Consider the following 57,671-nt stretch of genomic DNA (forward strand, 5'->3'; position numbering starts at 1 on the left):
CTGCTCAACGAGCAGGTCCGAACCGACGATCCGGCGGCGATCCTGTCCGGGCCGAAGCGCGGCCGCGGCCTGCCCAAGGTGCTGTCGATCGCCGACGTCGACCGCATGCTGACCCGTGCCAAGGAACTGACCCGGACCGATGTCTCGCCGGCGCAGCGGCTGCGCGCGCTGCGGCTGTATTGCCTGCTCGAAGTGCTCTACGCCACCGGCCTGCGCGTCTCCGAGCTGGTGTCGCTGCCGGTCTCCGCGGCGCGGCGCGATGCGCGGATGATCGTGGTGCGCGGGCAAGGGCAACAAGGAGCGGCTGGTGCCGCTGAACGAGGCCTCGCGCCAGGCGATGGCGGACTACCTCGCCGCGTTGGAGGTGATGCAGCCGAAGGCGAAGAAGGCAGCAGCATCGAAATGGCTGTTTCCGTCCTCCGGCGAGAGCGGCCATTTGACCCGGCAGCATTTTGCCCGCGACCTGAAGGAGCTCGCGGCGGCTTCCGGCCTTGCGCCCCGGCTGGTCTCCCCGCACGTGCTGCGTCATGCGTTCGCCAGCCATCTGCTGCACAATGGCGCGGATTTGCGCATCGTGCAGACCCTGCTCGGCCATACCGATATCTCGACCACCCAGATCTACACCCATGTGGTCGAGGAGCGGCTGAAGAGCCTGATCCGCGACCTGCATCCGCTGGCGGAAACGCCGCAGGCCCCGTAGCCCGGGTGAAGCGCAGCGCAATCCGGGACAGAGCATCCGTAGCCCGATCTACCCCGGATTACGCTTCGCTCCATCCGGGCTACGAGCGTTGGAGACCTCGATACCTCCACCTGATCCGCCTTGACTTCCGCGCCGTCTCCGCAGAAAGAGCGTGGCCTGCCTGCGATCCCGAAGCGTGCATTCCGCTGAATGCGCGTTAACCGATTGAAGTTACAAAACTTCTCTTGTCACCGCCGAATCCGCTTCGCCCCTCGCATTGTTCCTCCCTATATTGAGTTGATGCCCGACCCGATGCGCAGCTATCTCGACTTCGAAAAACCGGTCGCCGAGCTTGAATCCAAGATCGACGAGTTGCGTACGCTTGCCGCCAGCGGCAGCGACATCGGTGACGAGGTCGCGCGGATCGAGGACAAGGCGGCGCAGGCGCTGACCGACCTCTATGCCAATCTGACACCGTGGCAGAAGACGCTGGTGGCGCGGCATCCGCAGCGGCCGCACTTCACCGATTTCGTCAGTGGCCTGATCACCGAATTCACGCCGATGGCCGGCGACCGCAAATTCGCCGACGACGAGGCGCTGATCGGCGGCTTCGGCCGCTTCCGCGGCGAGAGCATCTGCGTGGTCGGCCAGGAGAAGGGCGCCACCACCGACAGCCGCATCAAGCACAATTTCGGCATGGCGCGTCCCGAAGGCTACCGCAAGGCGGTGCGCCTGATGGAGATGGCCGATCGCTTCGGCATCCCGGTGCTGTCGATCGTCGATTCCGCCGGCGCCTATCCCGGCATCGGCGCGGAGGAGCGGGGCCAGGCCGAGGCGATCGCGCGCTCGACCGACGCCTGCCTGTCACTCGGCGTGCCCAATGTCGCGATCGTCACCGGCGAGGGCATGTCGGGCGGCGCGATCGCGATCACCACCGCCAACCGCGTCCTGATGATGGAGCACGCGATCTACAGCGTGATCTCGCCGGAGGCGGCCTCCTCGATCCTGTGGCGCGACGGCAGCAAGGCGCAGGAAGCCGCCAACAGCATGAAGATCACCGCGCAGGACATGCTGCGCTTCGGCGTGATCGACCAGATCCTCAAGGAGCCCTCCGGCGGCGCGCATCGCGACCCCGCCGCGATGATCGCGACCACCGGCGACGCAATCGCCCAGGCACTCAACGACCTACGAAATCTTGATCCGGACGCGATTCGCAAACAGCGACGCCAAAAGTTCCTCGATATCGGCCGCAAGCTGGGCTGAAGCGCCCAAACGGTCGGATTTTTCGCCCAAATCGACCAATTTTGCCGCAATTGGGCCCCGAGCCGGGTCTTTAACGTTCCTTGAACCATGCCTGCTACCGTGAAGGCTGTCAGCCCCGGTTCAGGTTGCGAGCAGGGGTGGTCGAAGGCTAATATTTTACACAATGGCTTCAGGGCATATTCGCCGTGTTGGGGTCGCGAAAATCGCCCGGTGGGTGTGGAGCTCGGACTTGACTCATCGCACGCTCGTACGCGCGCTTCTGACTTCGGCAGTCCTCGCCGCGGGCGTCATGCTCGCCGGTTGTGACAGCGACCAGATCTCGCTCGCCCAGAACGCCAAGGCCAACCAGCCGGTCCCGCCAAAGCTCGTCGCCGCCATGGCCGAGAAGGACATGGATCTGCAGTCGCCGATCCTGGTCCGCCTGTTCAAGCAGGAGGCCGAGCTCGAGGTCTGGAAGCAGACCCGATCCGGTCAGTTCGCGCTGCTCAAGACCTATCCGATCTGCCGCTGGTCGGGCGACCTCGGCCCCAAGGTCCGCGAAGGCGACCGCCAGGCGCCGGAAGGATTCTATTCCATCAACCCGAGCCAGATGAATCCGCAGTCGGCCTACTATCTCTCGTTCAACACCGGCTATCCCAACGCCTTCGACAAGGCGCTCGGCCGAACCGGCTCGGAGCTGATGGTGCATGGCGACTGCTCGTCGCGCGGCTGCTACGCGATGACCGACGAGCAGATCGCCGAGATCTACTCGCTCGGTCGCGAATCCTTCTTCGGCGGCCAGAAGGCGTTCCAGTTCCAGGCCTATCCATTCCGGATGACGCCGGTGAACATGGCCAAGCATCGCAACAACCCGAACATGCCTTTCTGGAAGATGATCAAGGAAGGCAATGATCATTTCGAGGTGACGAAGCAGGAGCCGAAGGTCGACTTCTGCGAGAAGAAATACGTGTTCGATGCGGTGAAGCCGCCGGATGCGACCCGCGATCCGGTGTTCAACGCGTCGGCGAAGTGCCCGGCCTATGTGATCCCCGAGGAGATCACGAGCGCGGTGCGCGAGAAGCAGCAGCGCGACGACGCCGAGATCGCCAAGCTGGTGTCCAAGGGCACGCCGGTGGCGCGCCTCAACACCGGCATCGACGGCGGCATGAACGCGATCTTCGCCTCCAAGATTCCGGAAGGAAACACCGGCCTGTCCGAAGGTGGTGACAGCCAGGCGCTGGCCTCGATGGCGCTGGCGCGCGCGCCCGGCACGATCCCCGGCACGGTCAATCCGCCGCGGCCCAATCTCGCGGTCCAGCAGGAAGAGCCGGTGGTGGCGACGACCTCCTCGACCGCACCTGCGGCCAACACCCGCGTCGCTTCGGCGAATGCGTCCGACAAGTCCGAAGGCTTCTTCTCGAGCTTTGCCCGCAAGGTCGGCATCGGCGGCGCCACCGCCGACGCCAGCAAGGCGACCGCGCCGGCGCCGGCCGCTGCCACGCCCGCCAAGGCGAAGGTCGCCGAAGCCAAGCCGCAATCGGTGGTTCGCGTCGCCCCGAAGGCGGAGCCGAAGCAAGCCGCCAAGCCCGCGCCGAAGCCGCAGGCGACCGACACCGCAGCCGCCGCACCGGCTCCGACCTCGTCGACCCAGCTCGCCGGCTCCGCACCTGTGGTTCAGACCAACTCGTTCGACACCCGCTTCTCCGCGGTGAAGTAAGCGCGGCCCGGCTTCGGCGCGCTCTGTCTCGCGACATGATCTGTCCGAGCTTCCTTCTGCCTACTCCATGAAGCAGGGCAACTAAACGCAAGACTCGGACGCAATGGGCAGCGAGATTGCGGATCTACGATCCACAAGGCGCGCCACACATTCGATGTCGTCCTGGCGAAAGCCAGGACCCCTTACCCGAGATCTCAATTGCTGCGCGACGCTGCGGCCGCAGTCCCGTTCACCACCGAATGCGGTGGTTATGGGTCCCCTGGCTTACGCCAGGACGACGGCGGTGGATACGGAGCGCCGATTGCGCAACCGAGGAGCCCTGATGACGACCCCGATTTCCTCCGCTAACCTCTCCGCAAAGAACCGCCAGCAAGGCGGACCGGATTGAGGGAGGAGACCCGCGTGCACCAAGGCCGTGTCGTATTCGGCGCCATGGAGGAGGTCGTGTTCGGGCGGCCCGCTTGTGAGGCCATCGTCGAGCAACTGGACCGGCTCGGCGCCGCGCGCGCCTTCCTGATGGTGTCGGGCACGCTGAACCGCGGCACCGATGAGATCGAGAAGATCCGCCGCGCGCTCGGCCCACGCTGCGTCGGCACCTTCGACAGGATGCCGGCACATACGCCGCGCGCCGCTGTCATCGCGGCCACGGAGCAGGCCCGCGCTGCGAAGGCCGATCTGATCGTCACTATCGGCGGCGGCTCGATCACCGACGGCGCCAAGGCGGTGCAGCTCTGCCTTGCCAACGACGTCACCACATCCGACGGCATCGACACGATCCGCACCCGCGGCGGCGTCTCGCCCGAAATGAAGCCGCCCGTCGTGCGCCAGATCAGCGTGCCGACCACGATCGCCGGGGGCGAGTTCTCCTCGATCGCCGGCGTCACCAACGAGGCCAAGCGGCAGAAGGAGATGCTGCGCCATCCGCTGGTGATGCCGCGCGCCACCATCCTCGATCCGGAATTGTCGGTGCACACGCCGGAATGGTTGTTCCTGTCGACCGGTATCCGCGCTGTCGATCATTGCGTCGAGGGCATCTGCTCGCGCGAGGCGCATCCCTATGGCGATGCGCAGGCGCTGAAGGGGCTCGAGATGCTGGCGGCCGGCCTGCCGCGCGTGAAGGCCAATCCGAAGGACATCTCGGCGCGGATGGATTGCCAGATCGGCACCTGGCTCTCGACCGGCCCGCTTGCATCGGGCGTACCGATGGGCGCGAGCCACGGCATCGGCTATGTGCTCGGCGCCGAGTTCGACGTGCCGCATGGCTACACCTCATGCGTGATGCTGCCCGCGGTGATGCGCTGGAACAAGCGCGACAATGCCGACCGTCAGGCGCTGGTCGCCGCCGCGATGGGGCATCCCGGCAAGGACGCCGGCGACGTGCTCGACCGCTTGATCCGCGACCTCGGCATGCCGCGCAGCCTGCGTGAGGTGCACGTCGGCCCCCAACATTTCGATCGCATCGCTGCGGGTGCGATGCGCACGCCCTGGGTGCCACGCAATCCGCGCAAGATCGACGATCCCTCAGAGGTTCGCGAGATTCTGGAGATGGCGGCTTAAGGCAAAGATTGAGGGGGATCTGGAGTTCGATGTACACCGGCAAGCACGCTTACCTGCGCCCGCTGCAGCCCGCCTTCATCATGGCCGGCACCGGCGAGATCGTCACCTATCGCGAACTCGAGGCGCGCAGCAACCGCCTCGCGCACCTGTTCCGCAACCGCGGCATGAAGCGGCTCGATCATTATTCGATCTTCATGGAGAATAACAACCGCTACCTCGAGGCCTGTGGTGCCGGTGAGCGGTCGGGCCTCTATTTCACCTGCGTCAATTCCTTCCTCACGCCGGGCGAGCTCGCCTACATCCTGACCAACAGCCAGTCGCGAATCCTGATCACCTCGAAGCTGAAGCTCGAGATCGCACGCGAGGCACTGAAGGAGTGCCCGCAGGTCGAGCTCTGCATCGTGGTCGACAGCGACAGCGAGAGCGCGCGCATCGTCGGATTGCGCGACGCGACCGCCGGGCTGTCGGCAACGCCGATCGCGGACGAATATGCCGGCACCGCGATGCTGTATTCCTCCGGCACCACGGGCCGTCCCAAGGGCATCGTGCGGCCGCTTCCGGAGCAGCCGCCATCGCAAAACCTGCCGCTGTTCGATTTCCTGACCAAGCTCTGGCACTACCGCGAGGGCATGGTCTACCTGTCGCCGGCGCCGCTCTATCACTCGGCACCGCAGGCCGCGGTCAATCTGACCATCCGAATGGGTGGCACCGTCGTCATCATGGAGAGCTTCGATCCCGAACGGTATCTCCAGCTGGTCGAGCAATGGGGCATCACTCACAGCCAGCTGGTGCCGACGATGTTCTCGCGCATGCTGAAGCTGCCCGAGGAGGTCCGCACCCGTTACGATCTGTCGACGCTCGAGATCGCGATCCATGCCGCCGCGCCCTGCCCGGCGCTGGTCAAGGATGACATGATCAGATGGTGGGGGCCGATCATCCACGAATATTACGGCGCGACCGAAGGCCTCGGCTTCACCGCCTGCAACAGTGAGGAGTGGCTGGCGCATCGCGGCACCGTCGGCAGGGTGCTGCTCGGAGACCTGCACATTCTCGACGAGAACATGAAGCCCTGCCCGAAGGGCACGCCGGGCACCGTGTGGTTCAAGACCGCCACGCCGTTCGAATATTTCAACGATCCGGCCAAGACCAGCGAGGCGCGCTCGGCCGACGGCAGCATGAGCACGGTCGGCGACGTCGGCTATGTCGACGACGACAACTTCCTCTATCTGACCGATCGCGCCACCTTCATGATCATCTCCGGCGGCGTGAATATCTATCCGCAGGAATGCGAAAACCTCCTGATCACCCATCCCAAGGTCGCCGACGCCGCGGTGTTCGGCGTGCCCAATGTCGATCTCGGCGAGGAGGTGAAGGCGGTGGTGCAGCCGGCCGAGGGCATCGCGCCGGGACCGGAGCTCGCCGAGGAGCTGATCGCGTTCTGCGCGAGCTCGCTGTCGCGCCAGAAGGTGCCGCGCTCGGTGGATTTCGAGGCCGAGCTGCCACGGCTGCCGACCGGGAAGCTCTACAAGCGCCTGCTGCGCGATCGCTACTGGGGCAACAAGACCTCGCGGATCGTCTGAGTCTGGCGGCGCGGCGAGCCGGGGCGCGCGGCCGGGAACGGCGGGCGACGTAACAGACTCGCCCGCCGCGCGGATTCGGCGTTATGCTCCGCCATTGCAAGCCAGCTTCGCCGGAGGCCGCCATGCCGTCGCCCCAGCCGCGCGAGCCCCAGCCGGTGCAGGCCGGAAGGCTCGAATTCACTGCCGCCGAGATCGGCGCGCTCGCCCACCTCTATCGCGGCGAAGTCTATCGCAGCACGGTCTGGCGCACCCGCCTCGACAGTTCGACCAACTGGGCGGTGGTCACGACCGGGATCGCGCTGTCGGCGACCTATAGCAACGCGGATGCTTCGCCCCTGCCGATGGTGCTGGTCGGCCTGCTGGTCACCGTCTTCCTGCTGTTCGAAGCAAGGCGCTATCGCTACTTCAATGTGTGGCGCGCCCGGGCACGACTGCTCGAAACTGATTTCTACGCGCCGATGATCCGCGGCGAAGACCCCTCGCCGACTGCGCCATGGACTGAGCTGCTCGCCAACGACTATCGCAAACCGAGCTATCACATCAGCTTTGCGCGTGCGGTCGGCCGGCGGCTGCGCCGGACCTATGGCTGGATCTTCGCGATCCAGGCCATCGCCTATTACGGCAAGCTCGCGATCCATCCGCTACCACTGACCACGATGAGCGCGATCTGGGACCGCGCTTCGATCGGCCCGATACCCGGAGAGATCGTGATCCTGGCCGGAGTCGCGTTCCACGCCAGCTGGGCGCTGTTCGCCTTCGTCACGCAACGCATCGAGGTCGCCGATCGGCGCGCGCGGCACAATCTGATCGCGATGGGGTGAGGCGGCGTGGGCCGCGTTGCCGCCGGCGAGCTTTTCCCCTAACCTCGGCCTAACAAGAAAAGTCAGGGAGAATGTGCCGATGGAAGTGATTCCACTCAAGCCGGGCTTCGGCGCCGAACTGCGCGGCGTGACGCTGTCGGATGTCGCGGCCAGCGATGCGGCCTATGCCGCGGTGCGCGCGGCGTTCGAGGAACATTCGGTGCTGGTGTTCCGCGGCCAGGAGGTCAGCGACGACATCCAGCTCGCCTTTTCGCGCCGCTTCGGTCCGCCCGAGACGACCAAGGTCGGCTCGATGGGCACCGGCTCGCATTTCGTGATCCTCTCGACCTTCGGGCCCGACGGCAAGGTGGTGCCATCCGACCACCGGCAGCAGCTGCGCGCCCGGGCCAACCAGCTCTGGCACACCGACTCGTCCTTCAAGCGCGTGCCGGCGCTGACCTCGATCCTGTCGGCGCGCATCATCCCCGAACATGGCGGCGAGACCGAGTTCGTCTCGATGCGGCTGGCCTTCGAGCGGCTCGACAAGGATGTGGCGAAGCGGCTGGAGAACTCGTTCGCCTGGCACTCCTACGCGCACTCGCGCAGCAAGGTCGCAGCCGGCCTCGCGACGTCAGAGGAAGTCGATGCGCTGCCGCCGGTGTGCTGGCGCATGGTGTGGCGCAATCCGGTCAACGGCCGCGGCGCGCTGTATCTCGCCTCCCACGCCTATGGCGTCGAGGGCATGGATGCCGAGGCCGGCAAGGCGCTGATCGAGCAACTGACCGAGGCTGCGACCGCGCCCGGCGTCAGCTATCTGCATCAATGGAAGCAGGGCGATGTCGTAATGTGGGACAACCGCGCCACCATGCATCGCGGCCGCCCCTGGCCGGCACATGAAGGCCGCCTGATGATCCGCACCACGATCTCGGCGACGGATGCCGATGGCGTCGCGAGCGTGAGCCCACCCTCGTCGCAGGCGGCGGAGTGAAGGACGACAATGCTCTCTCACCGTCATCCTGAGGAGCGCGCTCTTGCGCGCGTCTCGAAGGATCGGCGGCCGCCAGCGGGGCCGTTCATCCTTCGAGACGCGCTTCGCGCTCCTCAGGATGACGGAGAACGAATCGGCAGCCACACCGTAATCGGCGACAAACTGTCGCTGATAGCGGACTGCTTCACAGCGCACGCGTCGGCGCTCGCAATCGAATTCAAGCGGAGATGCGTCACTGCATAGCAAAACAACCCGAGTTCCGCGCCATCACAGTCAACATTCCCAGTCCGTGGAAATTTTAATGCACTCGCGTCATCCGAATTGCCAATCCCTTCGCGGCCCTCGCTGGTTGCCCGACAGGCTCACCGTGGTATCGTCGATGCCAATCGGCCATTGAGACCGACATGCGGGAGGGGACCATGCGGAGCGTGCAAGCGCTGGCCGTTGCGGTGTTGTCTGTGTTGACCGTCAGTGACGTATCACGTGCAGCCGAGCCGAAATCCGGCGGCATCTTCAGGATCTATCACCGCGACAGTCCCGGAAGTGCCTCGATCCACGAGGGCGCGACCTATTCGCTGAACGTTCCGTTCATGCCGATCTTCAACAACCTCGTCATCTTCGACCAGCACATCGCCCAGAACAGCACCAGCACGATCCGGCCCGAGCTCGCGGAAAGCTGGGCCTGGAGCGGCGACAACAAGACGCTGACCTTCAAGCTGCGCAAGGACGTGAAGTGGCATGACGGCAAGCCGTTCACCGCGGCCGACGTCAAATGCACCTTCGACATGCTGATGGGCAAGTCGCAGCAGAAGTTGCGGCAGAACCCGCGCAAGTCCTGGTACGACCAAGTCGACGAGGTGACCACCAACGGCGACTATGAGGCGTCGTTCAAGCTGAAGCGGCCGCAGCCGGCGCTATTGTCGCTGCTCGCCTCGGGCTATTCGCCGGTCTATCCCTGCCATGTGTCGCCGGCAGAGATGCGTACCAAGCCTGTCGGCACCGGGCCGTTCAAGTTCGTCGAGTTCAAGGCCAACGAATCGATCAAGCTCACGAAAAACCCCGATTACTTCAAGAAGGGCCTGCCCTATCTCGACGGCATCGAGTTCACCATCATCCCGAACCGTTCGACCGCGATCCTCGGCTTCGTCTCCGGCAAGTTCGATATGACGTTCCCGACCGAGGTCTCAATTCCGCTGTTCAAGGACGTCGAGTCGCAGGACCCGAATGCGGTCTGCGTGGTGGAGCCGAACAACGTCTCCACCAACATCATCATCAATTCGACCGCACCGCCATTCGACAACCTCGATGTCCGCCGCGCGCTGGCGCTGGCGCTCGACCGCAAGGCGTTCATCCAGATCATGTTCGAGGGCCAGGGCGACATCGGCGGCACCATGGAGCCGGCGCCGGACGGGTTGTGGGCGATGCCGAAGGACATGCTGGAATCCATCCCCGGCTACGGTCCCGACGTCGAGAAGAACCGCGAGGAAGCGCGCAAGCTGATGCAGAAGGCGGGCTATGGCCCGGACAAGCATCTGCAGATCAAGGTGTCGACCCGCAACATCGCAGTCTACCGCGATCCCGCGATCATCCTGATCGACCAGATCAAGAGCATCTATATCGACGCCGAGCTCGACGTCGTCGACACCGCGCAATGGTTCCCGAAGATCGCCCGCAAGGACTACTCGCTCGGCCTCAACCTCACCGGCAACGCCGTCGACGAACCGGACCAATCGTTCTACGAGAATTATGCCTGCGGCTCGGAGCGGAACTACACCAATTATTGCAACAAGGAGATCGAGAAGCTGTTCGACCAGCAGTCCGAGGAGACCAACCTCGACAAGCGCAAGAAACTGGTCTGGGAGATCGACAAGAAGCTGCAAGAGGACGTCGCCCGTCCGATCATCTTCCATGCCCGCACCGGCACCTGCTGGAAGCCTTACGTGAAGAATGTCACGATCATGTCCAACAGCTCGTATAACGGCTATCGTTACGAGGACGTCTGGCTGGATAAATAGGCATAGCGTTTTCGAGCGAAGTGGATACCGGTTCGCGTCAAGAAAACGCGTCAAAAGAAAGCCACAGGCGAGATCAGGGAGAGAGCCAGGGTGTTTGCCTATATCGTGCGGCGGCTGTTCCTGATGCTCGTGACCCTGTTCGGGATCTCGGTCATCATCTTCGCGCTGCTGCGCGTGGTGCCTGGCAACATCGTCGACATCCTGTTCGACGCCGCGGGCTTCGTCGATCCCGCCGACAAGGCCAATCTCGAGCGCGAGCTTGGCCTGAGCCAGCCGATCGTGATCCAGTATCTGCATTGGGTCGGCGGCCTCTTGCACGGCGACCTCGGCTATTCCTACGTCTCGGAGAAACCGGCGCTGGAGGAGATCCTGCCGCGGATTCCGATCACCGCGCGGCTGGCGGGACTTGCGCTGCTGTTCTCCGCCTCGATCGGCATCCCGCTCGGTGTGATCAGCGCCGTGCATCAGGGCTCGAAACTCGATTATGCGCTGCGCATCGTCAGCCTCAGCGGCCTGTCGCTGCCGTCGTTCTGGCTCGGCCTGTTGATCCTGATGGCCTCGGTGTCGCTGTTCGGCACCATGCCGATCTTCAATCCGAACCCGACGACCTGGCTCGAGGCGCTGACCATCTATGCGGTGCCGGCAATGGCGGTCGGCTTCCGCAGCGCGGCGCTGACCATGCGCATCACCCGCTCCTCGATGCTGGAGATCCTGCGCCAGGACTATATCCGCACCGCGCGCGCCAAGGGCGCCTCCGAGGCCTCGGTGAACTATCACCACGCGCTGAAGAACGCGGTGCTGCCGGTCATCACCGTGATCGGCATCGAGGCCGCGTTCCTGATCGGCGGCCTGATCGTGACCGAGACCGTTTTCAACATACCCGGCATCGCACGCTTCCTGGTCGAGGCGCTGCGCTGGCGCGACTACCCGATTGTGCAGAACCTCGTGATGTTCATCGCGGTCGTCGTCGTCATGGTGAATTTCATCGTCGACATGCTTTATGCGGCGATCGATCCACGTATCCGGTTCGGAGACTAGCATGATCAGGAAAAGTGGAAACCGGTTTTCCGATATGATCATGCTCAACTAAAGAGGCGGCGTGGCGACGATTAACTTCGAAAGTGAATTGCGACGCGCCGGGGCCAACGCCACCGGCGGCTGGGGACGGTTTGCGTTCCTGGCGCAACGGCACGTGCTCGGCACGATCGGCCTTGTCATCATGCTGTTGTTCGTGCTGACCGCGATCTTCGCCGACGTCATCAGCCGCTACGATCCGCTGACCGTCGATTCCGCACACCGCCTGGCCGCCCCCTCCGCGCTGCACTGGTTCGGCACCGACTCCTTCGGCCGCGACGTCTGGAGCCGCATCATCCATGGCGCGCGGATCTCGCTCGCGGTCGGCATCGGCTCCACGACGCTTGGCGCCACGCTCGGCGTGATCGTCGGTCTCGCCTCCGGATATCTCTCCGGCTGGGTCGATCTCGTGTTCCAGCGCGTGACCGATATCCTGCAATCGCTGCCGCTGCTGGTGCTCGCGCTGGTGATGACGGCGGCGCTCGGCCCGTCGCTACCCAACGTGATCCTCGCGATCGCCATCCCCCTGATCCCGACCGTTGCCCGTGTGATCCGCGCCAACACGCTGGCGCTCCGCGAACAGCCGTTCGTGGAAGCCGCCAAATCGATCGGCATGAGCGAGATGCGGATCGCGCTGCGCCACGTGCTGCCGAACACCATCGCCCCCTTGATCGTGCTCGCCACCGCGCAGCTCGGCTCGACCATCCTGACCGAGGCATCGCTGTCGTTCCTTGGCCTCGGCATCCCCGAACCCTATCCGTCATGGGGCCGCATGCTGTCGGAATCCGCCGCCGAATATGTCCGCACCGCGCCGTGGCTGGTGATCTTCCCCGGCATCGCGATCAGCCTCGCAGTGTTCGGCACCAATCTGTTCGGCGATGCCCTGCGCGACATCCTCGATCCGAGGCAGCGCGGCTGATGACCGAGGCTAAGACGCTCGATACGGTTCTCGAGGTGAAGAACCTGCAAACGGTGTTCTTCACCAATTCCGGCCTGTTCCGCGCTGTCGATGACGTCTCGTTCTCGGTCCGCCGCGGCGAGACGCTGGCGATCGTCGGCGAGTCCGGCTGCGGCAAGAGCGTCAGCGCGCTCTCGATCATGCGCCTAGTGCCCGATCCGCCCGGCCGCATCGTCGGTGGCTCGGTGACACTCGAAGGCACCGACCTGTTGAAGCTCGACGATGCCGCGATGCGCGACATCAGGGGCAACCGCATCTCGATGATCTTCCAGGAGCCGATGACCTCGCTCAATCCGGTGATGCGGATCGGCGACCAGATCATCGAGGCGGTGCGGCTACACCAGAACGTGAGCGGCAAGGAAGCCTGGAAACAAGCCGTCGACATGCTGCGGCTGGTGCGCATTCCGGAACCGGAGCGCCGCGCCCAGGAATATCCGCATCAACTCTCCGGCGGCATGCGCCAGCGCGCGATGATCGCGATGGCGCTGGCGTGCCGGCCGGCGCTATTGATCGCGGACGAACCGACCACCGCGCTCGACGTCACCATCCAGGCGCAGATCCTGGCGCTGATCGTCGATCTGCAGCAGCGGCTCGGCACCGGGTTGATCCTGATCACCCACGACCTCGGCGTCGTCGCGCAGACCGCGCAGCGCGTGATCGTGATGTATGCCGGCAAGAAGGTCGAAGAGGCGACGGTCGAATCGCTGTTCGAGACGCCGCTGCATCCCTACACCCGCGGGCTGATGGCCTCGATGCCGGCCGTGATCGCGCTCGGCGCAGAGAGCGACGCACGGCTGAACGAAATTCCCGGCATGGTGCCGTCGCTGACCAACCTGCCGCCCGGCTGCGCCTTTGCGCCGCGCTGCAAGCTGGCGATCGATCGCTGCCGCCAGGAATATCCGCCGCTCGACGAGGTCAGACCCAACCACTGGGCGGCATGCTGGCGCGCCGGCGAGCTGGCGGAGGCGTCATGACCACGCAACGCCCGCTCCTCGAGGTCACCGATCTCGTCAAGCATTATACGGTGCGCGGCGGCGTGCTGCGCCGGCAGGTCGGCACCGTGCATGCGGTCGACGGCGTCAGCTTTGCGCTCGGCGCCGGCGAGACGCTCGGCCTGGTCGGCGAATCCGGCTGCGGAAAGTCGACGGTGGCGCGCACCGTGCTGCGGCTGGTCGAGCCGACCAGCGGTGCGATCAAGCTCGACGGCGAGGATATCGCGCCGCTCAGCAAGACTGCGCTGCGGCCGCATCGCCGCTCGATGCAGATCGTGTTCCAGGACCCGTTCGCCTCGCTCAACCCGCGCATGACGGCGGGCGACATCGTCGGCGAGCCCTTGAGCGTGCACGGCATTGCAACCGGAGTGAAGAAGCAGGAGCGCGTCGCGGAGCTGTTCCAGCAGGTCGGTCTGCGGCCCGACCAGATGAAGAACTTTCCGCACCAGTTCTCCGGCGGCCAGCGCCAGCGCATCTGCATCGCGCGCGCGCTGTCGCTTGGGCCGCGGCTGATCGTCTGCGACGAGCCGGTCTCGGCGCTCGACGTCTCGATCCAGGCGCAGGTGATCAATCTGTTGATCGACCTGCAGCGCAGGCAGAACTTTTCCTACCTGTTCATCGCGCACGACCTCGCGGTCGTCGCCCATATCAGCCACCGCGTCGCCGTGATGTATCTCGGCCGTATTGTCGAGATCGCCGACAAGCACGAGCTGTTTGCCGACCCGCGCCATCCCTATACGCAAGCCTTGCTCGCCTCGGTGCCGATCGCCGATCCGAAGGCCAGACGCACCGCGCCGCTGATCGACGGCGATGTGCCGAGCCCGATCAACCCGCCGTCAGGCTGCGCCTTCCACACCCGCTGCCGCTACGCGATGGATCGCTGCAAGACCGAGCGGCCGGCGCTGCAGGCAGCCGGCCCCGGGCATCAGGTAGCGTGCTGGCTGAATGATGGGACGGGGCGGAGCGAATAGAGCTGTCGTCCCTGCGAAAGCAGGGACCCAGCGGTTATGACAGCGGCTACGCCGCCGTCTCGATCTCCACCACGATCTTCCCCGTCGTCACCTGCTCGCCCTCGGCGACATCGATCGACGATACCGTGCCCGCGACGCCGGCGGTGTGAACGTGCTCCATCTTCATCGCCTCCAGCGTCATCACCGGCTGGCCGGCCGCGACCTTGTCGCCGGCCTTCACCAGCACCGCGACAACCCGGCCGTTCATGGCGGCACGGACCTTGCCGTCGCCGCCGGCGGTTGACGCGCTCTCGGGCGGCGCGAGCGTCAGATCGCGCGCCGCCAGCGTGGCGCCGCGATGCAGGACATAGAGCCGATCGCCATCCCGCAGGAATTTGGCCTGCTCCATCACGCCATCATGGTGGAAGCGGATGCTGTCCTGATCGAGTTCGTCGATCACGAAGCTGAAGCGATCGCCATTGCGGGCCGCGAGATAACTGCCGTCGCGCTCGCGGACGATCTCGATCTCCTGCACGCCGTGGCCGAGGTCGATCCGCAGGCCGAGCGGGAATGTCGCAGCCAGCGACCGGCCGCGCTGCCATGGCGGCGCATGCGGATTGGTGACATAGAGCAGCAGTGCCGCCAGCGCGAGATCGCTGCTGCGATCGGGCCGCGGCGCCAGCAGCGCGTCGCGGTTGTTGCCGATGAAGGCCGTGGTCGCCTCGCCGTTGGCAAATACCGGATGGCGCAGGCAGTCGATCAGGAAACCCTGGTTGGTGGTGACGCCAAACGCCGTGACCTGCTCCAGGGCCGAGATCAGCTTGCCGCGCGCCTCGTCGCGGGTGGCGCCATGGCTGATGACCTTGGCGATCATCGAATCATAGAACGGCGGAATCTCCGAGCCCGACTGCAGCGCGTGCTCGACGCGGATGCCATCGGGTATCTGCCACCGCGCCATCGACCCGGATTGCGGCATGAAGTCGTGCCCGGCATCTTCCGAGCACAGCCGCACCTCGATGGCATGGCCGGAAAAGGTGACGTCCTCCTGCTTCACACCGAGCGGCTCGCCGCGCGCGACACGCAACTGCAATTCCACGAGATCGAGTCCGGTGATCGCCTCGGTGACGGGATGTTCGACCTGCAGCCGTGTGTTCATCTCCATGAAGTAGAAATTGCCGGCGCGATCGAGCAGGAATTCCAGCGTACCAGCGCCCTCATAGCCGATCGCTTTCACCGCCTGGACGGCGACCGCGCCCATCCGCGCGCGTAACTCCGGCGTCACCGCCGGCGACGGCGCCTCCTCGATGAGCTTCTGGTGCCGCCGCTGCACCGAGCAATCACGCTCGCCGAGATGGATGGCGTTGCCGTGGCCGTCGCCGAACACCTGGATCTCGATATGGCGGGGATCGACGATCGCCCGCTCCAAAATCACGGTGGGATCACCGAACGCGCCTTGTGCCTCTGAGCGCGCGCTGCGCAGCGCATCAGGAAACGCCGCAGTATCCACAACCAGCCGCATGCCGCGGCCGCCGCCGCCGGCGACCGCCTTGATCATGACCGGAAAACCAATCGCCTTGGCTTCCGCCAGCATCACGGCGTCACTCTGATCGGCGCCCTGATAACCGGGCACGCAGGGCACGCCGGCCTTTCGCATGATATTCTTGGCGCCGGCCTTGTTGCCCATCGCCAGGATCGCTTCCGGCGACGGGCCGATGAACACCAGACCCGCATCGCGGCAGGCCTGCGCAAAGTCCTCGTTCTCGGCGAGGAAACCGTAACCGGGATGCACCGCGCTGGCGCCGCTCGCCTTGGCGGCTGCGATGATCGCGTCGATCTTCAGATAGGATTGCGCCGGCAATGCCTCGCCGATCCGCACCGCCTGATCGGCCTCGCGCACATGCAGTGCATCACGGTCGGCGTCCGAATAGACCGCGACGACACCATAGCCGAGCCGCCGCGCCGAGCGCATGATGCGCAGCGCGATCTCGCCGCGGTTGGCGACCAGGACCTTGAAGAACGGCGTCCGCTTCACGATGGTACCGCTCATGGCCGCGCCACCGAGAACTGTATGCGCTGCGGGGTGCGTGCCTCCGCCTCGCGGCAGATCGAAAGCACCTCGGACAGCACCGTCCGCGTATCGCGCGGATCGATCACGCCGTCGTCGAGCACGCGGGCGCTGGTCGAGAACACGTCCATCTGGCCGTCGAACACGCCTGATATCTGCGCTTTCATCGCCTCCAGCTTCTGCTTCTCGATCGGCTTGCCGCGCCTGATGGCGGCGGCTTCCGTGACGATTGCCATGGTTTCGGCGGCCTGCTCGCCGCCCATCACGGCGGTCTTGGCATTCGGCCAGGAGAAGCAGAAGCGCGGATGGAAGCCGCGGCCGCACATGCCGTAATTTCCGGCGCCGAACGAGGCGCCGCAGTATAGCGTGATCTGCGGTACCGTCGCCGAGGTCACCGCCTGGATCATCTTCGAGCCGTGCTTGATCATGCCGGCCTCTTCATAAGCTTTACCGACCATGTAGCCGGTGGTGTTGTTCATGTAGAGGATCGGCGTGCGCGACTGGCAGCAAGCCTGGATGAAGTGCGTCGCCTTGTTGGCGCCGGGCACGTCGAGCGGGCCGTTGTTGGTGATGATGCCGATCGCTTGGCCTTGGATGCGGGCATGGCCGCAGACCGTCGCCGGGCCGTAATTGGCGCCAAACTCGGTGAAGTCGGAATCATCGATGAAGCGCGCGATCGCCTGGCGCATGTCGACGGGCCGCTTGTGGTCCATCGGCATGATGCCGAGGAGTTCTTCGGCATCGTAGCGCGGCGGCTTGAACGCGGCTGGCGTCGGCGCCGGCCGGTCGCGAGGACGATCCCAAAGACGATCCCATGGCAGCTTGGCCATGATCTCGCGCGCGATGCGCAGCGCATCGCGGTCATCCTCGGCAAGGTAATCGCCGAGGCCGGAGACCTGGGTGTGCATCTCGGCGCCGCCGAGCTCCTCCTCGGTCGCGATCTCGCCGGTGGCGGCCTTGAGCAGAGGCGGTCCGGCGAGGAACGCGCGGGTGCGGCCGCGCACCATCACGATGTAGTCGGAGAGGCCGGTCTGGTAGGCGCCGCCCGCGGTCGAAGAGCCGTGGGTAACGGTGACGACAGGGAGCCCCGCCGCCGACAGCCGCGCCAGATTGCGGAAGATGTTGCCGCCGCGGACGAAATCCTCGACCCGGTAACGCAGCAGGTTGGCGCCGGCGCTCTCGACCAGCTGCACATAGGGCAGCTTGTTCTCCAGCGCGAGCTCCTGCACCCGCAGCGTCTTGTCGAGACCATAGGGCTGCAGCGCGCCGGCATCGATGCCGGCATCGTTGGCGCTGACCATGCAGCGAATGCCGGAGACGAAGCCGATGCCGGCGACCAGCCCGCCGCCGGGCACGCTCTTGTCCGGATCCGGCACGTCGAACATGTAACCGGCGAGCGTCGACAGTTCGAGGAACGGCGAGCCGGGATCGAGCACCAGCGCGACGCGCTCGCGCGGCAACAACTGGTCGCGCTTGTGGAAGCGGTCCTTTGCCGCGGCCGACGCTGCGCGCGTCCGTTCCTCCAGCCCGCGCATCCGGGCAATCAGGGCGAGCATGCCATCGCGATTGCCCAGGAACGCGGCGCTGCCGGTGGAAATTGCGTTCTCGATGATGGCCATCAACCCAGCTCCTCACTCGCTGTCATTCCGGGGCAGGCCGAAGGGCTGAGCCCGGAATCCATGGCGCGACAGGACATGCGGCCCGATGGATTCCGGGCTCGCGCTGCGTGCGCCCCAGAATGACAGCCCTAGTGCCTGACCCCAAAAATCTGCCGCGCTTCCGCGGGGCTCGCGATCTCGCGGCCGGCGCGCCGCGCGCAGGCGGCGAGGCCTTCGACGAGCTGCCCGTTCGATGTCACCTTGGTACCGTCACCGAGATAGAACGTATCTTCCAGCCCGCTGCGCAGATGGCCCCCCAGATCGGCGGCGTGCTGGTGCAGCGGCCAGATCTCGGCGCGGCCGATCGCGGTGACCTGCCAATGCGCGTCAGGCGCCTTCAGCTTGAGCAAGATCGGCAACAGCTCAGGATCGGCCGGCATTCCCGAGGCGACGCCCATCACGAAATTGTATTCGAGCGGCCCGGAATACATCCCGGTCTGCCGGTACATGCCGACGCAGCGCACGATGCCGACATCGAAGCATTCGAATTCGGGAATGGTGCCGGCGGGCCTTCATCACGTCGAGATAGTCCTGCACCTTCTCGACCGCGTTATCGAACATCATCGGCGGCCAGGCCCAGGTGTTGTCGGCCTTGACCTTAAGATAATTCAGCGAGCCGGCATTGCAGGCCGCGATCTCGGGTCTGGTCTCGCGCACGCAATCGAGCGCGCCCTGGTAGTTCGGACCTGACGTGCCGGTGGTGTGGTTGATGATCACGCCGGGGCAGGCCTCGCGGATCGCCTGCTGGATCTCCTTGCTGACGGCCACTTCCCATGACGGCAGGTGGCCCTTGTTGGGCGCCTGCTGACGCAGGTGAATGTGCATGATGCTGGCGCCGGCGTTGAACGCGGCCTTGGCCTCGCGCGCCATTTCTTCCGGCGTCACCGGGACGTTGTGCTGCTTCGGGTCGGTCAGCACGCCGTTCAGCGCGCAGGTGATGACGGCCTTGTCGCTCATGGGTCTCTTGTCCGCTTTGCAGTGCACATGCGCTGCTGGTTTTCCCATGATGAGAAATTTGTCTTCGCGCCATCTTGCGTTGACTGGCTAAGAGGATGCGATCACGTCGGAATCGGCTGTCAGCCGGTTAACACAAGACGCAACGCCCACATGATGCGTAACCTTGCTGCAAAGCAAAGCGGCGCAACAAGCCGGCATCACGGGGAGAACGTCATGGTCTCGATCAACCGGCGCACCTGGCTCGCGAGTGCGGCAGGCGCGGGACTTGCCGCCGTCGGAGGCCTCAGGCCCTTGCTCGCCGAGGAAACGCCGGGCGTCACCGCGACCGAGATCAGGATCGGCAGCACCACTTCCCTGAGCGGACCGGTGTCCGCGCTCGGCGTGCAGGCGCGCTGCCAGGAAGCCTATTTCAAGATGCTGAACGAGCAGGGCGGCATCGCCGGCCGGCAGATCAAGTACATCTATTACGACGACGCGTTCAATCCGGCGAAGACGGTCGAGCAGGTGCGCCGCCTGATCGAGAGCGACAATGTCGCCTTCCTGTTCAACATGCTCGGCACCGCGCCAAACTCGGCCGTCGTCAAATACATCAACGCCGCCAAGGTGCCGCATCTGTTCCTGTCGGTGAACGGCGACAAATGGGGTGATTACAAATCCTATCCCTGGACCATGGGCTTTGCGCCAAGCGCGCGGACCGAGGCGCAGGTGTTCGTCAAATATGCGCTGAGCCAGAACAAGAACGCGAAGTTCGCCGTGCTCTACCAGAACGACGATCTCGGCAAGGATTTCGTCGCCGGCACCAAGGATGTGTTGGGCGAGCGATTCGCGACAGCGGCCGTGGTGGCCTCGCACGAGGTCACCGATCCTACGATCGATTCCCAGATCGTCGCGCTGCGCGGCGCCAACCCCGACGTGCTGATCTCGGGCACCACGGCAAAGTTCTGCGCGCAATCGATCCGCAAGATCTACGAGCTTGGCTGGAAGCCGATGCACTTCATCGCGAGCGGCGCAGCGTCGCTGTCCTCGACCATCGTCCCCGTCGGTCTCGACAAGGCGCAGGGCACGATCTCGTCGGCCTATATCAAGGACGTTGCCGACCCTGCCTGGGCCAATGACCAAGGCGTGAAGGATTTCCTCGCATTCATGGAAAAATACTTCCCCGACGGCAATCCGAAGGAAGGCTACAATCTTTACGCCTATATGGTGGCGAACGTGCTCAAGATCGTGCTCGAGCAGTGCAAGGGCAATTTCAGCCGCGACAACATCATGGCGCAGGCGAACAATCTCAGGGACGTTTATGTCCCGACGCTATTGCCCGGCATCAAGGTCAACACCAGCCCGACCAATCACCACCCGCTGCAGCAGCTGCAGCTCCAACGGATCGAGGGGGCAGGCTGGTTGCGATTCGGCGAGGTGATCCAGGGCGCGAATTTGTAGCCTTCGTCCCGGCGTCCGCCGCCGTCGCCCGTCCTCCCTTCCGCCTGAAAGAAAGAAGGTCGGGATGGGTCAGCCGCAAGCGACGCTGCAAGCGGAGAGATTTGATCCCCACCCGCTTTTTCAAGGGGAGGTTAAGTCACAGCCTGCATGCAGCGAAACGCAACCCGCCGGGACGCCGATCTAGGTCAACGCGCGCTCGTTCGCCGCTTGCCCCGTCCGATAGATCGCGAGGTCACGCGAGCCGGAGAAGATCGCGCGCGGCTTCAAGCCGTAGAAGCGGCGGATCGAGTGGCTGAAATGGGTCGAGTCGGGATAACCGATGTCCTGCGCGAGATGCGCGAGGTTGATGTCCTGGTTGGCAAAGTGCAGCAGATACCGCGCGCGCTTCCAGGCACGGAAGGACCGGAACGAGATCCCGGTCTCCTCCTTGAATAGATGCAGGAAGCGCGACGGCGACAGGCCGGCCTCGGCAGCGCAGCCGGCGGCCGTCACCGGCTCGCCGGAAAATTGTCCGATGCGGCCGATCGCGCGCACGACGCGCGGATCGAGCACGCGCTGCGGCAGCGCATCGCCGAAGCACATGGTGTCGAACTCGGCATTCGCGATCGCGTCGCGATGCTGCATCTCGGCGAGCGTCGCATAGGCGTTGCGAATCCGGTTCGCAAACAAATGCGAGTCGGGTCCTTGCAGACGGCGAGCGACGGCTTCCAGCGTGCCATCGGGCACGCTCTCCGGCTCGATCGCAACGCAGATCGCGGAGCGATGTTCGCTGGTGATGGTGTGGCGCAGGTTCGGCATCGTCACCGCGAGCTCGCCGTGGGACTCGCGCCCCTCGCTGGTCGACAGATGCAACCCGTCGCGGATTGCGACATAGACATGGAATGCGCCCGGACAGCGCTCGCGCGGACGGCCGAGCAGCCCGGCATAGAACACCCGCTCCGGCGTGATCAGCATCCGATGGCCGGACTGCTGCTGGCCGGAATGGCGAGCGGATTCCTTGCACTTCGCGTCCACGATCGCGTCCATGGCGGTTCCTCCTCGCGCGGCTCTTTGGGCCGCTGCGGCGAGCTCACCATAGCGCAAATTCGCGGACTGTCACCGGCGCGAAATGTCGTCATTCCGGGCGCATCGACGCCGGCGAGATTAAGGCCGCGCCCGCGGCGCAACGTTCTGTTCAAGCCCGGCTTTTTGCTCCGCCGCCACCGCGTGCCGGTAACCGTCGCGTTGCTGCAGCCGCGCCCAATAGGCCGCGACATTCGGCCCGAAATCCTTGGCAAGGCCGATATTGCTGGCGAGCCGCAGCGCATAGCCATTTGCAATGTCCGCAGCGGTGAAGCGTTCCGCGCAGAGGAATTCCGACTTGGCGGCGGCGGCCTCCACCGCGCGCAGCCGGCCCAGGAACCATTTTGCATAATCGCCCGAGACCTGCGGATTGCGCCGCTCCTCCGGCTCGAGCTGGCTGTAACGCAGCACCAAGGTCTGCGGAAAGGTCAGCGTCGCGTCGGAAAAATACATCCAGTTCAGGAACGCGCCATAGGCCGGCTCGTCGACGCTGACGATGAGCGACGTCGGACCGTACTTGGTGCCGAGGTAATGGCAGATGCCGGAGGACTCCGTCATCTTGGTCTCGCCATCGACCATGAACGGGATGGTGCCGAGCGGATTGATGCCGAGATACTCCTTGGCGAACACGCGCGGCGGAAACGGCAGCATCTTCAGCTCATAGGGCAGCCCGAGCTCCTCCAGCATCCACAGCGGACGGAACGAGCGCGCGGCATCGCAGTGATAGAGCGTGATCATCTCAGGCATTCCCCTTGTGGTCTATCCCTTTTCATTCCGGGGCGGCCGCGCAGCGGACGAACCCGGCATGACGGGAAACTCTGTTACAATCCCATCTGCCTTGACGCGAGATCCTTCATGATCTCCTCGGTGCCGCCGCCGATGGCGTTGACCTTGACTTCGCGGTAGATGCGCTCGACCTTGACCCCGCGCATGAAGCCGGCACCGCCGAAGATCTGCACCGCTTCCGAGGCGCAGTGCGCCATGGTCTGGGTCGCCTGGTTCTTCATCATGCAGATCTCGGCGACCGGGCTTTCGCCCTGGCCGAGCCGCCACGCCAGCATTTCCAGCATCGCCTGCGAAGCCGCGACCTTCTGCGCCATGTCGACGATCTTGTGCCGGATGACTTGATGTTGCGCGATCGGCTTGCCGAAGGTCTTGCGCTCCTTGGCATAGGCGATCGCCTCGTCGAGGCAGACCCGCGCAGACGCGGTGCAGCCCGCCGCCATGCCCATGCGCTCGCTGTTGAAGTTCTGCATGATGATCTTGAAGCCCTGGCCTTCCTCGCCGATCAGATTCTCGACCGGCACCCGGCATTCGTCGAAATGAAGCGTCGCGGTGTCCGACGCCCACCAGCCCATCTTCTTTAGTCTGGTCCGGGAGAGACCCGGCGTATCGCCTTCGATCAACAGCAGGCTGACACCGCCCGGCCCCTCGCCGCCGGTGCGCACCGCGACCGTCAGATAGTCGGCGCGCATGCCCGAGGTGATGAAGGTCTTCTCGCCAGAGACGACATAATGATCGCCGTCGCGCCGCGCCCTGGTGCGGAGGTTCGCGACATCGGAACCGCCGCTCGGCTCGGTGATCGCGAGTGCGGAGATCTTCCTGCCCGCGAGCACCTCCGGCAGCACGCGCGCCTTGACCTCGGGCCGCGCGGCACGGGCGATCGGCGGCGAGCCGATAGTGTGGCTCATCAGGCTGGCCGAGACGCCGCCCGCGCCGGCACGCGCCAGCTCCTGCGAGGCCACGATCTTCATGAACTGGTCGGCGGCGATCCCGCCATATTCCTCCGGAAAGCCGAGGCCGAGCAGCCCGATCTCGGACGCCTTGGCATAGAGTTCGCGCGGAAACTCGCCCTCCTCGTCCCATTGATGGGCAAATGGCTCGATCTCCCTGACAACAAAGCGCCGCATCACCTCGCGAAAGGCTTCATGCTCGCCGGTGTAGAACGGGTTTGCCATCCCGGTGCTCCGTTGATTCTCGCTTCCGACGATGTCCGGATTCTTCTCAGGCCACTTGCGTCGAGTGGCTGCCTCCGGTGCCGGCGTCTGGCCCGCCCGATCGGCCAGCCACTAAACGCAAGACAGTATCGCAATACGCCCCTTCCACTGCCAATTCATGGCATCAATCGAGCCAGGAACAGGCGGCGCAAGACTGTCGTTCCCGGAGGAGGGACATGTGCCGGTTCGTTACTACGACTGGATCGCGCATCATCGTCGGCGCACGCCGGACAAGATGGCGCTCGTCGATCTCGCGAGCGGACGCCGCTTTGGCTATGCCGAGCTCGATGCCCGCGTGTCGCGGCTCGCCGCTTGGCTGCGCGACGAGCTGAAGGTTGCGCGCGGCGACCGCGTCGCGGTGCTGGCGCTGAACACCACGGATACGTTGGAGGTGCAGTTCGCCTGCTTCCGGATCGGCGCGATCTTCCTGCCACTCAACACCCGCCTCACCGTCCCCGAGCTACGCTACATCACCGGCGACGCCTCGCCCAAGGTGATGATCCATGACGACGACCTCGCCGAGACCGCGCTTGCGGTCGCCAAACTCTGCAATGTCGCCTCCACGGTGAGACTGGGCCCCGGCGGTACCTACGAGGCCGGCATTGCTGCGGCCAAGCCACTCGAACGGTTCGAGGAGGTCACGCTCGATGACATCTCGACCATCATGTACACCTCGGGCACCACGGGCCAGCCCAAGGGCGCAATCATCACGCACGGGATGACGTTCTGGAATTGCGTCAATCTCGGCGGTCCGGCCTACATCTCGCCGGCCTCGGTGCTGCTGACGGTGCTGCCGCTGTTCCACACCGGCGGGCTGAATTGCTACACCAACCCGGTGCTGCATGCCGGCGGCACCGTGCTGATCATGCGCGCGTTCGATCCCGGCGAGGCGCTGAAGCTGATCGGCGATCCCTTGCAGGGCATCAACGTGTTCTTCGGCGTGCCCGCGATCTATCAGTTCATGGCGCAGCATCCGAGTTTTGCGACCGCGGATTTCAGCCGCCTGACGATTGGCGGCGTCGGCGGCGCGCCGATGCCGGTGCCGCTGCTGAAAACCTGGGAGGCGCGCGGCGTGGCGCTGCAGCAGGGCTATGGCATGACCGAGACCTCGCCGGCGGTGATGGTGCTCGACCGCGAGGATGCGGCGCGCAAGGCCGGCTCGTCCGGCAAGCCGGTGCTGCACACCGAAGTACGCATCGTGCGGCCAGACGGCAGCGATGCCGCGGTCGGCGAGCTCGGCGAACTCTGGGTCAAGGGCCCGAACATCACGCCGGGCTACTGGAACCGGCCGGATGCCAATGCCTCCTCCTTCACCGACGGCTGGCTGCACACCGGCGACGCCACAAGGATCGACGAGGAAGGCTTCTACTACATCGTCGATCGCTGGAAGGACATGTACATCTCCGGCGGCGAGAACGTCTATCCGGCCGAGGTCGAGAGCGTGCTGCATCAACTGACCGCCGTGGCCGAGGCCGCCGTGATCGGCATTCCGAATGAGCAATGGGGCGAGGTCGGAATGGCCGTGATCGCCGTGAAGCCGGGCCATACGCTGACGCCGGCCGAGATCCACGCGCATTGCCAGGCCAATCTGGCGCGGTTCAAATGCCCGCGCCTGATCGAATTCATCGATGCCCTGCCGCGCAACGCGACAGGCAAGATTCATAAGCCGACGCTCCGGCAGCAATTCAGCCAGCCGAAGCCGACCGATACCGCGGCGTGACCTTGAGGCGCGTCTTGCGCGTTCCGTGTCTCGCCGCGACCACAGATACCCCGCAACCGGCTGCCGGGACCGGCTGCGGGTTCGTTGCGTCAGTCCCCAACCAGAATCAATCGAGGAAATTGCCTTTATGGAAACTACAAAAAAATTGTCGTTGCTGGCCGCAGCCGCGGCGCTCTGCCTGCTCTCCACCCAGGCCGCCTTTGCACAGAAGAAGTACGACACCGGCGCCTCCGACACCGAGATCAAGATCGGCAATGTCGAGGCCTATAGCGGTCCCGCCTCAGCCTACGGCATCATCGGCAAGACCGAGGAAGCCTATTTCAAGATGATCAATGATCAGGGCGGCATCAACGGCCGCAAGATCAACTGGATCTCCTATGACGACGGCTATTCGCCGCCGAAGACCGTGGAGCAGATCCGCAAGCTGATCGAAAGCGACGAGGTGTTCCTGGTGTTCAACGCGCTTGGCACGCCGACCCAGACCGCGGTGCAGAAGTATCACAACGCCAAGAAGGTGCCGCAGCTGTTCCTCGCCACCGGCGCCAGCAAGTGGAACGACCCGAAGGACTTCCCGTGGACGATGGGCTTCCAGCCGAGCTATCGCGTCGAGGCGCGGATCTTCGGCAAGTACATCCTCAAGGCCAAGCCGGATGCCAAGGTCGCTATCTTCTATGCCAATGACGATTTCGGCAAGGACTACCTGATCGGCCTCAAGGAGGTGCTCGACAAGTCGAGCGTCAAGATCGTCGCCGAGGAAAGCTACGAGACCACGGAGCCGTCGATCGATTCCCACATCGTCAAGCTCAAGGACACCGGCGCCGACGTGTTCGTCAACATCTCGACGCCGAAATTCGCGGCCCAAGCGATCAAGAAGATCGCCGAGCTCGGCTGGAAGCCGATGCAGGTGATGACCGACGTCTCGATCTCGATCGGCGCCGTGATGAAGCCCGCCGGGCTCGAGGCCTCGGAAGGCGTGCTGTCGGCGGGCTACCTCAAGGACGCTTCCGATCCGCAGTGGAAGAACGACGAGGGCATGAAGAAGTTCATGGCCTTCGCCGAGAAGTACATGCCGGGCGCCAACCTCTCCGACGCCAATCTGGTCTATGGCTACGCCGCCGCGCAGACCATGGTGCAGGTGCTGAAGCAGGCCGGCGACGACCTGACGCGCGAGAACGTGATGAAGCAGGCCGCCAGCCTGAAGGATTTTGCGCCCGACACGCTGATCCCCGGCATCAAGATCAACACCAGCCCGACCGACTTCGCACCGGTCGAGCAGCTCAAGATGATGCAATTCAAGAACGGACAGTGGGAGCTGTTCGGCGACATCATCAGCGCCGAGACGGGCGGCTAGCGCTACGCCATAGCAACCGCAGTGCCGCGAAGCCGCCCATCCGGGCGGCTTCGTCGTTCTTGCGGATCAACCTATCTCACCGTCACCCTGAGGAGCCGCGAAGCGGCGTCTCGAAGGGTCGACGGCCCCGGCAGTGGCCGTGTCGAGGCTCGCAAGAGCTCGCACCCCAGGATGACGGGACCCGCATCGCAATCTGCGACTATCCCGGCAAAAAGATCGCGAATGGCTCGTCGATCGTGCGGCGCAGGTGCTCGCGATAGGCGGCGAAATTGGCATCGTCGGCCGACACCCGGCCAAGGCTCGGCTTGGCGACGCTCTTCACCGGCAGGAACGCGATCGGCGCGGCGACCGGGGTCAGCAGCGAGCCGCGGCCGGCGAGCAAGGTCGTGATGATGCCGTACATCTCGCCGGAATTGCGCGGGCGCGACACCGTGATGACGCGATGCTGTCCGTGCCGGTTGGTCACGAGGTAGACGAAGCCGGATTCATTCGGCACCGCGACTTCGCCATACTGCGTATAGTCGGCGTCCTGTCGCTCACCCTCGCGGAAGCCGAGCGATGATGTCGCATCGTCCCAGATGATCTCGGTGCGATAGGCGTAGAGCGCGCCCGGTTCGCCGAACGACGGGCGCACCGTGATGTAGGTGCCTTCGATCCGCGCCACCGAACGGCGCGAATAGGATCCGAGGCTGTCCGGCGCGATCCCGCCATTGGCCGGCACGACCACTTTGATCGCTTCCGGCAGCTTGCGCAGGGACACGCCGAGCGCCTGCTCCAGCCGCACGGTGGTCGCCAGCGTGAACGGGCGGCGACCGCCGAGCACCTTCTCCAGGGTCGAGAGGCTGAGCTTGGCCTGCTCTGCCAGCGTCTGCCGCGAGATGCGGCGGCGGGCGATCTCCTCGCGGATGGTCTCCGCGACCTGCTGGCTCTGCTCGGCGGAAAGTTGCTTGTCCGGCGTCGACATCGTGGTCCTGCGGCGGGTTTCCTATGAATCGGTGCAGTCTAGCAGACCGGACAACCCATCACAAAACCGCACAAACCCGCCTCGGCCGGCGGCGGAGCGCGCCGGACGGCGGCCAATCATTGCCGATCATTCTGCTCGCGCCAAAACCGCCGTTCTCCATGATTGCGAAGCAGCGAAAGCCTCGCTCGGGAGTGACGAAGATGACGATTTACGATGCATGTGAGAGCAGCCCGCAGATCCGCCTCTCGCGCAGGATGCGCATTGCGCTGTTCTTCCTGGTGGAAGGTGTGGCCGCACTGGCGATTGGCTTTGCCGCGCTGTTTGTGAGCTTTGATCCGGTGTGGTCGGCCGAGCTGCCGCAACAGGCGGTGCTGCGGCCATCGGATGCCCGCTCCGGCTCCCTGCTGTTCAAGACCGATGACGGCTATAGCGATGCGCTGAGGCTCGGCATCGATGTAGACCTCACCGTATCGGGCCCGACCGTGCGCGCCCGCGTCACGCAGATCTTCCGCAACCCGACCAAGGACTGGGTGGAAGCGACCTATGTCTATCCGCTGCCGGCGGGCGGCGCGGTCGACACCCTGAAGATGGTGGTCGGCGACCGCATCGTGGTCGGCGACATCAAGGAGCGGCAGCAGGCCCGCGCGATCTACGAGCAGGCCAAGCAGACCGGCCAGAAGGCCGCGCTCACCGAGCAGGAGCGGCCCAATATCTTCACCAACTCGGTTGCCAATATCGGTCCCGGTGAAACGGTGCTGGTACAGATCGAATATCAGGAGCCGGTGCAGCAGAACGGCAATGAGTTCTCGCTGCGGGTGCCGATGGTGGTCGGCCCGCGTTACAATCCGCGGCCCGTCGTGCAAAGCGTCGACCTCCGCGCCGATGGCAGCGGTTGGGGCGCCACCACGACCGATCCGGTACCGGATCGCGACCGCATCGCATCCGACGTGCTCGATCCCGCAGCCAATGCGCCGGTCAACCCGACCAACATTACGGTGCATCTCAACGCCGGCTTCCCGCTTGGCGACGTGAAGAGCCATTTCCACCAGGTCAAGATCGAGAGTCCCAATAGCACGGCGCGCGTCGTCCGACTTGCCGAAGGCCCGGTGCCGGCCGATCGCGATTTCGAGCTGACCTGGAGGCCTGCCGCCGAGAAGGCACCGTCGGTCGGGCTGTTCCGCGAACACGTCGGCGATTCCGACTACCTGCTGGCCTTCGTCACGCCGCCGTCGGTCGAGCAGGCGCAGCAGAAACAGCTGCCGCGCGAAGTGATCTTCGTGATCGACAATTCCGGCTCGATGGGCGGCACCTCGATCATCCAGGCCAAGGCGAGCCTGCTCTACGCGCTCGGCCGCCTGCAACCGACCGATCGCTTCAACGTGATCCGGTTCGACGACACCATGGACACGCTGTTCCCGTCGCCAGTCGCGGCCAACAGCAGCAATATCGGCAACGCGACGTCGTTCGTCAGTGCGATCCAGGCCCGCGGCGGCACCGAGATGGTGCCGGCAATGCGAGCCGCGCTCTCCGACACCAACCATGACGACGCCGACCACGTCCGCCAGGTCGTGTTCCTGACCGACGGCGCCATCGGCAATGAGCAGCAATTGTTCGAGACCATCAGCGCGCTGCGCGGCCGTTCGCGGGTCTTCATGGTCGGCATCGGCTCGGCGCCGAACACCTACCTCATGACGCGCGCGGCCGAGCTCGGCCGCGGCACGTTCACCCATATCGGCTCGGTCGAGCAGGTCGACGAGCGCATGCGCGATTTGTTCGCCAAGCTGGAGAATCCCGCGGTAACCAATCTGTCCGCGAAATTCTCCGAGGCGACCGCCGACCTGACGCCGTCCGCACTCCCCGACGTTTATCGCGACGAGCCGCTGGTGCTGGCCGCGAAGCTCGACAAGCTCGCCGGTTCGGTCGAGATCAAGGGCCGCATCGGCGACCGTCCGTGGAGCGTGACGCTGCCGCTGGCGAACGCCGCCGAAGGCAAGGGCCTGTCGAAACTGTGGGCGCGCCGCAAGATCGCGGACGCCGAGGTCGCACGCACCACGCGGCAGCAGAGCCCCGCAGATGCCGACAAGACCATCCTTGCGCTCGCGCTGGAGCATCAGCTCGTGACCCGGCTGACCAGCCTCGTTGCGGTCGACAAGACGCCGAGCCGTCCCGACGGCGAGCCGCTAAAGCTCGCAGAGCTGCCGCTCAACCTGCCCGCCGGCTGGGATTTCGCAAAGGTGTTCGGCGAGCGCCCGAGCCTGCCGACTGCTCCCACCGAACGTCGCGCTGAGGCCGGCGACGGCAAGGTGCAGCTCGCCGCGCTGAAGCGGTCACCGGTCGCCCCCCAAGGTCCCGGCACGATCCAGCTGCCGAAGACCGCGACCGATGCCGAACTGAAGATGATCGCAGGTGTGATCCTGCTCACGGTCAGCCTCCTGCTTCTGGTGTTCAACCGACGTCAGACGTCGCCCCAATGACGTCGGATGAAAGGAGGAGGTGCCCCCGGCCTCCTCCTTTCCAAGAGCGCGCGCGGCCTTCCCACCCGGGGGCCGCGCGCGCAGTTTTCCCTCGAGCGTCATTGCGAGCGAAGCGAAGCAATCCATGCCACCATTCGGGAAAAATGGATCGCTTCGTCGCTTCGCTCCTCGCAATGACGGGAGTCCGATGACGATGCGCCGCTTCATCCTCCCGCTCGCCTTCGCTCTCATCGGCCTGATCCTGTTCGGCCAGGGCGCCTATATCCGCGCCAAGGCGCTGCTCGCGCAGGTGCTGCTGGAGCGCGCCTTCGCCCAGAGTATCGCGACCGGCCAGCCGGTGAAGCCGTGGCGCTGGGCCGACACCTGGCCGGTGGCCCGGATCGAGGTGAAGCGCCTGCACGCCTCCGCGATCGCGCTTGCCGGCAGCAGCGGCCAGGCGCTGGCATTCGGCCCGGGCCATGTCGAGCAGACCGTCGACGCCGGCGAGCGGGGCGTCGCGGTCTATTCGGCGCATCGCGACACCCATTTCGCCTTTCTGAAAGATGCCACAATCGGCGACGAGATCGACGTGACGCGAAGCGACGGCAAGATGTTTCGCTACCGGGCCGACCGCAGCGCGGTCGTCCGCTTCGATCAATCCGGCATCGATCCCATCACGGATAAGCACGAGCTGGTGCTTTCGACCTGCTGGCCGTTCGACGCGCTGATATCAGGGCCCGAGCGTTATCTGTTGCACGCGACCCTGATCGAATCGGGTTCCTGACTCGCGTCAATTTTCGCCTGCCGGGATATTGCGCGCGACGCCCTGACTTGCGCCGGCGTGAGTTGCTACCCCCTTCCATCAGCCATAAAAACAATGAAAAATCATGTCCTGCGGTGATCGACCGTGGGCCAGAGGAAACAAGCAGAACAAGGATAAGGGCAGGCTCCATGGAAGCTCTCGCACGCACCGCGTCTCATCCGTCCCGCGGATGGGCACCGCCAGCCGACGCCAGCGACATCGTCAAGAGCATCCATGCGATGCTGCACCCGCGCAACATCGTGCTGGTCGGCGCCACCGACAAGCCCGGCAACTACGCCGAACGGATCTGGAACAACCTGGTCAAGTACGGCTATGCCGGAGGCCTTTATCCGATCAACGCCAAGCGCGAGGCGATCTGGGGCGTCACCTGCTACAAGGATTTCGCCAGCCTTCCGGAGAAACCCGACCATGTGCTGGTGCTGGTGCCGGCCCGCTTTGCCGTGCAGGTAATCCGCGACGCCGCCGCCGCAGGTGCGCGCTCGGCGACCATCGTCACGTCAGGCTTCAGCGAATTGCAGGATGAAGAGAGCCAGCGGCTCGCAGTCGAGCTGAAGCAGGCGATCAAGGAGACCGGGCTTGCGGTCACCGGTCCGAACTGTCTCGGCAATCTCAGCGCCGGCGAGAACCTGTTCACCAATATCGACGACCGCATCGTCACCATGGAGCAGGGCGCGGTGGCGATCGCCGGCCAGTCCGGCGCCATCGTGATGGCGATCCGCCAGGCGCTGGAGGATCGCGGCGTCGGCGTCGGCTACATGGTCACGACCGGCAACGAATCCGGTCTCGAGACGCCGGATCTGATGAGCTATTTCGCTGCCGATCCGAGCATCCGTGTCATCGTGGTCTATCTCGAAGGCGTCAGGAATACAAAAGTGTTCCGCGAGGCCTGCAAGGCCGCGCGCGCCGCCGGCAAGCCTGTCATCGCGCTGAAGCTCGGCGCCTCCGAAGGCGGCCGGGCTGCTGCGATGGCGCATACCGGCGCGCTCGCCGGCTCGATCGAGACGTTCGATGCGATCTCGACCCGCGAGGGTGTGATTCGGGTGCGCGGGCTCGACGAACTGATCGAAACCACCGAGTGTTTCGTGCACGCCGATCCGCCGAAGGGCAACCGCCTCGCCGCGGTGTCGCTGTCGGGCGGCAAGCGCGGGCTTCTGATCGATGCGTTCTATTCCGCCGGCCTCAATTTCGCGCCGCTCAGCCCGAGCGCGTCCGGACAACTGGCGCAGATGCTCGGGCCCGGCAGCATCGTCGGCAACCCGCTCGACGCCGGCTTTGCCGCGGTGGTCGATCCCTCCGTCTACATGAAGTCGATCAAGATCATGATCGACGATCCCGATACCGACATCGTCATCATCGATGCTGAACTGCCGAAGGCGCCGCACGAGCTGCGCGAGCGCAATCTGCGGATCGTCAACGACATGGCGGGCCAAGCCAACAAGCCGGTGATCTACATCAGCGCGATGTCGATCGGCTTCACCGAATTCACCAAGGGCCTGCGCAAATCGCTGCCCAATATCGCCGTCATGCAGGGCCTCGACCGCGCGGTCGGCGCGATCAAGTCGCTGATCGAATATGCGGGGTTGCGCAAGGAAGTGCCCGACATCGCGTCGAGCTCGAAGCCGTCGGCGCGCACCGTGCTGGAGAAGACGCTGAAGGCCGCCAATGGCGCCGCCGCGCTCGACGAGGTCGCCTCGAAGAAGCTGCTTAAGGCCTATGGCATCCCGATCTCCAAGGAAGCGGTCGCGCAGACCGCCGCGGAGGCCGTGAAGATCGCCAAGCAGATCGGCTTTCCGGTGGTCGCCAAGGTGGTCAGCCCCGACATCCTGCACAAGTCGGATATCGGCGGCGTGGTGCTGAACCTCGCCAACGCGGCCGAGGTGAAGAAGGCGTTTAACGACATCACCGCGCGGGTGAAGAAGCTGAAGGGCAAGCCGAAGCTCGAGGGCATCCTGATCGCGCAGCAGGTCAAGGCCGATCTCGAGCTCGTGGTCGGCGCCTCGCTCGATGCCGAGATGGGCCCCGTGGTGCTGTTCGGCACCGGCGGCGTCGACATCGAGCTGATGAAGGACGTGGCGCTGGCCGGTGCACCGCTCGATGACGCCGAAGCGAAGCAGCTGATCGCCAAGACCAAGGCCGGCGTCAAGATGAAGGGCTATCGCGGCAAGCCGGCGCTGCACGAGCCGTCGGCGGTGAAGGCGCTGGTCGGACTCTCCAACTTGATGGCCGACGCCAATGGCCGCATCGCCTCGATCGACGTCAACCCGTTCCTGATCAACAGCAAGCTCGGCGTCGCCGTCGACGGCCTGATCGTGCTGAACGACGCCGCCGCGAACAAGGCTGCGGGACATTAGGATGGGGCGCGCGTGTCGTACTCTGTCTCTCCGTCATCCTGAGGAGCCTGCGCAGCAGGCGTCTCGAAGGATCGACGGCCACCAGCCGGGCCGTCGATCCTTCGAGACGCCGCTTCGCGGCTCCTCAGGATGACGGAATTCTGAGTGCGTCGGCGATTCGACCGGAGCGCGCCGGGCTAAAACCCCGCGCCCCACTGCCGCGCGGTCTGCATCACCCAGTCGCGATAGAGCGTCAGCGGCGTCACGCCGGTGATGCCGCCGCACCCCGCAGTGCCGTTCGGCCCGGTCGACCAGCTCACCACGCCGACGATGACAGGCCCGCCAGGCTTGTCCTCGAACACGGGTGCACCGGAATCGCCGGTGCAGGCGCCGAGCCCGTCGCGCACGCCCTGCCCGACCGGATCGACCAGACGAATCTGCAGCGTGCCGGGCTTGCCGCTCGCGATCAGGCCGGCGACGCGAATGCTGCCGCCGCTCTTGCCGTCGCCGCGCACGGTGACACCGACGCCGGCAATGGTGAAGCGGCCGCCGACCTGGATCGGAATGTTCGGCATGCCGAGCACAGCCGGCGCCTTGCCTGCGGCCGGCATCGCGAGTTGCAGCAGCGCGACGTCGGCGGTCGCGACATGATTGGTCATCGCCTGCATCCGAAAGGCTGGATGGATAGCGACCGTCTTGACGTCCTGCAGCTTGGGCTGGCGGTCCGCACCGTACTCGACGATCTTGTAGTCGGCGCCGGGCTGCACGCAATGCGCCGCGGTCAGCACCACCTTCGGCGCGATCAGCGCGCCGGTGCAGAAATTGCCGCGCGAACCGACGATGGTGACGACCGCACGCGCAACGCCGTCGGTCGACGTCGCGCCGCCACCGACGATCGCGAAGGCCGGTGTTGCCATCGACAGGGTGAGAAAGGCTGTCGCTCGTATCAAGCTCGTCATGGAACCCTGTCGATCTGCATCCGTGTTAAGCACATCCGAGGCGCGGCATTGCGTCGCTCACGCTTCGCGCCGGCGAACACGCATTGTTGTACAGAGCATCCGGATTTGTGGGCGTCAATTGTCTAAATATCTAGACGTCGATCACTACGGTATTGAAGTCGCCGCCAAAATTCCTGCTGCGACGAGACGCGTGCAGGCTTCGCATCGCGACCCTGTCGCGAACCGCAACACATCCGATCGCGGTCTGTGTGATCCGCACGATGCGCGAATGTGAACTGCTTCTCTTGATCCTGCGCGTTGCGGCCGTAATTTCGACCCGATAATAATACAACCTCTGGCAGCATACCGCATACTTACCTTCATGACTTTCTGGATGCCGGTACCGTCGAGCTTCAGACGGCTTTTTCCATCCGCCATTTCGTTGAGTTCGAGGATTATCATGAGGATTGCGGTCGTCACGCCGATAAGGCTGTTCAGCGAGGGGCTTACCTCGAGTTTCCAGAACCACGCCGAGTTTGCCATCGCGGCGGCGGTGTCCGATCTGGCCGGGCTGCGCGAGAGTCTCGAGGCCGGCAATGTGAATGTCATCCTGATCGACGTCACACAGGGAATCGATCTCGACGAGGTGCGCACGATCGCGAGCGAGCATGCGGAGATCGCGCTGGTAGCGCTCGGCCTCAACGAGGATAGGCGCGACGTGGTTCGCTGCGGCCGGGCCGGGTTCAGCGGCTACATTTCCCGCAACGCCAGCTTCGATGAGCTCTGCCGCGCGTTGTCGGACGTGGCATCGGGACGGCTAGCCTGCAGCGCCGAGATTTCCGGCGGCCTGCTGCGCGCGCTGTTTTGCATGGAGCGCCAGACCGACACGATCGAGGCGGACCAGGGACTGACGCGTCGCGAAAGCGAGGTCCTCAAGCTGATCGGCCAGGGCCTGTCGAACAAGGAGATCGCACGCGATCTCAATCTCAGCCTTGCGACCGTCAAGCATCATGTCCATCACGTGTTGCAGAAGCTCGGCCTGCCGCGCCGCGCGCAGGCAATGCGGCGGGTGCGCGAAGCGCCGTGGATCGCATCATCCGCACCGACGCTCGATCGTCGCCGCGAGCTCGACTGACCCCGGCATCCTGAATTCCGTGTGCGGCCGGCGGCGCTGCATCGTTGCAGAGATGTGGCGCGTGTCGGCGCGCGCGCGTGCGCGTCGCGCTGCAAGGTCGATCCCGACCAAATCCTTTGATCGATATTTCCAGGCACTCGATCGACCTCATGGATCAATCGAGCCCCATCATCGCCTCGATCCTTTCTGATCCACCGCGACGAATAGGCCGTTTGCGGCAGAGCTGCCACAACTGCACCGACGCAACGAGGTACCGGTGCTTTTTAGCTCGCTGCGCAAATTGCAGATTGCCGTGGAAGACGGATCGCCCGCGTGAGTTCGCGGCAGATCGGTCGGGAAATGATTTCATGAATCCAGTTGCCGACATTCCTGGTCTGGCTGCCTTGTGGCAGCGAACGTCGGGTGGCGACCCCGCGGTGAAGATCGCGATCATCGACGGTCCCGTCGACCTCAATCATCCCTCGCTCGGGCAAGCGCGCGTCGCCATGGGCGGCGAGTTCGTCGCGCCGTCTTCGCCGACGATTCAGTCCGAGCACGGCACCCATGTCACCAGCGTGCTGATGGGCACGCCGGGCAGCCCGGTGCTCGGCGTCGCGCCGAATTGCAGCGCGACCGTGTTCTCGATCTATCGCGAGGACGCCGCCGGGCAAATCGAGCCGTCCTCGCAAAGCACGTTGGCGCTCGCGATCAACCAGGCGCTGGCCGTCGGCGCCGATATCATCAATATCAGCAGCGGCCAGCAATCGGCGACCGGACAGGCCGATCGCATCTTGATGGACGCGGTGCGCGCCTGTGAGCGCGCCGGCAAGCTGATCGTCGCCGCGGCCGGCAATGACGGTTGCCGCTGCGTCCAGGTGCCGGGTAGCCTTTCTTCGGTGCTCGCGGTCGGCGCCTGCGACCTCGCCGGCAATCCGCTGCCGTTCAGCAATTTCGGCGACGCCTATCTCAGGAACGGCATCCTCGCACCGGGCGAGAACATCGCCGGCGCCTCACCCGTTCGCAACGTCAGTCTGCGATCCGGAACGAGCTTCGCTGCGCCGATCGTCGCCGGGGTCGTCGCGCTGCTGCTCTCCTGCCTGCGCCAGAACGGGCGCAAGGCCGATCCGCAAGCCGTCCGTGCCGCGCTGCTCGAAAGCGCGGTGCCCTGCCGCAACGACGGCAGCGCCACGCGCTGCCTCGCCGGACGGCTCGATATTCCCGCGGCTGTCGCCGCCCTGCTTGGCGAGCAGGCGGACGCCGTCATGCCGTCGGGTGCCACGGCCGCGCCTCCCCGCTTCCGGGGAGTATCCGCGCGCCCCTTCCTCCAACCGTCATCCGCCGCTCAGCCAACTGCAACCAGAGAGGGTTCCATGGGAGATCTATCAGCAATGTCTGCACCATCGGCTCCGCGCATATTCGGGCCCGACGGCTCGGTCCTGCGAAGCAGCGCCGGGATCATGCCAAGCGAGGCGCAGCCCGCCGCGCCGGCGGCACCAGCGGCGATGGCCGTCCCCGTCGATCACAGTGTCGCCGCCGCACCGATCGCGGCACCCGCGCCTTATCCGTACCACGCTCCTCATCCGGGCGGCGACATGGTCTGGATGCCGGCACCGGCGCCGCAGATGGTCATGCCGCAGATGGCGATGCCAGCCGCCGGCATGATGCCGCAAACCTGGCTGCAGCCGCAGCAGATGCCGGCGCTGATGCCGAGCCACGCGCTTCCCGTCGCTATGCCGCAGGCGCTGCCGATGTACGAGGCACCCGCGGTCCGGACGAGCGAGACGAGCTGCGGTTGTCGCGGCGGCATGCGTCCGCGGGGCGCTGCGTCCGAGCCCACCGGTCAGCTCGCCTTCCCGATCGGCCGGCTGTTCTACGATTTCGGCAAGGAAGCCCGGCTCGATTACTTCGTGCAGGCGATCGCCAACTGGCGCGACAGCCTGATCGGCCGCGGCGATCCGGCTTTCGGACCGGAGCGCGACCACTCCGGCGACACCTCGGCGCCTTATAATCCCGCGATCATGGCGCGCTATCTGCTGAACCAGGCCGAAGGCGAAACCGCGACGCCGGCCGGCGCCGGCAACAACTTCCCGGACGCCGACGCCATTACCTGGACGATGACGATCGATTCGATCCCGATCTACGCGATCAAGCCGCTCGATGTGTTCGGTCTCGGGTTCTTCGCTGCACTGATCCTGGCGTTGTGGCACCAGGAGGTCTCGCATGACGATCCCGCGACGACCCGGACCGTTGTGAAGGCGACAGCGGCCGCGGCCGACTCCGAGGCACGACCGACGGCGAACCCGCCATTCCCGGGGCCCGGCGGCGTCGCGCGCGTCTCGATGGCCGGTTGGGTCGACAGCACCAACACGACCAAGCTGCTCAACGGAACCGTCGTGCCGACGCTGGTGACCGACTGGCGCGGCTTCTACCAGTGGGATCTGTTCACGCTGTTCGGACCCAAGTCTGATAGCTGGCCCGCAGGTGCCGAGGGCTTCCTCGATCGAATCTACAACGAGTTCCGCAACGTCGGCCTCTCGCCGCAGGACCGCGCGCTGAATTATTCGGCGATGAATGCCTACAACACGCAGAAGATCTTCGGTGACGCCGCCAAGAAGGGCCTGCGGCTCGACACCGTCGAGGTGGATCAGAGCGTCATCTGTCGGCCGGACTCGGATTGCCACGACGTGACCTACCGCTTCTTCAACCCGACGCAGGTCCTGACCCAGGCGCGCGAAGTCTATCAGTACACGATCGACGTCAGCGACGTGGTGCCTGTCGCGGTCGGGCCGCTGCGGCAGTGGCAGGTCTATTGACGCGATTGCTCCTCTGCGTCCCGAGGAGATCAGAACGTGGCGCGAATTGGCGTCACGTGGTCCAGGGGATCGACGCGATGAGCGATCCCCTGGGCGACGTCCAGCGACGGCGGCCCCGGTCGGTGCCCACCTCCGGTCGTTGCCGTCAATTCAAACCGAAAGAAGGAGCTGAACATGTACGCAAGGAACGACTTTGAGACCTTCGGCAGCGTGCGTAGCCCGATCCAGTGTGAGGGCATCGAGCGCGGTCCGAAGCGGATTGCCGAAGTGGCGACCAACGGGTCGGTCAACCCGCAGGGTTGGGGCGACATCCTCGGCGGGATCGCAAAGGTGGCGATCCCCGCCCTCAGCGGCGTCCTCGGCATCTGATCGCCAAACTCGGGGCCCGGCGCTGCCGGGCCCCACCCCATCGTCGAGGAGGCCGATATGATGCAGAAGTCCACCGCCACGAGTCCGCAGCCACAGCAGCAGAACGGTCGCCGGATCGAGCGCTCCGGAAAGATCGTCGTGTCATCCGTCGTGACCCACGCCTCGCTGCTCGCCGCGATCAGCGACCGCAACCCGATCATCGCCAAACGCACCACATCCGACGAAGACAAGACCTGAAATCGTCGTCATCACCAACCTATGGAGCCGATGCCATGGCAAGAACGCCCCGCCAATCCGGATCCGGCAATGCCGCCCCGCCGCCGCAGGCGGACGCAGCATCCGCAGCGTCAAGCATTGCAGACGCGCGGCTGCCGTTGGAGGCAGCTGTTGTCGCCCGTCCGAAGATCGCCACCACGCCCGCTCCGCCGACAACGCAGGCCTATATGGCGCCGCCGCAGGGCCCGGGTGCTCCGCAGCAGATGCGCCATGATGGCTCGCCGCGTTCGGAAGCGCGGCTCAACACCGCGATGAAGATCCTGCTCGATCCCACGGCGCGCGCGCTGCCGAGCAAGGTCTATTCCGGACAGGCGCGAAACTGGACCCGCCGATCGTGAGCGGTCTTGCGCGCTGAACCGCGCTTCGCTGCAAAGGCACGCAACGGCCCGCTCGATTCCGGCGGCGCGGGCCGTTGCCGCTCGTCGGAGAGAGACATGAATGAGACCAGCAATCCGCCGCACATCAATCCGCACCGCGCCGCCTTCACCTTTGTGGGCCTCGGGGCACTCCTGTTTCTCGCCGCCGGCACCTTGCGATGGGCCGGCGCCTGGGTGTTCCTGCTCGAGCTCACGATCGGCGGGCTGATCACCGAGGCCTGGCTTGCGAGGCATGATCCGGGCCTGCTGGCGGAGCGGTGCACCGCGCGCGGCCAGGCCAGCTGGGATCGCGTCATCACGACGATCATGCCGCTGTTGTGGTTGACATGGCTGCCGCTGATGGCGCTCGACGCGATCCGCTACCAGGCATCGCTCGTGCCCTTCTGGCTGCAATGCGCCGGCGCGGTCATGATCGCGGCATCGTTCTACATCGTCTACCGGACCTATCGCGCAAACAGTTATGCCGCACCGGTCGTGAAGATCCAGCGCGACCGCGGGCATGCAGCCGTAACCACCGGACCGTACGCCTATGTGCGGCACCCGATCTATGCCAGCGGCCTGCTGACCTATGTCGGCACGCCGCTGCTGCTCGGATCCTGGTATGGCCTGGCGATCGTGCCTGTGATGGCGGCGCTACTCGGCCTGCGGTCGATGATGGAGGAGCGGATGCTCACCGCCGAGCTCGACGGCTATGCCGACTACCTTACCCGCGTGCGCTATCGGCTGGTGCCGATGGTCTGGTGAGCCCGTTCCGCGTGGCGGTCTTTCGACGCAAACTGGCGGCTTGCCTGATCGGCGGCAATTCCAATAAAGAGAACGGACACGCGTTTCCCTATCTTCCTGCCAGACGGCCGGAAGACGCGAGGCGAAGCCGACGCTTTGCGACGGGCAGGATTTTGACGGGCAGGACATTGATGATCGAGGCAGTGATCTGGGATTTCGGCGGCGTCTTGACCACCTCGCCGTTCGAGGCATTTGCACGCTATGAGACCGAGCGCGGCCTGCCGATCGATATCATCCGCCGCACCAACCGCCGCCAACCATCTGGAAAACGCCTGGGCCAAGTTCGAGCGGGCCGAGATCGGGATCGATGCGTTCGATGAACTGTTCGCCACGGAATCGAAGGCGCTCGGCGCCGAGGTGCGCGGCAGGGACGTGCTGCCGCTGCTCTCCGGCGACCTGCGCCCCGAAATGGTCGAGGCGTTGAAGCGCGTCAAGACGAAATTCAAGACCGGCTGCATCACCAACAATCTGCCGTCGAACGCGATCGGCAGCCACAGCGGACGTACGCTGTATGTCGCCGAGGTGATGGCGCTGTTTGACCATATCATCGAGTCCGCCAAGATCGGCCTGCGCAAGCCCGATCCGCGCATCTACCGGATGATGGTGGAGGCGCTGCAGGTGAATCCTGCGAACTGCGTCTATCTCGACGATCTCGGCGTCAATCTCAAGCCGGCGCGGGAGATGGCCATGACCACGATCAAGGTCGCGAACGCCGCGCAGGCGATCGGCGAACTCGAGGCCGCGACCGGCCTCACGCTGAGGTGAAACGTCCTCCCGGCCTATTCACGCCGCATTCAGCCGGCGGCCGCTAATTGTCGGCCTCCCCGTGGATCACGGCGCGACCGCAAGATCGCATTATGATCCTTTCCTGGTCTGAGCATGATGCTCCGGACAGCCGATATCCGCGTCTCCGGACCATGCCCGCGGAGGCACATCCCATGAAACGTCTTGTCGTCGCCCTTGTCTCGGTTGGTTCGCTGCTGGTTTCGGTCGCAGCCTTCGCGCAATCAACCTCAGCCCCCGCACCGGCAGCAGCGCCGGCGGCGGCGCCTGCACAAGAGAGCGTCGCGGCGGCCCCCGTGCCCGGCGCGAAGCGGGCGGCCTGCCAGAGCGCGGCGAAGGCCCTGAAAGGGCAGGGCCGCCACGACCAGATGCAGCTCTGCATGGCGCAAGCCCATCTCGACTGCCTGAAGCAGGCGATCGACCAGAAGATCGTCGGCCCGCAGCGCAAGGATTTCGTGAAGAGCTGCGCCAGTTGAGCGCTGCGTATTGCGTTCGGCGGAATACCCGGGAACCATGCGCTAACCCCAGCCTTTAACCTCCATGCCATCGCGGGCCGAACGAGCCTTGTGCTTTGCCCGCAACGGGCGCAGAACAGGTCCGAGTTCAAGGCAAATTCGGAGCTGATCCTCGTGGCTGACACCAGGCCCACCGCCTCGATCGAGGCCGTGGAAAGCGGCCTCGCCGCGCAAGGCTATATTGCAAGCCGGCAGATCGCGACCGCGGTCTATCTGTCGCAGCAGATCGAGAAGCCGATCCTGGTCGAAGGGCCTGCCGGCGTCGGCAAGACGGAGCTGGCGAAGGCGATCGCCGCCTGGCGCGGCATGAAGATGATCCGCCTGCAATGCTATGAGGGCCTCGACGAGGCCAAGGCGCTGTATGAGTGGAAATACGCCAAGCAGTTGCTCTACACCCAGATCCTGAAGGACAAGCTCGGCGAGGTGCTCGGCGGCGCGCAATCGCTGGCCGCGGCGCTCGACCAGCTCCACACCTTCGGCGACGTGTTCTTCTCCAAGGAGTTCGTCGAGCCGCGGCCGCTGCTCCAGGCGCTGGAGCAGCCCGCCGGCTGCGTGCTGCTGATCGACGAGATCGACAAATCGGACGCCGAATTCGAGTCGTTGCTGCTGGAGATCCTCTCCGACTTTCAGGTCACGATCCCCGAGCTCGGCACCGTCTCCGCGGTGGCGCCGCCGACCGTGATCCTGACCTCGAACAGCGAGCGCGATCTTGGCGACGCCTTGAAGCGGCGCTGCCTGCATCTGCATATCGGCTTCCCCGAGCAGAAGCTGGAAGAGCGCATCGTCGAGAGCCGGGTTCCGGGCATCTCGCAGACGCTGCGCAAGCAGATGGTCGGTTTCATCCACGAGATCCGCTCGCTCGACCTGAAGAAGCTGCCCTCGGTCAGCGAGGCGATCGACTGGGCGCGCGTGCTGGTGCTGCTGCAGGCCAGCGAGCTCCATACCGAGATCGTCAAGGACACGCTCAACGTGCTCTTGAAATACGAGGCCGATATCGAGGCCGCGACGCCGCAGATCTCGTCCTTCATCGCCAAGGCGTCGCGCCAGGGCGTTTTTAGTTAAACCAACATGCGCGAGAACCTGCATCGCTTCTTTCGTGCGGCGCGGGGAGCCGGGGTCCGGGTCTCGCCGGCCGAAAGCATTGATGCGATGCGGGCGGTCGCCCAGGTCGGCTTCAGTGATCGCGACATCCTGCGCGACACCTTCCTGCTGACGCTTGCCAAGACCCAGGACGAGAAGCGCGCACTCGGCGAATGCTTCGACCTGTTCTTCAGCCAGCCCGAGCCGCAGCAGGAGAACGCCGAGCAGAACAAGACCGACGACAGCAGCGAAGCCGGCGCCAACCCCTCGGCCGACGAGCACGGCGACACGACGGGCGGCGCCGCCAACGCCGATGTCGGGCCCTTAGCGCAGATGCTGCTGTCGCAGGACCGCTCCGCAATCTCGACCGCGATCGCCAATGCCTCCGGCGCCGCTTCGCTGCCTGATATTCGCTACTTCACCCAGCGCGGCATCTTCCAGACCCGCATCCTCGATGCGATGGGCATCCAGCGCCTGCGCGACGATATCGACGAGCAGACCACGCGCAATCCGGCACTCGCCGAGCGCTTGCAGGAGGCACTCAACGGCCTGCGTGGCACCGTTCGCGACGCGGTCTCGCAGGCTCTGCTGCTGTACGGCCGCGAGGAAGCCGAGAACCTGCGCAACGAGATCCTGCGCAACGCGCCGCTGGCGCGGATCGAGCCGCGGCAGGTCGAGCAGATGCGGACGCTGATCCGCCAGATCGCGCGCCGGCTGCGCGAACGTTATTCCAAACCGCGCAAGCGCCAGCGCCGCGGCCATCTCGACGTCCGCCGCACGCTGCGGCGGAACGCGGCCTGGGGCGGCGTGCCGTTCCTCACCGCCTGGAAGCGCAAGCATCGCGACCGACCGAAGATCGTCGCGCTGTGCGACGTCTCCGGCTCCGTCGCCCGCGTCTCGGACTTCTTCCTGCTCCTGATCCACAGCCTGCACGAGGTGGTCGACGATGTCCGCTCGTTCGCGTTCTCGGGCCATCTGATCGAGGTCAGCGACATCCTGGAATCGAAATCGCCGGAGGAGGCGATGAAGGAGATCATGTCCAAGGTCGGGTTCGGCTCGTCCGACTACGGCAACTCCTTCGCCGATTTCGAGGACAATTGGATGAGCGCGATCACGCCGCAGACCACCGTGATCGTGCTGGGCGATGCCCGCAGCAACAATCTCGACCCGCGCGCCGACATCCTGCGCCGCATCGGCGAACGCTCCAAACGGCTGGTCTGGCTCAATCCCGAGGGGCGCATGGTCTGGGGCTTTGGCGATTCCGAGATGCCGCGATACGCAACCTTCTGCACCGTGGTGCGCCAATGCGCGACCGCCCAGCAGCTCGAGCGCGCGGTGTCGGACATCGTCGCGACCTATCAATAGTCCGCTAAAGCATGATCCGGAAAAGTGCGAAGCGGTTTTCCGGAAAGATCATGCTCAAACAAGGAGCCAAAGCGCGACGCCGATTCAACGCAATCTCATCGAGATTTGGCCGCCTAAAGCGCGATGAGATTAAGTTCGATAGCCTGAATTTTTGAGGTAGTTGGCGCACTCCTGTGAGGTGAAGGCATCGAGTGCATGGCCGATTGCGGCACAGACGGCGTCGGCGGTTCGCGCGGCAGCTTTACGGACCAAGTGCTTAAGCTTGGCAAAGACTTGTTCGATCGGGTTCAGGTCGGGCGAGTATTTTGGCAGGAAGAAGAGTTTGGCGCCGACCGAACGGATAAGCTGGCGAACCGCTTTGCTCCTGTGGCTGCCGAGGTTATCCAACACGACGATGTCACCGGGCTGAAGGGTCGGCAGGAGGACCTTCTCGACATAGGTGCGGAAGCTCACGCCATCGATCGGCCCCTCGATGAACCATGGCGCATCGATCCGGTCATGGCGCAGGGCTGCCAGAAAGGTCATGGTCTTCCAGCGGCCGTGGGGAACCTTGGCGTGAAGTCTGCTCCCGCGCGGCGCCCATCCGCGCAAGGGCGCCATATCGGTCCTGGTCCAGGTCTCGTCGATGAAGACCAGCCGTTCAGCTTCGACGCGACCTTGATACTTTGCCCACTGGGCTCGCCGCCGCGCCACCTCGGGACGATCGCGTTCGCCAGCCGCCACGCTTTTTTTTGAAGCTGAGCTTCTCGGCATGCACGAAGTCCCACACCGAGTGGTAGTCGACCTTCAGGCCACGGTCGGCAAGCTCGGCAACGAGACCGCGTATCGTAAAATCGCCGTCCTTGATCCGTTGTGACAGCCAGACCGCGTGCTCGCCCGAAATTGCCTTCGGCTTGTAGCCGCCGATCTGGCCAGGCTCGACGCTGCCGGTCTCATCGACCCGCTTCATCCAACCGATCGCCGTGCTGATCGCTACCCCAAACTGCTTGGCGGCCCGATTGCGCGACATCCCGCCCTCGATCGCGGAAACAACACGCTTGCGGAGATCCAGAGAATACGGCTTCCCCATCCATGCTGGCCTCCTATCCAGCCAGCATGGTGAATCAGAAACACACTGATTTGGGAATCCCAAATCGATTCAACCTAACCCCATCCCGCTCTAGTCTAGATGGCAAGCGATTCGGCGTGGAACAGCCACCCGACGAATGCAATCAGCGTCAACGCGATCGAGGCGGTGACACTGACCAGCTTGATCGTCGTGATCGCCTTCAGCACCGAGACGGAGCGCGCCGCTGCATGCGGGTTGCCGTGCAGCAGAAGCCAGGCCAGCAGGCAATCCTCGATCAGGTCACTGAGCAGGTACACCGCCGGCACGACCAGGCCGAGCCACGCCGCGGACGGATGGATATGGTTGAGCCAGTGCGATGACGCCGCGCCCATCGCACCCGCCAGCGCCAGCATGACGATGAGGTCGAGCGGAAACAGGATCGGAAAGACGTACTTCATTCGCAGATTGGACTGTACCAGCGTGCCGAGCTGGCCGCCGGTGTAGCTCAACGTCTTCTCCGGAAAGCGGGTGGGAAACCGGTTGGCAAAGACGCGATCGGAGTAGCGGCCGACCCACCAGAACAGTCCGAACGCAATCACCACCAGGCCCGCGAGAATGACCGTCACGAGAGCTTGGTGGCTCATGCCGATCCGTTCCTGTCCGTGTTGAGGGAGCTGCTGACGGCAGCAGGCAAGATGATCGCGCGCACCGGCGAAATCCCTGAACGGAGAGAAAATCAACGCTATACCGCAATGAGTGTCGGTGAGATTCCCACCTTTTCAGAAATGTTGCAATTGAATTCTGCCGATCGCCGCGAGGCATGAGCACACGGCCGATACCGGTGCCGACAGTGCGCCCGTCACGCCGCGTGCACAGAGCCGCCTTCAATTGAAGATTGAATCTCGCCTGTATTCCGCCGTACATTGAGACTGCGAATTTTCACGGCGACCGCAGGGGCAACGGATGCCGAAAGATATTGTCATCATGTGCGACGGCACCGGCAACGAGATCGGCGCCAATATTTCCAACGTGCTGAAGCTGTTTCGCGTCGCCGACAAGCATGACCAGCAGCGGATCTACTATCATCCGGGTCTCGGCACGGTCGGCTTGCAGAACAGCTGGGGCCGTTTCAAGCAGCAGGTGCGCGGCCTGTTCGGGCTGGCCTTCGGCGCCGGTCTCGACGAGGATACGCTCGGCACCTACCAGTTCCTGTGCCAGATTTGGGAGCGCGGCGACCGGGTCTGGATGTTCGGCTTCAGCCGCGGTGCCTACACCGTGCGCGTGCTGGCGGCCTTCGTCCACGTGATGGGACTGTTGCCGGTCGACCAGCTCGACCTCGCGGGCTACGCGTTCTCGACCTACAAGAAGGCGAGCTCCGACGCCCAGAAGCCCGACGGGACGTTCGACGATGCCCCGTTGAAGGAAGCCTGGCATTTCAGCCAGATCGCCGGCGGCCGCAACATCGACATCGAATTCGTCGGCGTCTGGGACACCGTCGCCTCGATCATCGTGCCGCGGCAGGACAACTTCCTGTTCGACTTGCAGACGCTGCTGTTCACCCGGACCAATTCGAGCGTCAGGCGTTTCCGCCAGGCGATTTCGATCGACGAGCGCCGACGCATGTTCCGCCTCAACCGCTGGATCGAACCGCAGAAATTTCGCTCCGATCCGTTCGATCCGACAACGGCGGTGGAGCAGGACATCCGCCAGGTCTGGTTCGCCGGCGTGCACTCCGACGTCGGCGGCGGCTATCCGGAGGATCAGAGCGGGCCGTCGAAGTTTCCGCTGATCTGGATGCTCGAGCAGGCCAAGGCCGCCGGGCTGCACATGGACCAGGCACTGATCGATCATCTCGCCTGGGGGCTGCCGTTGCCGCCGCCGCACGTCCACGACTATGTGCCGCCAAGCGCGACCGCGCCGCTGCACAACTCGCTGACCGCCGCCTGGGAAATCCTGGAGTGGATTCCGAAGCGCGACAAATGGAAGGAATGGCCGGAGCGCAAATCCTTCCTCGGCTTCTACCTGCCGATGGGCGAGCCGCGGCCAATACCGGAAGGTGCCACCATCCATGCCTCAGTCGTGGAACGCATGGAGAAGGATGCGACCTATAAGCCGATCAACCTGCCGACGACCTACAAGGTCGAGCCGATGACGCCGCCCCCTGCGCCACCCGCGCCGACCACCTGATCGGCTCAGGCATTGATCGCATCCTTGATCCGCTTGCGGCTGAGCGGCAGGTCGCGAAGCCGCTTGCCGGTCGCGTGCGCAATGGCGTTGGCCAGTGACGCGGCGGCCGGGCCCTGCCCGGTCTCGCCGCTGCCGAGGAACGGCTCGCCGGGGCGATTGATGATGTGGACGGCGATGCTGTCCGGCACGGCATCGAAGCGCAGGATCGGGTAAGTCTGCCAGTCAATACTCGTGATCCTCGCATCGTCGAAAGTGACGCTCTCGTACAAGGTCCAGCTCGTCGATTGCACGATCGCGCCCTCGATCTGGTTGGTGATGCCATCCGGATTGACGACCTGACCGGCATCGACGGCGGCAACCGCGCGCACCAGCCGCGCGCGCCCGGTCTCGCGATCGACCTCCACTTCGGATACGATGGCGCAATAGGCGGCGAGATTCTTGTAGCGCGCGAACGCAAAGCCATAGCCGCGGTTTTGCGGTGCCTTCTGCCCGCGCGTCCAGCCGAATTCGCGGGCTGCCTTCTCGACCACTGCGCGGCCGCGCTGATCGTCGAGATGCTTCAAGCGAAACTCGACCGGATCGACGCCAGCAAGGTCCGCCAATTCATCCATAAAGCTCTCGATCGAGAACACATTGTGATAGGCACCGAGCGCGCGCATCGCGGAGATCCGCAGCGGCATGGCTGCAATGAAGTGATGCATCACATGCGCATTCGGAAAATTGTAGATCGGGATCGCGTTGCGGTCGCCGCCGCCTTCGGGCAGCGGCAACGGTTTTGGCGCAGGCACCGCGAACGATCGCGCCATGTGCTGGGCCGCGAGCAGTGAGCCGGCGCCGCCAGGCCGCATCGAATGGGTGTTGCTCCAGACCGCGAAATTCCAGTCGGCGATCTTGCCGGTGCCATCCAGCGATGCACTCAGCTTCGTCACCATCGCCGGACCATACGGCTCCCAGCCATGCTCCTGCTCGCGCATCCACTGCAGGCGAATTGGGCGGCCCGGAAACGCACGGGCAATCAGCGCGGCGTCGGCCGCGGCATCGTCGGCGCCGTTGTGGCCGTAGCAGCCGGAGCCCTCGACATGGATCAGCCGGACGCTCGATTGCGGCATGCCGAGCATCTCGGCGATCGCCTGCCGATCCGGATAGACGCCTTGCGTATGCGTCCACACCGTCATCGCGCCATCGACGAAATGCGCGACCGCGCAGGACGGCCCGATCGAACCATGCGACTGGTAGGGTCGCGTGTAGGTCGCTTCAAGCGATTTCGTGCCGCTCACCGCGGGATCGCTGCGTTCGAAGATCGAAAAATCCTGCGACGGCAGCCCGGTCAGCACATTTGCCAGGTCCTGTTGGTTCGGCAGCTTCGCGCTTTCCCGCCATTTCGCTGCCGCCGATAGCGCCTGCATCGCCTTGAACGCGGCAAATTCCTTCTCCGCTACCACCGCGAGGAAATTGCCGTCGCGCACGGTTCCGACCACGCCAGGCATTTTCTCGATCGCGCCGGTGTCGCATTCGGTGAGCTGCGCGCCGTAGCCCGGCGGACGCACGACGCGCGCATGTACCATGCCGGGCAGCCGCATATCCTGCACATAGGCCGCGCCGCCGGTGACCTTCGCGGGAATGTCGACGCGCGGCACCGGCTGGCCCATCACCTTGAAGCTTGCCGGATCCTTCAGGCGCGACGTCGGCTGCGCCTGGACGTGCAGCATGTCGGAGGCCACGAGCTCGCCATAGCTCAGGCGGCGGCCATCCGAAGCAATGACCGCCGCATTCTCGGTTCGCAGCCCGTCGGGCGGCAGGCCGAAGCGCCTGGCGGCCTCTGCTACCAGCAACGCACGCGCCTGCGCCGCGGCATGCAGGATCGCGGTGCCGCTGTCCTGCATCGAATGGCTGCCGGAGGTGTAGCCCTCGTTCGCCGTGAGCTTTGTATCAGCGGTGATCACCTTCAGCGCATCGAACGGGATATCGAGCTGCTCGGCGGCGATCTGCTGGAATGCAGTCTTAAATCCCTGGCCGAGTTCGGCCTTGCCGGTGAAGGCCGTGATCTGGCCGTCGGCATCGATCCGGATCCAGGAATCCAGATCGGGCGAGGTCGCGAGACTACCCGGCAACTTCGGCCCCTGCGCAGGCTTCTCCTGCGCCACAGCGTGACGCAGCGAGAAGCTGACGATCAGCGCGCCGCCGCCGGCGAGCACCCTGCGGCGATCGAGAACCAGCGGCGCGGTCATCGGACGCTCCTGTCGCTTGTGGCGTCGGCCGTGTCCATCAACCTGGCGGCGCGGTGCACCGCGCGCAGGATGCGCATATGAGTGCCGCAGCGGCACAGATGCGGCTCCAGCTCGGCGCGGATTTGCGCATCCGATGGTTTCGGGTTGCGCATCAACAGCGCCTGCGCGCGCATCATCATCCCGGCGATGCAGTAGCCGCACTGCGCGGCCTGCTCCTCCATGAAGGCGCGCTGGATTGGTGCCGGCGCGGCGACGGTGCCGAGCCCTTCCAGGGTGGTCACCTGCTTGCCCTCGACGAGCAGTAGCGGCGTGACGCAGGACAACACCGCCTTGCCGTCGACGATCACGGTGCAGGAGCCGCATTGGCCGAGCCCGCAGCCGAACTTGGCGGCATTGAGCGCGAGATCATCGCGCAGCACATAGAGCAGCGGCGTATCCGGATCGGCGTCGACCTGATGATCCCGGCCATTGACCTTCACTGTCGTCATGGCTTGCCTCGCTGTTTGGAGTCCGCAGACGCATCGCGCGCTGCAAGCGACGCGGGCCTGCACCGCGCGCGCATCGCGCACGGCCTTGTCGAGGTCGCTCCATGCCGGCCGCTTGCCGAATCGGGCGCGCAGGTAGTTCGCAAGCGCGACCATCTGCGCATCATCGATGCTCGGCGCGAAGCCGGGCATGATCGGGCTGCGCTCGCCCGCGACAGCGCCGACGCCTGACAGCACGATGTTGAGCAGGTTGCGCGGATCCGGGCTTGTAATCGCCGTGCTGAGCGCGAGGTTGACGCCGCCATAGGGCAGCGCCCGGTTGCCCTCATGGCAGGCCGCGCACGCCGCGGCATAGATCGCAGCACCTGCTGGTTGGGCTTGCGCCGCATCATCTGAAGACGTTTGCGCCAGGACATCCGCGGGCGGCCTGCGATCCTGCGCCGGCGCACCCGAAATATCGGCCATGTACACGGCAATCGCCCGCACGTCGCTATCGGCCACCGACGCCAGATTGCCGACCACTTCGGCCATCGGTCCGCGCGCGGTGCCGTGATCGCTGTGCCAGCCATGGCGCAGATAGGCGTACAGCGCGTCGGCGGTCCACCGCACCGGGGCGTGCGAAGAATCGTTCAGCGCATAGGCGTGCCAATTGTCGACATCGCCGCCGGCAAACTGCGCATTCACCCGCTCGGCGCCGAGCGCGTTGCGCGGCGTGTGGCAGGCGCCACAATGCGCGAGCCCCTCCACCAGATAGGCGCCGCGGTTCCATTCGGTGCCATTGGCTGCGTCGGAAGGCACATCGCCACTGCGAAGATACAGCAGCTTCCAGCCGGCGATCAGTGGCCGATAGTTGAGCGGAAATGCCAACTGATTGGCCGGTGGCGAGGCATGGACCGGCTGTCGCGTCATCAGGAACGCATACAGTGCACGGTCGTCCGCCTCGGAGACGTTGGTGAAATGATCATAGGGAAAGGTCGGATAGAGATGCCGGCCGTCGCGGCTGACGCCGGAGCGCATCGCGCGGACGAACGCCTGCTCCGGCCAGTCCCCGATACCGGTCTCGGCATCGGGCGTGATGTTCGATGAGAAGATGGTGCCGAACGGCGTGGGAACCGGAAGCCCTCCGGCATAATTCGCGCCACCCTGCACGGTATGGCAGGTGTTGCAATTGCCGATTGCCGCGAGGTCGCGGCCACGCTTGACCATATCAGGATCGAAGCTATCGGGCCGCGGCGGCGCAATGGCCGCGATCTGGGGCCACCAGGCGACCGCGAAGGCCGCCGCCGCGCCGGCGACCAGCACGATCGCAGCAATGCCTGTGATGATCCGCAGCCGACCCGTCATGCCTGAATTGAGTTTGTTGTTGGGACGTGTATTAACACGCTTCGTTCCGCTATCGTTCGCCCGCAAGACCTCGATCACCGCCTGTTGAACCCACAGACATCCGGGGAAGTCGCAAGGGATCAAACAACGGATCATGACCGTCCAGCCCGCCCTCGATCGCGCCTCCGCTCCACCCCTCGACGCGCGATCCGTGCTCAGTTCCGTGTTCGGCCTGTCGGACTTCCGCGGCGCGCAGGAGAAGATCATCCGCCACGTCACCGATGGCGGCAATTGCCTGGTGCTAATGCCTACCGGCGGCGGCAAGTCGCTGTGCTACCAGCTGCCGGCGCTGCTGCGCGACGGCTGCGGCATCGTGGTTTCGCCCCTGATCGCGCTGATGCGCGACCAGGTCGCGGGCCTCACCGAGGCCGGCGTCAACGCCGCGGTGCTGAATTCGACGCTGTCCTATGAGGAAGCCTCCGAGGTCGAGCGGCGGCTATTGGCCGGCGATCTCGATCTGCTCTATGTCGCGCCGGAACGGCTGCTGACGCCACGCTGCCTCAATCTGCTCGGCCAGGCGCAGATCGCGCTGTTTGCGATCGACGAGGCGCATTGCGTCTCGCAATGGGGCCATGACTTCCGTCCGGAATATATCGGCCTGTCCGCACTGGCCGAACGCTTTCCCAAGGTGCCGCGGATCGCGCTGACCGCGACCGCGGATGCGCTGACGCGGAAGGAGATCGCCGAGCGGCTCCAGCTCAGCGACGCGCCGGAATTCGTCGCGAGCTTCGACCGGCCCAACATCCGCTACGAGATCGTCGACAAGCAGAACGCCACAACGCAGCTGAAGAACTTCATCAGGGATCGGCATGCCGGCGACGCCGGCGTGGTCTATTGCCTCTCGCGCGCCAAGGTCGAGGACGTCGCGGCGGCGCTCAACGAGGCCGGCATTCCGGCGCTGCCCTATCATGCCGGGCTCGATGCCGGCGTGCGCGCCCGCAATCAGGACCGCTTCCTCAACGAGGATGGCCTCGTGATCGTCGCAACGGTTGCGTTCGGCATGGGCATCGACAAGCCCGATGTCCGTTTCGTGGCGCATCTCGATCTGCCGAAAAGCATCGAGGCCTATTACCAGGAGACCGGACGCGCCGGCCGTGACGGCAAACCGTCGGCGGCGTGGATGGCCTATGGACTCTCCGACATCGTGCAGCAGCGCCGCATGATCGATGAATCGACCGGCTCCGACGCCTTCAAACGCGTCTCGGTCGGCAAGCTCGACGCCCTAGTCGCACTGGCCGAGACCGTGCACTGCCGGCGGCAGCGCCTGCTCGGCTATTTCGGCGAGACGCGAGCCGATGAAAGCTGCGGCAATTGCGACAACTGCCTGACGCCGCCGCGTGTCCGCGACGGCAAGGTGCTGGCGCAGAAGCTATTGTCCTGCGTGTATCGCACCGGGCAACGCTTCGGCGCCATGCATCTGATCGACGTGCTGGTCGGCCGGCTGACCGAGCGGGTCAAGCAGTTCAACCACGATCAATTGTCGGTGTTCGGGATCGGCCGCGAGCTCAACGAGAAGCAATGGCGCGCGGTGCTGCGCCAGCTGGTGGCGATGGGCCATCTGCGCGCCGACAGCGACGCCTTCGGCGCGCTGAAACTGACCGACAGCGCCCGCGGCGTGCTGAAGGGCGAGACCGCGGTGATGCTGCGCGAGCAGCCGGAAGGGGCGCGCAACCGCGCGATCCGCGACAAGTCGCGCCGCGGCGAGCTTGCGCCCGCCGCCGACAGTCCCGGCGGCGTCGCCAGCCCCGCGCTGCACGCAGCGCTGCGCGCCTGGCGCTCCGAGGTCGCGCGGCAGCGTGGCGTGCCGGCCTATGTGGTGCTGCACGATTCCACCATCGACGGCATCGCCGCGATGCGTCCGGACACGCTGGGCGAGCTGCGCAACGTCGCCGGGATCGGCGACAAGAAGCTCGAGCATTACGGCGCCGAGCTGATCCGGATCGTGAAGGCCAACGAGAGCTGAACAGCCGGAGGCGGCGACTGCCTCCTGTTGGTGACGACACCGTGACACCGGCGCGACGCGGCTCTGTTTTGTCTCGTTGACGGCCGCCCGAGGCCGGCTCATCCTGACCGCGTTTCCTTAAACGATCCAGCAGAGGAGCCGAGCATGAGCAGCAAGCCGACGATCGTTCTGGTTCATGGATTCTGGGGCGGCGCAGCACACTGGAGCAAGGTGATCGTCGCGCTCTCGCGCAAGGGGCACACCGGCCTGCAAGCGGTGGAGATGCCGTTGACCTCGCTCGCGGACGATGCCGAACGCCTGCGCAAGATGGTCAGGCAGCAGAGCGGTCCGGTGCTGCTGGTCGGCCATTCCTATGGCGGCGCGGTGATCACCGAAGCCGGCGATCTGTCGAACGTGGTCGGCCTGGTCTACATCGCGGCCTTCGCGCCCGACGCCGGCGAGAGCCCCGGCGGCATCACCGCGGCGCTGCCGCCGGCAGCGATCGCCAATGTCGCACCGGACAGCGACGGCTACCTCTGGATCAAGCCCGACAAATTCCACGAGAGCTTTTGCCAGGACCTGCCTGCCGATGAAGCGCTGGTGATGGCGGTCACGCAGAAGGCTCCGCTTGCCAGCACGTTCGGCGACAACATCACCGCGCCGGCGTGGCGGAAGAAGCCGGTCTGGTACCAGATCTCCAGCGACGACCGGATGATCAATCCCGACAATCAGAAGCGGATGTCGGAACGGATGAATCCGCGCAAGATCATCACGCTCGCTGCCGGCCACGCCTCGCTGGCCTCGAAGCCGACAGAGGTGAGCGCCTTCATCGACGAAGCTGCGACCAGCTTGGCCGGCGCCTAAACACAAGTAGCGCCCGGATACCGCGGCCCTCGCCGCCCCGGCATAGGAGCCATACCCGACGGAGCAGCGCACGCGCTTGCGGGCCTCGCCGCAACAGCCCTAATCTTTTGTCACCGTGTCCAACGAGGCGCGGTCGAAGACAAGGCACAGGGAAGAGACGGGCCATGGCTCATGACAGCGCCGCGCGCACAACTGCGCGCCCTGCCGAAACCGGATCGTTCGACGCCGTGGTGATCGGCGCGGGCTTCGCCGGCATGTACATGCTGCACCGGCTGCGCGGGCTCGGCTTCACCGCGCGGGTCTATGAGGCCGGCGGCGGCGTCGGCGGCACCTGGTACTGGAATCGCTATCCGGGCGCGCGCTGCGACGTCGAGAGCCTGCAATATTCCTTCTCGTTCTCCGAGGAACTCGACCAGGACTGGAGCTGGTCGGAGAAATATTCTCCCCAGCCCGAAATTCTCGCCTACGCCAATCATGTCGCCGATCGCTTCGATCTGCGCAGCCAGATCGTGTTCGACACCCGCGTTACCGCGGCGACCTTCGACGAGCAGGCCGGCACCTGGCAGATCGAGACCGATCGCGGCGACAAGATCACCGCGAAATTCTGCATCATGGCGGTCGGCTGCCTGTCGGCGCCGAACCGCCCGGCCTTCCCCGGGATGGCGGATTTCCGCGGCCCGATCTATCACACCGGTGAGTGGCCGCATGATGGGGTGGATTTCACCGGCCTGCGCGTCGGCGTGATCGGCACCGGTTCGTCGGCGATCCAGTCGATCCCGATCATCGCGCAGCAGGCTTCCGCGCTCACGGTGTTTCAGCGCACCGCGACCTGGTCGGTGCCAGCCTGGAATGAGCGGCTGTCGGCAGAATATCTGAAGGAGGCCAAGGCGCATTATCCGGAGCTGCGCGCCAAGGCCCGTGCGCGGCCGACCGGATTCTATTTCCCGTTCAATGCCCAGCCCGCCTTGCAGGCCAGCGAGCAGGAACGCGAACGGCTGTATGAAGAAGCCTGGCAGCGCGGCGGCCTGCCTTTCCTCGGCGCGTTCGGCGACCTCCTGTTCGAGAAGGCGGCCAACGACACCATCGCCGATTTCGCGCGCGAGAAGATCCGCGGCATCGTCAAGGATCCCGCCACCGCCGAGCTGCTGTGTCCGCGGAACGTGTTCGGCTGCAAGCGGCTCTGCGTCGATACCAATTATTTCGAGACCTACAATCTGCCGCATGTGAAGCTGGTCGATGTGTCGAAGACGCCGATCGAGCGCTTCACGCGTGACGGAATCGTCGTCGGCGGTACCGAGTACAAATTCGATGCGGTCGTCTCCGCCACCGGCTTTGCCGCCATGACCGGCTCGTTCGACAAGATCGCGATCACCGGCCGCGGCGGACGAACGCTGGCGGAGAAATGGCGGGCCGGCCCGCGCGCCTATCTCGGGCTTGCCTCGGAGGGCTTTCCGAACCTGTTCATGATCACCGGGCCCGGCAGCCCGTCGGTGCTCGCAAGCATGATCCAGGCGATCGAGCAGCATGTCGACTGGCTGGCGGATTGCCTTGGCCACATGCGCGACACCGGCGCAGGCACCATCGAGGCGATCCGCGACGACGAGGACGCCTGGGTCGCCCATGTCAACGACGTCTCCACGGTGTCGCTGCGCTCGACCTGCAGCTCGTGGTATGTCGGCGCCAACATCCCGGGCCGGCCCCGCGTGTTCATGCCCTATATCGGCGGCTTCCCGATCTACGTGCAGAAGTGCAACGAGGTGATGAATTCGGGCTATGACGGCTTCGTGCTGCAGGGCGGACGCAACGGCAATGCGCCGCCGCAGGTGCGCTTCACCGAGCGCTGGCAGGTGCCGCTCGACATCGAGGTGATCTCGCCGGCCGCGGTCGCCGCCAAACGGGTTCCCGTGGTCTGATCGCCGGCGGTATCCCCGCCGGGATTGCACATGATAGTGTCGCGCCGGGCGCCGTTTCGCATCGCGGGCCGCACGGGGGATGATGGCCGACACGGCGTTGCAGGGATTGATCGAGCGGATCGGCGCCGACCACGTGGTGCGCCGGCTTGGCATCGAGGCCGCGCATGAGAAGCAAGTGTTCGGCCAGGGCACCTTGCTGTTCAATGTCGAGAACTGGAAGCTGGCGCCGCGGATCGTCACGACCGCGCTGAAAGTTGCCGGCCTCCATGGCCGCGCGCGACGCAACGCCGACCGGGTCGCGGTGCGGCGCAATTTGGTGACGTCGGCACGGCTGCCGGCGGCGTTCGACGGCTTCACCATCCTGCAGCTCAGCGATCTCCACGCCGACATCAGCCAGGGCGCGATGCGCCATCTGGCCGACATCGTACGCTACATCGACTGCGACATCTGTGTCCTGACCGGCGACTATCGCGGCAAGACGTACGGCCCGTTCGAGACCAGCCTTGCGCTGATGAAGGAGCTCTGCGCGCGGGTCAAGCGGCCGCTCTACGGCATCCTCGGCAACCACGACAGCATCCGCATGACGCCGGCGCTGGAGGCGATGGGCATCAGGATGCTGTTCAACGAGCAGGAGCCGATCACGCGCGATGGCGCGACGATCCATCTCGCCGGGATCGACGACGCGCATTTCTACCGCACCGACGACATTGCGAAGGCCGCCGCGGCGATCCCGCGCGACGGCTACGCGATCCTGCTCGCGCACACGCCGGAATCCTATCGCGCGGCGGCAGCGGCCAACTTCGACCTGATGCTGAGCGGCCATACCCATGGCGGCCAGCTCTGCCTGCCCGGCGGCATCGCGATCAAGCTGGAGGCGCGGCTGCCGCGCCGGATGGGCCGGGGCGCCTGGCGTTTCGGCGAACTCGCCGGATACACATCGGCCGGTGCCGGCACCAGCCTGGCGCCGGTGCGGCTGAACTGCCCGGCCGAGATCACGGTGCATACGCTGCGGCGGCTGAGCTAGCTCCGATACCAGGAGTGGCGCGCATGCCAAAACATCGAGAACAACCCCATGCAAAGGAGCCGGTGGTCGTCCGATAGGTAATGGAGTATGGCTATCAGCCCCTATGCGATCTCCTCCGCGGAGAGAGCGTGAGCGGAGGTCTCAATTGCCCTTCTTCGCGCTCGCGCTCTGCTCGGTCACCGTGCAGGTGATCAACAGCGTGTAGCCGCGCGCATCCTTGACGATGTCGGACGTCTCTTTCTTGGTTCCGTCGCGCCATTCGGCGGTCCGGTACGACACCGCGCTGTTGTCGAGGAAGTCGCGCAGCGCGCCGGTCTTGATGGCGAAGTTGATGTTTTCCGGGATCGATCCCGTGGCCCGCGCCATCCTGACCGCGTCGAGCTTCGAGGCCACCACACCGACCACCGCGCCGCCGAGATCGAACAGCGGTCCGCCGCTGTTACCGGGCTGCACCGCAGCGCTGATCTGCAAATGACGCGTGTCGTTGAGGATGCCGCTCAGCGAAGAGACGATGCCCGTGGTCACGGTGGAATCGGATGTCAGCAGGCCATGATAGGGATAACCGATTGCCACGACTCCGTTGCCCACCTGAATCGCGTTCTGCCGGATGCTCGCGACATCCTTGAACGGGCTTGGCGCCTGCAGCAGCGCGAGATCGTTGGTCTCGTCGTCGGACACCAACCGCAATTTGACCGCTGCCGCGCCGCTCAGATTGCCGGTGATCTCGGTGCAACCTTCGATGACATGATGGTTGGTAACGATGTGGCCGCCATCGCTGACGACGAAGCCGGTGCCGGTCCCAGATCGCGCCTGCT

Annotated in this window: 45 protein-coding genes and 2 pseudogenes (2 of these 47 running past the window's edge); 34 read left to right on the forward strand and 13 right to left on the reverse strand. The window is 65.1% G+C overall.

The features are described from left to right. The 12 genes and pseudogenes from xerD to ACVMB0_RS06060 form a co-directional block, all read left to right on the forward strand. Positions 1 to 700: pseudogene (gene xerD / locus ACVMB0_RS06005) on the forward strand (site-specific tyrosine recombinase XerD); it begins 306 nt to the left of the window's first position. Between the two features lie 279 nt (positions 701 to 979). Continuing rightward, complete coding sequence (locus ACVMB0_RS06010) at positions 980 to 1,942, forward strand: acetyl-CoA carboxylase carboxyltransferase subunit alpha (RefSeq protein WP_456751710.1); 963 nt, start codon at positions 980 to 982, stop codon at positions 1,940 to 1,942. A gap of 229 nt (positions 1,943 to 2,171) precedes the next feature. Further along, entirely contained in the window at positions 2,172 to 3,638 is a 1,467-nt protein-coding gene (locus ACVMB0_RS06015; RefSeq protein WP_461345615.1) for a L,D-transpeptidase family protein, read from the forward strand. A gap of 402 nt (positions 3,639 to 4,040) precedes the next feature. Beyond that, positions 4,041 to 5,195, forward strand: a complete 1,155-nt coding sequence (locus ACVMB0_RS06020; protein ID WP_456751708.1) for an iron-containing alcohol dehydrogenase — start codon at positions 4,041 to 4,043, stop codon at positions 5,193 to 5,195. A 29-nt stretch (positions 5,196 to 5,224) separates the two neighbouring features. Then, a complete protein-coding gene (locus tag ACVMB0_RS06025; RefSeq protein WP_461345616.1) occupies positions 5,225 to 6,775 on the forward strand; it encodes an AMP-binding protein in 1,551 nt (516 codons plus the stop codon). 122 nt (positions 6,776 to 6,897) lie between these two features. After that, positions 6,898 to 7,596, forward strand: coding sequence for a DUF2270 domain-containing protein (locus tag ACVMB0_RS06030; protein WP_456751706.1), 699 nt, complete (start codon positions 6,898 to 6,900; stop codon positions 7,594 to 7,596). 79 nt (positions 7,597 to 7,675) lie between these two features. Beyond that, the gene (locus ACVMB0_RS06035; protein ID WP_456751705.1) at positions 7,676 to 8,563 is read left to right on the forward strand and encodes a TauD/TfdA dioxygenase family protein; all 888 of its coding nucleotides are present in this window, start codon (positions 7,676 to 7,678) and stop codon (positions 8,561 to 8,563) included. A gap of 419 nt (positions 8,564 to 8,982) precedes the next feature. Then, complete coding sequence (locus ACVMB0_RS06040; protein ID WP_461345617.1) at positions 8,983 to 10,578, forward strand: ABC transporter substrate-binding protein; 1,596 nt, start codon at positions 8,983 to 8,985, stop codon at positions 10,576 to 10,578. Positions 10,579 to 10,668: 90 nt separating this feature from the next. Then, complete coding sequence (locus tag ACVMB0_RS06045; protein WP_461345618.1) at positions 10,669 to 11,616, forward strand: ABC transporter permease; 948 nt, start codon at positions 10,669 to 10,671, stop codon at positions 11,614 to 11,616. Positions 11,617 to 11,677: 61 nt separating this feature from the next. Next, entirely contained in the window at positions 11,678 to 12,571 is an 894-nt protein-coding gene (locus ACVMB0_RS06050; protein WP_461345619.1) for an ABC transporter permease, read from the forward strand. Then, positions 12,571 to 13,584: an ABC transporter ATP-binding protein gene (locus tag ACVMB0_RS06055; protein ID WP_461345620.1), complete on the forward strand. Its 1,014-nt coding sequence runs from the start codon at positions 12,571 to 12,573 to the stop codon at positions 13,582 to 13,584. Before ACVMB0_RS06050 ends, ACVMB0_RS06055 begins: the two co-directional genes overlap by 1 nt. After that, entirely contained in the window at positions 13,581 to 14,573 is a 993-nt protein-coding gene (locus ACVMB0_RS06060) for an ABC transporter ATP-binding protein (protein ID WP_461345621.1), read from the forward strand. Before ACVMB0_RS06055 ends, ACVMB0_RS06060 begins: the two co-directional genes overlap by 4 nt. Positions 14,574 to 14,619: 46 nt before the next feature. On the opposite strand, the gene ACVMB0_RS06065 is transcribed toward ACVMB0_RS06060, so the two are convergent. The 3 genes and pseudogenes from ACVMB0_RS06065 to ACVMB0_RS06075 form a co-directional block, all read right to left on the reverse strand. Continuing rightward, positions 14,620 to 16,599, reverse strand: a complete 1,980-nt coding sequence (locus ACVMB0_RS06065) for an acetyl/propionyl/methylcrotonyl-CoA carboxylase subunit alpha (protein ID WP_461345622.1) — start codon at positions 16,597 to 16,599, stop codon at positions 14,620 to 14,622. Next, a complete protein-coding gene (locus ACVMB0_RS06070) occupies positions 16,596 to 18,236 on the reverse strand; it encodes an acyl-CoA carboxylase subunit beta (protein WP_461345623.1) in 1,641 nt (546 codons plus the stop codon). The genes ACVMB0_RS06065 and ACVMB0_RS06070 overlap by 4 nt, the downstream gene beginning before the upstream one ends. A gap of 128 nt (positions 18,237 to 18,364) precedes the next feature. Continuing rightward, a pseudogene (locus ACVMB0_RS06075) lies at positions 18,365 to 19,232 on the reverse strand (beta-keto acid cleavage family enzyme). 213 nt (positions 19,233 to 19,445) lie between these two features. Here ACVMB0_RS06075 and ACVMB0_RS06080 point away from each other — a divergent pair. Continuing rightward, positions 19,446 to 20,669, forward strand: coding sequence for an ABC transporter substrate-binding protein (locus tag ACVMB0_RS06080; protein WP_461345624.1), 1,224 nt, complete (start codon positions 19,446 to 19,448; stop codon positions 20,667 to 20,669). A gap of 180 nt (positions 20,670 to 20,849) precedes the next feature. Here the strand turns inward: ACVMB0_RS06080 and ACVMB0_RS06085 are convergent, their stop codons facing one another. The 3 genes from ACVMB0_RS06085 to ACVMB0_RS06095 all read right to left on the reverse strand — a co-directional run bounded on the left by ACVMB0_RS06085 (position 20,850) and on the right by ACVMB0_RS06095 (position 23,689). Further along, the gene (locus ACVMB0_RS06085) at positions 20,850 to 21,695 is read right to left on the reverse strand and encodes a helix-turn-helix domain-containing protein (protein WP_461345625.1); all 846 of its coding nucleotides are present in this window, start codon (positions 21,693 to 21,695) and stop codon (positions 20,850 to 20,852) included. Between the two features lie 117 nt (positions 21,696 to 21,812). Further along, positions 21,813 to 22,469, reverse strand: a complete 657-nt coding sequence (locus ACVMB0_RS06090) for a glutathione S-transferase family protein (RefSeq protein ID WP_456756388.1) — start codon at positions 22,467 to 22,469, stop codon at positions 21,813 to 21,815. A gap of 83 nt (positions 22,470 to 22,552) precedes the next feature. Continuing rightward, positions 22,553 to 23,689, reverse strand: coding sequence for an acyl-CoA dehydrogenase family protein (locus ACVMB0_RS06095; RefSeq protein ID WP_461345626.1), 1,137 nt, complete (start codon positions 23,687 to 23,689; stop codon positions 22,553 to 22,555). Positions 23,690 to 23,906: 217 nt separating this feature from the next. Between ACVMB0_RS06095 and ACVMB0_RS06100 the strand changes: the two genes are divergently transcribed. Together ACVMB0_RS06100 and ACVMB0_RS06105 are read left to right on the forward strand one after the other, a co-directional pair. Further along, on the forward strand, positions 23,907 to 25,448 hold the full coding sequence (locus tag ACVMB0_RS06100) for an acyl-CoA synthetase (RefSeq protein ID WP_461345627.1): 1,542 nt from the start codon (positions 23,907 to 23,909) through the stop codon (positions 25,446 to 25,448). Between the two features lie 127 nt (positions 25,449 to 25,575). Further along, on the forward strand, positions 25,576 to 26,799 hold the full coding sequence (locus tag ACVMB0_RS06105; RefSeq protein WP_461345628.1) for an ABC transporter substrate-binding protein: 1,224 nt from the start codon (positions 25,576 to 25,578) through the stop codon (positions 26,797 to 26,799). A 199-nt stretch (positions 26,800 to 26,998) separates the two neighbouring features. On the opposite strand, the gene ACVMB0_RS06110 is transcribed toward ACVMB0_RS06105, so the two are convergent. Continuing rightward, positions 26,999 to 27,763, reverse strand: coding sequence for a helix-turn-helix domain-containing protein (locus ACVMB0_RS06110; RefSeq protein ID WP_461345629.1), 765 nt, complete (start codon positions 27,761 to 27,763; stop codon positions 26,999 to 27,001). A gap of 254 nt (positions 27,764 to 28,017) precedes the next feature. On the opposite strand from ACVMB0_RS06110, the gene ACVMB0_RS06115 reads away from it, so the two are divergent. The 3 genes from ACVMB0_RS06115 (at position 28,018) to ACVMB0_RS06125 (ending at position 33,390) form a co-directional block, all read left to right on the forward strand. Beyond that, positions 28,018 to 30,237, forward strand: coding sequence for a marine proteobacterial sortase target protein (locus ACVMB0_RS06115; RefSeq protein ID WP_461349606.1), 2,220 nt, complete (start codon positions 28,018 to 28,020; stop codon positions 30,235 to 30,237). Positions 30,238 to 30,430: 193 nt separating this feature from the next. Then, on the forward strand, positions 30,431 to 31,000 hold the full coding sequence (locus tag ACVMB0_RS06120) for a class GN sortase (protein ID WP_461349607.1): 570 nt from the start codon (positions 30,431 to 30,433) through the stop codon (positions 30,998 to 31,000). A gap of 167 nt (positions 31,001 to 31,167) precedes the next feature. Beyond that, positions 31,168 to 33,390: an acetate--CoA ligase family protein gene (locus tag ACVMB0_RS06125; RefSeq protein ID WP_461345630.1), complete on the forward strand. Its 2,223-nt coding sequence runs from the start codon at positions 31,168 to 31,170 to the stop codon at positions 33,388 to 33,390. Positions 33,391 to 33,566: 176 nt separating this feature from the next. On the opposite strand, the gene ACVMB0_RS06130 is transcribed toward ACVMB0_RS06125, so the two are convergent. Next, positions 33,567 to 34,328, reverse strand: coding sequence for a S1 family peptidase (locus tag ACVMB0_RS06130; protein ID WP_456751687.1), 762 nt, complete (start codon positions 34,326 to 34,328; stop codon positions 33,567 to 33,569). 439 nt (positions 34,329 to 34,767) lie between these two features. On the opposite strand from ACVMB0_RS06130, the gene ACVMB0_RS06135 reads away from it, so the two are divergent. From ACVMB0_RS06135 to ACVMB0_RS06180, 10 genes are all read left to right on the forward strand, one after another. Then, complete coding sequence (locus ACVMB0_RS06135; RefSeq protein WP_456751686.1) at positions 34,768 to 35,442, forward strand: LuxR C-terminal-related transcriptional regulator; 675 nt, start codon at positions 34,768 to 34,770, stop codon at positions 35,440 to 35,442. A 347-nt stretch (positions 35,443 to 35,789) separates the two neighbouring features. Then, positions 35,790 to 38,234 (forward strand): cyanobactin maturation protease PatG family protein, encoded by a 2,445-nt coding sequence (locus ACVMB0_RS06140; RefSeq protein WP_461345631.1) that lies wholly within the window; start codon positions 35,790 to 35,792, stop codon positions 38,232 to 38,234. 174 nt (positions 38,235 to 38,408) lie between these two features. Beyond that, complete coding sequence (locus ACVMB0_RS06145; protein ID WP_076864612.1) at positions 38,409 to 38,603, forward strand: hypothetical protein; 195 nt, start codon at positions 38,409 to 38,411, stop codon at positions 38,601 to 38,603. A 57-nt stretch (positions 38,604 to 38,660) separates the two neighbouring features. Then, positions 38,661 to 38,840: a hypothetical protein gene (locus tag ACVMB0_RS06150; protein WP_456751683.1), complete on the forward strand. Its 180-nt coding sequence runs from the start codon at positions 38,661 to 38,663 to the stop codon at positions 38,838 to 38,840. A gap of 35 nt (positions 38,841 to 38,875) precedes the next feature. Next, positions 38,876 to 39,217 (forward strand): hypothetical protein, encoded by a 342-nt coding sequence (locus ACVMB0_RS06155; RefSeq protein ID WP_456751682.1) that lies wholly within the window; start codon positions 38,876 to 38,878, stop codon positions 39,215 to 39,217. A gap of 96 nt (positions 39,218 to 39,313) precedes the next feature. Next, positions 39,314 to 40,000, forward strand: coding sequence for a methyltransferase family protein (locus ACVMB0_RS06160; RefSeq protein ID WP_461345632.1), 687 nt, complete (start codon positions 39,314 to 39,316; stop codon positions 39,998 to 40,000). Between the two features lie 240 nt (positions 40,001 to 40,240). Continuing rightward, the gene (locus ACVMB0_RS06165; protein ID WP_461345633.1) at positions 40,241 to 40,804 is read left to right on the forward strand and encodes an HAD-IA family hydrolase; all 564 of its coding nucleotides are present in this window, start codon (positions 40,241 to 40,243) and stop codon (positions 40,802 to 40,804) included. A gap of 173 nt (positions 40,805 to 40,977) precedes the next feature. Continuing rightward, complete coding sequence (locus tag ACVMB0_RS06170; RefSeq protein WP_461345634.1) at positions 40,978 to 41,298, forward strand: hypothetical protein; 321 nt, start codon at positions 40,978 to 40,980, stop codon at positions 41,296 to 41,298. Between the two features lie 153 nt (positions 41,299 to 41,451). Continuing rightward, a complete protein-coding gene (locus ACVMB0_RS06175; RefSeq protein WP_461345635.1) occupies positions 41,452 to 42,399 on the forward strand; it encodes an AAA family ATPase in 948 nt (315 codons plus the stop codon). Positions 42,400 to 42,405: 6 nt separating this feature from the next. Next, entirely contained in the window at positions 42,406 to 43,782 is a 1,377-nt protein-coding gene (locus ACVMB0_RS06180; RefSeq protein ID WP_461345636.1) for a vWA domain-containing protein, read from the forward strand. A 129-nt stretch (positions 43,783 to 43,911) separates the two neighbouring features. Here ACVMB0_RS06180 and ACVMB0_RS06185 read toward each other — a convergent pair. Then, positions 43,912 to 44,851, reverse strand: a protein-coding gene (locus ACVMB0_RS06185) for an IS630 family transposase (RefSeq protein ID WP_461345637.1) whose coding sequence is annotated in 2 segments (ribosomal slippage) — positions 43,912 to 44,514 and positions 44,516 to 44,851 — 939 coding nt in all. Because the reading frame shifts where the segments join, the coding sequence is not laid out codon by codon here. A gap of 95 nt (positions 44,852 to 44,946) precedes the next feature. Further along, complete coding sequence (locus ACVMB0_RS06190; RefSeq protein WP_461345638.1) at positions 44,947 to 45,474, reverse strand: hypothetical protein; 528 nt, start codon at positions 45,472 to 45,474, stop codon at positions 44,947 to 44,949. Here ACVMB0_RS06190 and ACVMB0_RS06195 point away from each other — a divergent pair. Further along, complete coding sequence (locus ACVMB0_RS06195) at positions 45,466 to 45,654, forward strand: hypothetical protein (protein WP_461345639.1); 189 nt, start codon at positions 45,466 to 45,468, stop codon at positions 45,652 to 45,654. The genes ACVMB0_RS06190 and ACVMB0_RS06195 overlap by 9 nt on opposite strands. A gap of 139 nt (positions 45,655 to 45,793) precedes the next feature. Beyond that, positions 45,794 to 47,017: a DUF2235 domain-containing protein gene (locus ACVMB0_RS06200; protein ID WP_461345640.1), complete on the forward strand. Its 1,224-nt coding sequence runs from the start codon at positions 45,794 to 45,796 to the stop codon at positions 47,015 to 47,017. Positions 47,018 to 47,022: 5 nt separating this feature from the next. On the opposite strand, the gene ACVMB0_RS06205 is transcribed toward ACVMB0_RS06200, so the two are convergent. Next, positions 47,023 to 49,245, reverse strand: a complete 2,223-nt coding sequence (locus tag ACVMB0_RS06205; protein WP_461345641.1) for a xanthine dehydrogenase family protein molybdopterin-binding subunit — start codon at positions 49,243 to 49,245, stop codon at positions 47,023 to 47,025. Beyond that, positions 49,242 to 51,074, reverse strand: coding sequence for a 2Fe-2S iron-sulfur cluster-binding protein (locus ACVMB0_RS06210; protein ID WP_461345642.1), 1,833 nt, complete (start codon positions 51,072 to 51,074; stop codon positions 49,242 to 49,244). The genes ACVMB0_RS06205 and ACVMB0_RS06210 overlap by 4 nt, the downstream gene beginning before the upstream one ends. Before the next feature lie 133 nt (positions 51,075 to 51,207). Here ACVMB0_RS06210 and recQ point away from each other — a divergent pair, with 133 nt between their 5' ends. From recQ to ACVMB0_RS06230, 4 genes are all read left to right on the forward strand, one after another. Then, complete coding sequence (recQ, locus tag ACVMB0_RS06215) at positions 51,208 to 53,076, forward strand: DNA helicase RecQ (protein ID WP_461345643.1); 1,869 nt, start codon at positions 51,208 to 51,210, stop codon at positions 53,074 to 53,076. Positions 53,077 to 53,220: 144 nt separating this feature from the next. Then, positions 53,221 to 53,919 (forward strand): alpha/beta hydrolase, encoded by a 699-nt coding sequence (locus tag ACVMB0_RS06220; protein WP_461345644.1) that lies wholly within the window; start codon positions 53,221 to 53,223, stop codon positions 53,917 to 53,919. A 164-nt stretch (positions 53,920 to 54,083) separates the two neighbouring features. Further along, positions 54,084 to 55,832 carry a flavin-containing monooxygenase gene (locus ACVMB0_RS06225; protein ID WP_461345645.1) on the forward strand — a complete coding sequence of 583 codons (1,749 nt, stop codon included), beginning with the start codon at positions 54,084 to 54,086 and terminating at the stop codon, positions 55,830 to 55,832. Positions 55,833 to 55,914: 82 nt separating this feature from the next. Further along, positions 55,915 to 56,856: a metallophosphoesterase gene (locus ACVMB0_RS06230; RefSeq protein WP_461345646.1), complete on the forward strand. Its 942-nt coding sequence runs from the start codon at positions 55,915 to 55,917 to the stop codon at positions 56,854 to 56,856. A gap of 141 nt (positions 56,857 to 56,997) precedes the next feature. Here the strand turns inward: ACVMB0_RS06230 and ACVMB0_RS06235 are convergent, their stop codons facing one another. Beyond that, positions 56,998 to 57,671, reverse strand: partial view of a S1C family serine protease gene (locus ACVMB0_RS06235; RefSeq protein ID WP_461345647.1) — the 3' portion only. It continues 592 nt past the right edge of the window; 674 of the gene's 1,266 nt are visible here — the last part of the coding sequence; its start codon lies off the right edge, out of view; the stop codon is at positions 56,998 to 57,000.

Source organism: Bradyrhizobium sp. USDA 4451 (assembly GCF_054822585.1).

What these genes read in the sequence shown, in the direction of transcription:
- ACVMB0_RS06010 (WP_456751710.1), top strand. Translation starts at nt 980, where the DNA reads ATGCCCGACCCGATGCGCAGCTATCTCGACTTCGAAAAACCGGTCGCC.
- ACVMB0_RS06025 (WP_461345616.1), top strand. Translation starts at nt 5,225, where the DNA reads ATGTACACCGGCAAGCACGCTTACCTGCGCCCGCTGCAGCCCGCCTTC.
- ACVMB0_RS06030 (WP_456751706.1), top strand. Translation starts at nt 6,898, where the DNA reads ATGCCGTCGCCCCAGCCGCGCGAGCCCCAGCCGGTGCAGGCCGGAAGG.
- ACVMB0_RS06035 (WP_456751705.1), top strand. Translation starts at nt 7,676, where the DNA reads ATGGAAGTGATTCCACTCAAGCCGGGCTTCGGCGCCGAACTGCGCGGC.
- ACVMB0_RS06040 (WP_461345617.1), top strand. Translation starts at nt 8,983, where the DNA reads ATGCGGAGCGTGCAAGCGCTGGCCGTTGCGGTGTTGTCTGTGTTGACC.
- ACVMB0_RS06055 (WP_461345620.1), top strand. Translation starts at nt 12,571, where the DNA reads ATGACCGAGGCTAAGACGCTCGATACGGTTCTCGAGGTGAAGAACCTG.
- ACVMB0_RS06060 (WP_461345621.1), top strand. Translation starts at nt 13,581, where the DNA reads ATGACCACGCAACGCCCGCTCCTCGAGGTCACCGATCTCGTCAAGCAT.
- ACVMB0_RS06065 (WP_461345622.1), bottom strand. Translation starts at nt 16,599, where the DNA reads ATGAGCGGTACCATCGTGAAGCGGACGCCGTTCTTCAAGGTCCTGGTC.
- ACVMB0_RS06070 (WP_461345623.1), bottom strand. Translation starts at nt 18,236, where the DNA reads ATGGCCATCATCGAGAACGCAATTTCCACCGGCAGCGCCGCGTTCCTG.
- ACVMB0_RS06080 (WP_461345624.1), top strand. Translation starts at nt 19,446, where the DNA reads ATGGTCTCGATCAACCGGCGCACCTGGCTCGCGAGTGCGGCAGGCGCG.
- ACVMB0_RS06085 (WP_461345625.1), bottom strand. Translation starts at nt 21,695, where the DNA reads ATGGACGCGATCGTGGACGCGAAGTGCAAGGAATCCGCTCGCCATTCC.
- ACVMB0_RS06090 (WP_456756388.1), bottom strand. Translation starts at nt 22,469, where the DNA reads ATGATCACGCTCTATCACTGCGATGCCGCGCGCTCGTTCCGTCCGCTG.
- ACVMB0_RS06095 (WP_461345626.1), bottom strand. Translation starts at nt 23,689, where the DNA reads ATGGCAAACCCGTTCTACACCGGCGAGCATGAAGCCTTTCGCGAGGTG.
- ACVMB0_RS06105 (WP_461345628.1), top strand. Translation starts at nt 25,576, where the DNA reads ATGGAAACTACAAAAAAATTGTCGTTGCTGGCCGCAGCCGCGGCGCTC.
- ACVMB0_RS06110 (WP_461345629.1), bottom strand. Translation starts at nt 27,763, where the DNA reads ATGTCGACGCCGGACAAGCAACTTTCCGCCGAGCAGAGCCAGCAGGTC.
- ACVMB0_RS06115 (WP_461349606.1), top strand. Translation starts at nt 28,018, where the DNA reads ATGCGCATTGCGCTGTTCTTCCTGGTGGAAGGTGTGGCCGCACTGGCG.
- ACVMB0_RS06120 (WP_461349607.1), top strand. Translation starts at nt 30,431, where the DNA reads ATGCGCCGCTTCATCCTCCCGCTCGCCTTCGCTCTCATCGGCCTGATC.
- ACVMB0_RS06125 (WP_461345630.1), top strand. Translation starts at nt 31,168, where the DNA reads ATGGAAGCTCTCGCACGCACCGCGTCTCATCCGTCCCGCGGATGGGCA.
- ACVMB0_RS06130 (WP_456751687.1), bottom strand. Translation starts at nt 34,328, where the DNA reads ATGACGAGCTTGATACGAGCGACAGCCTTTCTCACCCTGTCGATGGCA.
- ACVMB0_RS06135 (WP_456751686.1), top strand. Translation starts at nt 34,768, where the DNA reads ATGAGGATTGCGGTCGTCACGCCGATAAGGCTGTTCAGCGAGGGGCTT.
- ACVMB0_RS06140 (WP_461345631.1), top strand. Translation starts at nt 35,790, where the DNA reads ATGAATCCAGTTGCCGACATTCCTGGTCTGGCTGCCTTGTGGCAGCGA.
- ACVMB0_RS06145 (WP_076864612.1), top strand. Translation starts at nt 38,409, where the DNA reads ATGTACGCAAGGAACGACTTTGAGACCTTCGGCAGCGTGCGTAGCCCG.
- ACVMB0_RS06150 (WP_456751683.1), top strand. Translation starts at nt 38,661, where the DNA reads ATGATGCAGAAGTCCACCGCCACGAGTCCGCAGCCACAGCAGCAGAAC.
- ACVMB0_RS06155 (WP_456751682.1), top strand. Translation starts at nt 38,876, where the DNA reads ATGGCAAGAACGCCCCGCCAATCCGGATCCGGCAATGCCGCCCCGCCG.
- ACVMB0_RS06160 (WP_461345632.1), top strand. Translation starts at nt 39,314, where the DNA reads ATGAATGAGACCAGCAATCCGCCGCACATCAATCCGCACCGCGCCGCC.
- ACVMB0_RS06165 (WP_461345633.1), top strand. Translation starts at nt 40,241, where the DNA reads ATGAGACCGAGCGCGGCCTGCCGATCGATATCATCCGCCGCACCAACC.
- ACVMB0_RS06170 (WP_461345634.1), top strand. Translation starts at nt 40,978, where the DNA reads ATGAAACGTCTTGTCGTCGCCCTTGTCTCGGTTGGTTCGCTGCTGGTT.
- ACVMB0_RS06180 (WP_461345636.1), top strand. Translation starts at nt 42,406, where the DNA reads ATGCGCGAGAACCTGCATCGCTTCTTTCGTGCGGCGCGGGGAGCCGGG.
- ACVMB0_RS06190 (WP_461345638.1), bottom strand. Translation starts at nt 45,474, where the DNA reads ATGAGCCACCAAGCTCTCGTGACGGTCATTCTCGCGGGCCTGGTGGTG.
- ACVMB0_RS06200 (WP_461345640.1), top strand. Translation starts at nt 45,794, where the DNA reads ATGCCGAAAGATATTGTCATCATGTGCGACGGCACCGGCAACGAGATC.
- ACVMB0_RS06205 (WP_461345641.1), bottom strand. Translation starts at nt 49,245, where the DNA reads ATGACCGCGCCGCTGGTTCTCGATCGCCGCAGGGTGCTCGCCGGCGGC.
- ACVMB0_RS06210 (WP_461345642.1), bottom strand. Translation starts at nt 51,074, where the DNA reads ATGACGGGTCGGCTGCGGATCATCACAGGCATTGCTGCGATCGTGCTG.
- recQ (WP_461345643.1), top strand. Translation starts at nt 51,208, where the DNA reads ATGACCGTCCAGCCCGCCCTCGATCGCGCCTCCGCTCCACCCCTCGAC.
- ACVMB0_RS06220 (WP_461345644.1), top strand. Translation starts at nt 53,221, where the DNA reads ATGAGCAGCAAGCCGACGATCGTTCTGGTTCATGGATTCTGGGGCGGC.
- ACVMB0_RS06225 (WP_461345645.1), top strand. Translation starts at nt 54,084, where the DNA reads ATGGCTCATGACAGCGCCGCGCGCACAACTGCGCGCCCTGCCGAAACC.
- ACVMB0_RS06230 (WP_461345646.1), top strand. Translation starts at nt 55,915, where the DNA reads ATGGCCGACACGGCGTTGCAGGGATTGATCGAGCGGATCGGCGCCGAC.